Origin of the sequence: Actinomadura logoneensis, from assembly GCF_003428695.1 — a bacterium.
In the GTDB taxonomy this organism is placed as follows: Bacteria; Actinomycetota; Actinomycetes; order Streptosporangiales; family Streptosporangiaceae; genus Spirillospora; species Spirillospora logoneensis.
Genome location: NZ_QURH01000199.1, coordinates 1 through 56841, shown reverse-complemented (window position 1 = coordinate 56841; position 56841 = coordinate 1). Strand labels below are relative to the sequence as shown.

The 56841-nt window shown below is 70.8% G+C and carries 52 protein-coding genes and 3 pseudogenes (1 of these 55 only partly in view); 34 read left to right on the top strand and 21 right to left on the bottom strand.

Annotated elements, in window-relative coordinates:
* Positions 1 to 1780, bottom strand: the 5' portion of a protein-coding gene (locus tag DZF91_RS10840; RefSeq protein WP_117357340.1) for a DUF4132 domain-containing protein. The gene continues 407 nt to the left of window position 1, outside the view; 1780 of the gene's 2187 nt are visible here — the first part of the coding sequence; its start codon is at positions 1778 to 1780; its stop codon lies beyond the left edge, outside the window.
* Between the two features lie 192 nt (positions 1781 to 1972).
* On the bottom strand, positions 1973 to 2839 hold the full coding sequence (locus DZF91_RS10835) for a helix-turn-helix transcriptional regulator (RefSeq protein ID WP_117357339.1): 867 nt from the start codon (positions 2837 to 2839) through the stop codon (positions 1973 to 1975).
* 121 nt (positions 2840 to 2960) lie between these two features.
* Here DZF91_RS10835 and DZF91_RS10830 point away from each other — a divergent pair, with 121 nt between their 5' ends.
* Positions 2961 to 3893, top strand: coding sequence for an NADP-dependent oxidoreductase (locus DZF91_RS10830; protein WP_117357338.1), 933 nt, complete (start codon positions 2961 to 2963; stop codon positions 3891 to 3893).
* A 153-nt stretch (positions 3894 to 4046) separates the two neighbouring features.
* Positions 4047 to 4484 carry a hypothetical protein gene (locus DZF91_RS10825; protein WP_117357337.1) on the top strand — a complete coding sequence of 146 codons (438 nt, stop codon included), beginning with the start codon at positions 4047 to 4049 and terminating at the stop codon, positions 4482 to 4484.
* Positions 4485 to 4506: 22 nt separating this feature from the next.
* On the opposite strand, the gene DZF91_RS10820 is transcribed toward DZF91_RS10825, so the two are convergent.
* The 4 genes from DZF91_RS10820 to map form a co-directional block, all read right to left on the bottom strand.
* Positions 4507 to 5076 (bottom strand): VanZ family protein, encoded by a 570-nt coding sequence (locus tag DZF91_RS10820; RefSeq protein WP_117357336.1) that lies wholly within the window; start codon positions 5074 to 5076, stop codon positions 4507 to 4509.
* Positions 5077 to 5243: 167 nt separating this feature from the next.
* Positions 5244 to 6353 (bottom strand): sensor histidine kinase, encoded by a 1110-nt coding sequence (locus tag DZF91_RS10815; RefSeq protein ID WP_117357335.1) that lies wholly within the window; start codon positions 6351 to 6353, stop codon positions 5244 to 5246.
* Entirely contained in the window at positions 6353 to 7030 is a 678-nt protein-coding gene (locus DZF91_RS10810) for a response regulator transcription factor (RefSeq protein WP_117357334.1), read from the bottom strand. The genes DZF91_RS10815 and DZF91_RS10810 overlap by 1 nt, the downstream gene beginning before the upstream one ends.
* A gap of 104 nt (positions 7031 to 7134) precedes the next feature.
* A complete protein-coding gene (gene map / locus DZF91_RS10805) occupies positions 7135 to 7902 on the bottom strand; it encodes a type I methionyl aminopeptidase (RefSeq protein WP_117357333.1) in 768 nt (255 codons plus the stop codon).
* Between the two features lie 51 nt (positions 7903 to 7953).
* Between map and DZF91_RS10800 the strand changes: the two genes are divergently transcribed.
* Positions 7954 to 8256, top strand: coding sequence for a helix-turn-helix domain-containing protein (locus tag DZF91_RS10800; protein ID WP_117357332.1), 303 nt, complete (start codon positions 7954 to 7956; stop codon positions 8254 to 8256).
* Between the two features lie 94 nt (positions 8257 to 8350).
* On the opposite strand, the gene DZF91_RS10795 is transcribed toward DZF91_RS10800, so the two are convergent.
* Positions 8351 to 9043 carry a TetR/AcrR family transcriptional regulator gene (locus DZF91_RS10795; protein ID WP_117357331.1) on the bottom strand — a complete coding sequence of 231 codons (693 nt, stop codon included), beginning with the start codon at positions 9041 to 9043 and terminating at the stop codon, positions 8351 to 8353.
* Positions 9044 to 9096: 53 nt separating this feature from the next.
* Between DZF91_RS10795 and DZF91_RS10790 the strand changes: the two genes are divergently transcribed.
* Positions 9097 to 10257 (top strand): FAD-dependent oxidoreductase, encoded by a 1161-nt coding sequence (locus tag DZF91_RS10790; RefSeq protein WP_117357330.1) that lies wholly within the window; start codon positions 9097 to 9099, stop codon positions 10255 to 10257.
* Positions 10258 to 10300: 43 nt separating this feature from the next.
* On the opposite strand, the gene DZF91_RS10785 is transcribed toward DZF91_RS10790, so the two are convergent.
* Positions 10301 to 11038: a VOC family protein gene (locus tag DZF91_RS10785; protein ID WP_117357329.1), complete on the bottom strand. Its 738-nt coding sequence runs from the start codon at positions 11036 to 11038 to the stop codon at positions 10301 to 10303.
* A 167-nt stretch (positions 11039 to 11205) separates the two neighbouring features.
* Between DZF91_RS10785 and DZF91_RS10780 the strand changes: the two genes are divergently transcribed.
* Together DZF91_RS10780 and DZF91_RS10775 are read left to right on the top strand one after the other, a co-directional pair.
* Entirely contained in the window at positions 11206 to 12999 is a 1794-nt protein-coding gene (locus tag DZF91_RS10780; RefSeq protein WP_199486542.1) for a histidinol-phosphate aminotransferase family protein, read from the top strand.
* Entirely contained in the window at positions 12996 to 13799 is an 804-nt protein-coding gene (locus DZF91_RS10775) for a phosphatidate cytidylyltransferase (protein ID WP_117357328.1), read from the top strand. The genes DZF91_RS10780 and DZF91_RS10775 overlap by 4 nt, the downstream gene beginning before the upstream one ends.
* Here DZF91_RS10775 and DZF91_RS10770 read toward each other — a convergent pair.
* Positions 13792 to 14505, bottom strand: coding sequence for an alpha/beta fold hydrolase (locus DZF91_RS10770; protein WP_117357327.1), 714 nt, complete (start codon positions 14503 to 14505; stop codon positions 13792 to 13794). The two genes, DZF91_RS10775 and DZF91_RS10770, sit on opposite strands and share 8 nt — an antisense overlap.
* Positions 14506 to 14623: 118 nt before the next feature.
* On the opposite strand from DZF91_RS10770, the gene DZF91_RS10765 reads away from it, so the two are divergent.
* Positions 14624 to 15469, top strand: coding sequence for a DUF1963 domain-containing protein (locus DZF91_RS10765; RefSeq protein WP_117357352.1), 846 nt, complete (start codon positions 14624 to 14626; stop codon positions 15467 to 15469).
* Between the two features lie 116 nt (positions 15470 to 15585).
* On the opposite strand, the gene DZF91_RS10760 is transcribed toward DZF91_RS10765, so the two are convergent.
* Both DZF91_RS10760 and DZF91_RS10755 read right to left on the bottom strand, forming a co-directional pair.
* Positions 15586 to 15909 carry a hypothetical protein gene (locus DZF91_RS10760; RefSeq protein ID WP_147341100.1) on the bottom strand — a complete coding sequence of 108 codons (324 nt, stop codon included), beginning with the start codon at positions 15907 to 15909 and terminating at the stop codon, positions 15586 to 15588.
* A 40-nt stretch (positions 15910 to 15949) separates the two neighbouring features.
* Positions 15950 to 17104, bottom strand: coding sequence for a Gfo/Idh/MocA family protein (locus tag DZF91_RS10755; RefSeq protein ID WP_117357325.1), 1155 nt, complete (start codon positions 17102 to 17104; stop codon positions 15950 to 15952).
* Positions 17105 to 17215: 111 nt separating this feature from the next.
* On the opposite strand from DZF91_RS10755, the gene DZF91_RS10750 reads away from it, so the two are divergent.
* A complete protein-coding gene (locus DZF91_RS10750) occupies positions 17216 to 17794 on the top strand; it encodes a TetR/AcrR family transcriptional regulator (RefSeq protein WP_117357324.1) in 579 nt (192 codons plus the stop codon).
* A gap of 147 nt (positions 17795 to 17941) precedes the next feature.
* On the opposite strand, the gene DZF91_RS10745 is transcribed toward DZF91_RS10750, so the two are convergent.
* Genes DZF91_RS10745 through DZF91_RS10735 form a run of 4 tightly spaced genes read right to left on the bottom strand, consistent with a single transcriptional unit; the run spans position 17942 to position 19621 of the window.
* Positions 17942 to 18175: an ABC transporter permease gene (locus DZF91_RS10745; protein ID WP_199486541.1), complete on the bottom strand. Its 234-nt coding sequence runs from the start codon at positions 18173 to 18175 to the stop codon at positions 17942 to 17944.
* 58 nt (positions 18176 to 18233) lie between these two features.
* A complete protein-coding gene (locus DZF91_RS10740) occupies positions 18234 to 18737 on the bottom strand; it encodes a hypothetical protein (RefSeq protein WP_117357323.1) in 504 nt (167 codons plus the stop codon).
* 11 nt (positions 18738 to 18748) lie between these two features.
* Entirely contained in the window at positions 18749 to 18874 is a 126-nt protein-coding gene (locus tag DZF91_RS42635) for a hypothetical protein (RefSeq protein ID WP_268915930.1), read from the bottom strand.
* 12 nt (positions 18875 to 18886) lie between these two features.
* Positions 18887 to 19621 carry an SDR family oxidoreductase gene (locus tag DZF91_RS10735; protein ID WP_199486540.1) on the bottom strand — a complete coding sequence of 245 codons (735 nt, stop codon included), beginning with the start codon at positions 19619 to 19621 and terminating at the stop codon, positions 18887 to 18889.
* Between the two features lie 71 nt (positions 19622 to 19692).
* Between DZF91_RS10735 and DZF91_RS10730 the strand changes: the two genes are divergently transcribed.
* Positions 19693 to 20631 carry a LysR family transcriptional regulator gene (locus DZF91_RS10730; protein WP_117357322.1) on the top strand — a complete coding sequence of 313 codons (939 nt, stop codon included), beginning with the start codon at positions 19693 to 19695 and terminating at the stop codon, positions 20629 to 20631.
* A 177-nt stretch (positions 20632 to 20808) separates the two neighbouring features.
* Positions 20809 to 21384 (top strand): GNAT family N-acetyltransferase, encoded by a 576-nt coding sequence (locus tag DZF91_RS10725; protein ID WP_117357321.1) that lies wholly within the window; start codon positions 20809 to 20811, stop codon positions 21382 to 21384.
* Positions 21385 to 21686: 302 nt separating this feature from the next.
* On the opposite strand, the gene DZF91_RS10720 is transcribed toward DZF91_RS10725, so the two are convergent.
* On the bottom strand, positions 21687 to 22091 hold the full coding sequence (locus tag DZF91_RS10720; RefSeq protein WP_117357320.1) for a RidA family protein: 405 nt from the start codon (positions 22089 to 22091) through the stop codon (positions 21687 to 21689).
* A gap of 316 nt (positions 22092 to 22407) precedes the next feature.
* Between DZF91_RS10720 and DZF91_RS10715 the strand changes: the two genes are divergently transcribed.
* From DZF91_RS10715 to DZF91_RS10695, 5 genes are all read left to right on the top strand, one after another.
* The gene (locus tag DZF91_RS10715) at positions 22408 to 22863 is read left to right on the top strand and encodes an RrF2 family transcriptional regulator (RefSeq protein ID WP_117357319.1); all 456 of its coding nucleotides are present in this window, start codon (positions 22408 to 22410) and stop codon (positions 22861 to 22863) included.
* Entirely contained in the window at positions 22860 to 24077 is a 1218-nt protein-coding gene (locus DZF91_RS10710) for an MFS transporter (RefSeq protein WP_117357318.1), read from the top strand. Before DZF91_RS10715 ends, DZF91_RS10710 begins: the two co-directional genes overlap by 4 nt.
* Positions 24078 to 24186: 109 nt before the next feature.
* Positions 24187 to 24861 carry a hypothetical protein gene (locus tag DZF91_RS10705; RefSeq protein WP_117357317.1) on the top strand — a complete coding sequence of 225 codons (675 nt, stop codon included), beginning with the start codon at positions 24187 to 24189 and terminating at the stop codon, positions 24859 to 24861.
* A 182-nt stretch (positions 24862 to 25043) separates the two neighbouring features.
* On the top strand, positions 25044 to 26147 hold the full coding sequence (locus tag DZF91_RS10700) for a serine hydrolase domain-containing protein (RefSeq protein WP_117357316.1): 1104 nt from the start codon (positions 25044 to 25046) through the stop codon (positions 26145 to 26147).
* 173 nt (positions 26148 to 26320) lie between these two features.
* Positions 26321 to 27763 carry an erythromycin esterase family protein gene (locus DZF91_RS10695; protein WP_199486539.1) on the top strand — a complete coding sequence of 481 codons (1443 nt, stop codon included), beginning with the start codon at positions 26321 to 26323 and terminating at the stop codon, positions 27761 to 27763.
* A 166-nt stretch (positions 27764 to 27929) separates the two neighbouring features.
* Here the strand turns inward: DZF91_RS10695 and DZF91_RS10690 are convergent, their stop codons facing one another.
* Positions 27930 to 28367 (bottom strand): hypothetical protein, encoded by a 438-nt coding sequence (locus DZF91_RS10690; RefSeq protein ID WP_117357315.1) that lies wholly within the window; start codon positions 28365 to 28367, stop codon positions 27930 to 27932.
* A 157-nt stretch (positions 28368 to 28524) separates the two neighbouring features.
* Between DZF91_RS10690 and DZF91_RS10685 the strand changes: the two genes are divergently transcribed.
* The 4 genes and pseudogenes from DZF91_RS10685 to DZF91_RS41925 form a co-directional block, all read left to right on the top strand.
* A complete protein-coding gene (locus tag DZF91_RS10685; protein WP_117357314.1) occupies positions 28525 to 29778 on the top strand; it encodes a sensor histidine kinase in 1254 nt (417 codons plus the stop codon).
* Complete coding sequence (locus tag DZF91_RS10680; protein ID WP_117357313.1) at positions 29769 to 30416, top strand: response regulator transcription factor; 648 nt, start codon at positions 29769 to 29771, stop codon at positions 30414 to 30416. The genes DZF91_RS10685 and DZF91_RS10680 overlap by 10 nt, the downstream gene beginning before the upstream one ends.
* Before the next feature lie 443 nt (positions 30417 to 30859).
* Positions 30860 to 31105, top strand: coding sequence for a Tn3 family transposase (locus DZF91_RS43125; RefSeq protein WP_117357312.1), 246 nt, complete (start codon positions 30860 to 30862; stop codon positions 31103 to 31105).
* A 40-nt stretch (positions 31106 to 31145) separates the two neighbouring features.
* A pseudogene (locus DZF91_RS41925) lies at positions 31146 to 31808 on the top strand (transposase family protein); the annotation flags it as partial.
* A 290-nt stretch (positions 31809 to 32098) separates the two neighbouring features.
* Here the strand turns inward: DZF91_RS41925 and DZF91_RS10665 are convergent.
* Complete coding sequence (locus DZF91_RS10665; protein ID WP_147341099.1) at positions 32099 to 32461, bottom strand: hypothetical protein; 363 nt, start codon at positions 32459 to 32461, stop codon at positions 32099 to 32101.
* 182 nt (positions 32462 to 32643) lie between these two features.
* Positions 32644 to 32925, bottom strand: coding sequence for a hypothetical protein (locus DZF91_RS10660; protein WP_117357309.1), 282 nt, complete (start codon positions 32923 to 32925; stop codon positions 32644 to 32646).
* A gap of 512 nt (positions 32926 to 33437) precedes the next feature.
* On the opposite strand from DZF91_RS10660, the gene DZF91_RS10655 reads away from it, so the two are divergent.
* Positions 33438 to 34418, top strand: a complete 981-nt coding sequence (locus DZF91_RS10655; RefSeq protein ID WP_158587908.1) for a helix-turn-helix domain-containing protein — start codon at positions 33438 to 33440, stop codon at positions 34416 to 34418.
* Positions 34419 to 34645: 227 nt separating this feature from the next.
* Here DZF91_RS10655 and DZF91_RS39665 read toward each other — a convergent pair whose 3' ends face one another.
* Positions 34646 to 34792: a hypothetical protein gene (locus DZF91_RS39665; protein WP_158587907.1), complete on the bottom strand. Its 147-nt coding sequence runs from the start codon at positions 34790 to 34792 to the stop codon at positions 34646 to 34648.
* A gap of 145 nt (positions 34793 to 34937) precedes the next feature.
* Complete coding sequence (locus DZF91_RS10650; protein ID WP_147341098.1) at positions 34938 to 35639, bottom strand: hypothetical protein; 702 nt, start codon at positions 35637 to 35639, stop codon at positions 34938 to 34940.
* A 454-nt stretch (positions 35640 to 36093) separates the two neighbouring features.
* Between DZF91_RS10650 and DZF91_RS10645 the strand changes: the two genes are divergently transcribed.
* The 14 genes and pseudogenes from DZF91_RS10645 to DZF91_RS38855 all read left to right on the top strand — a co-directional run.
* Positions 36094 to 36996 (top strand): Gfo/Idh/MocA family protein, encoded by a 903-nt coding sequence (locus DZF91_RS10645; protein ID WP_117357306.1) that lies wholly within the window; start codon positions 36094 to 36096, stop codon positions 36994 to 36996.
* Between the two features lie 546 nt (positions 36997 to 37542).
* Entirely contained in the window at positions 37543 to 41010 is a 3468-nt protein-coding gene (locus tag DZF91_RS39660) for a hypothetical protein (protein ID WP_158587906.1), read from the top strand.
* Complete coding sequence (locus tag DZF91_RS10640; protein WP_158587905.1) at positions 41007 to 43454, top strand: LamG domain-containing protein; 2448 nt, start codon at positions 41007 to 41009, stop codon at positions 43452 to 43454. The genes DZF91_RS39660 and DZF91_RS10640 overlap by 4 nt, the downstream gene beginning before the upstream one ends.
* A gap of 8 nt (positions 43455 to 43462) precedes the next feature.
* Positions 43463 to 44668, top strand: coding sequence for a ComEC/Rec2 family competence protein (locus DZF91_RS10635; RefSeq protein WP_117357304.1), 1206 nt, complete (start codon positions 43463 to 43465; stop codon positions 44666 to 44668).
* Positions 44665 to 49290, top strand: coding sequence for a DUF6603 domain-containing protein (locus DZF91_RS39655; RefSeq protein ID WP_158587904.1), 4626 nt, complete (start codon positions 44665 to 44667; stop codon positions 49288 to 49290). The genes DZF91_RS10635 and DZF91_RS39655 overlap by 4 nt, the downstream gene beginning before the upstream one ends.
* Positions 49291 to 51271: 1981 nt before the next feature.
* The gene (locus DZF91_RS10620; RefSeq protein WP_117357302.1) at positions 51272 to 52231 is read left to right on the top strand and encodes a hypothetical protein; all 960 of its coding nucleotides are present in this window, start codon (positions 51272 to 51274) and stop codon (positions 52229 to 52231) included.
* Positions 52232 to 52310: 79 nt separating this feature from the next.
* Positions 52311 to 52433, top strand: a complete 123-nt coding sequence (locus DZF91_RS10615) for a helix-turn-helix domain-containing protein (protein WP_328589155.1) — start codon at positions 52311 to 52313, stop codon at positions 52431 to 52433.
* Positions 52430 to 53377, top strand: coding sequence for a hypothetical protein (locus DZF91_RS41075; RefSeq protein ID WP_199486538.1), 948 nt, complete (start codon positions 52430 to 52432; stop codon positions 53375 to 53377). The genes DZF91_RS10615 and DZF91_RS41075 overlap by 4 nt, the downstream gene beginning before the upstream one ends.
* Positions 53378 to 53547: 170 nt before the next feature.
* Entirely contained in the window at positions 53548 to 54159 is a 612-nt protein-coding gene (locus tag DZF91_RS10605; protein WP_117357300.1) for a recombinase family protein, read from the top strand.
* 101 nt (positions 54160 to 54260) lie between these two features.
* Complete coding sequence (locus tag DZF91_RS10600; protein ID WP_147341097.1) at positions 54261 to 54614, top strand: hypothetical protein; 354 nt, start codon at positions 54261 to 54263, stop codon at positions 54612 to 54614.
* 569 nt (positions 54615 to 55183) lie between these two features.
* A pseudogene (locus DZF91_RS43120) lies at positions 55184 to 55351 on the top strand (recombinase family protein); the annotation flags it as partial.
* Positions 55352 to 55376: 25 nt separating this feature from the next.
* Complete coding sequence (locus DZF91_RS43115) at positions 55377 to 55637, top strand: recombinase family protein (RefSeq protein WP_117357298.1); 261 nt, start codon at positions 55377 to 55379, stop codon at positions 55635 to 55637.
* Positions 55638 to 55650: 13 nt separating this feature from the next.
* Complete coding sequence (locus DZF91_RS43110; protein WP_407920902.1) at positions 55651 to 55827, top strand: helix-turn-helix domain-containing protein; 177 nt, start codon at positions 55651 to 55653, stop codon at positions 55825 to 55827.
* Between the two features lie 260 nt (positions 55828 to 56087).
* Positions 56088 to 56841, top strand: a pseudogene (locus DZF91_RS38855) (hypothetical protein); the annotation flags it as partial.

Sequence of the window (56841 nt, the reverse complement as noted above, 5' to 3'; positions counted from 1 at the left end):
GGAACACCTGCTTGACCGGCTGCGGGTGGCCGCGCCGCTCGAACTCCGCCTGCCAGTGCGCGAGCAGTCCGCGTTCCCGCAGCTCGACGGGGTGGACGGCGGTGACGGGCCCGGACGTGTCGATCTGGTCGAGCCGGCCGATCGTCCCCGCCCGGTCGCGCCAGACCAGCAGGGGCAGCATCGCCGCACCGGCGGGCAGGGACAGCAGACGGGACAGCTCGTCCGGCTGCAGCGTCGCGGACACCGAGACCATCTGCTCGATCATCCCGGTCCGCATCCTGCGTGCCTGGTCCTGGAGTCGCTTCTGGTGTTCCCGCAGCTCCTGGTAGCGCGGGTCCTGCCGGACGGCGGCCGGCACCGACTTCAACGCCCTGCCCGCCCTGGCGACCGTGAGCGTCGGATCGGCGCCGTCGAACCGCAGCTCGACCCGGTAGTCGCCGATCTCTGCTTCGGTGGGCGTCTCGTTCCCGAGGCGTGCCTCGCAGTCCCATTCCAGGCGGCTCGCGTCCGCGAATTCGGTCACCTGCGCCAGGTGGTCGAGGGCGACCGAGACGGCGGCGGCGTGGCTGTGCCTGCGGTTGGGGCCGAGCTTGGGGCCCCTCTTGGCGATCTCGCGGAGCGCGAGGTAGCGGTCCAGGACCGTCTCGTCCGCGGCGAGGGGCAGCATGCCGAACGCGGCGATGCCCTGCAGCGCGTTGCGCTTGACCCGCTTCAGGACGGCGGCGCGGTTCCAGCCCATGGCCGCCGACACCAGCTCGTTGGGGACGAGCTCCAGCAGCCGCCGGGCGGCGTCCGGCCCGGCCTCCGCCACTGCGGCCAGGAGCGCGGCCCGGTCCTGGCGGACGGTCTCGTCGGCGGGCATCGCCTGGATCAGCCGCAGCAGCGGCGCGGTCCGCTCCAGCCCGAACATCGGCAGGAACGCCTCGGCGTCACCGGCGCTCAACCGCCATCCGAACACGCGGCGGCGCTCGTCCGCCGGGCGTCCGCGCAGGTGGTCGAGCAGGGTGGCGCGTTCGGGGCCGGTCAGCTCGGCGACGCCGAGGTGGTCGGCGACCTCGGGGGCGCCGTGCCAGGTGAGGGCCGCCCGGACGAACCGCAGGCCGCGCGGGGCCGGCACCTGGGGAAGGCGGTCGCGGTCGGCCGGCGGCGAGGCGGAGACGAGCCTCCAGGTCAGCTCGTCCAGGTGGTCGCGCAGCGCGTCCGCGCAGCCCAGGGGCGGATCGCCGTGGGTGGCGCGGCCGAGCCAGGGGTCGTCGGTGAAGGCCCGTTCGACCACGGCCGCGTCCAGGTCGCCGGCCCGGTGCAGCGCGTCGAGTATGCGCGCGACGACCGTCCGCTGTGTGAAGCCCAGCGGCGTGAGGACGAGCAGCCGCAGCAGGCGCGTGTCGGCGGCGGCGATGGCCCGCTCCGCCACGTCGTCCAGCAGCAGCCGGTGCCGGACGTCGCATCCGAGACACGCGGCGAGGAGGGCTTTCCGGTGGGCCGAGGGCCACGGCGCGGCCAGCACCTCGGAGACGTCGTCCGGGTCGGTGACCGGGAAGGCGGCGTCGTAGAGCGCGTCGAGGTCGGCGACGATGTCGCCGAGGTGCGGCTCCAGGTTGCCGTACACCCGGTCGTCGCCGTCCTCGATCTGGAGCCGGAGCCGCTCCGCGAGGGCCCGCAGGGCCGCGAGATCGCCCGCGTCCGCCGCCGCGCGCGCCTCGTCGGCCAGCCGCCGCAGCGTGGCGCGCTGTTCGCCGACGAACTCGACGTACTCGTCCGGGACGGGACGTTCGATCACCCGCGGCCTCCCAGCAGCGCCACCGACCGCGGGCACAGGACCGGCGCACGGGGCGCGCTCGTGACCTGTCCGTCCCGGTCGGCGGCCCGCGCGCGGATCTCGACGTCGATCATGGCCGTCACCCTAGGCCGTCCCACGGACAAACCCGGCTCCGGCCGTACGCGCCTTCCAGCCTCGCGGAGACGGTCGCTTCTAGGTGGTGGCAGGGCGCGTCGCGGCGGTGTCGTGCCGGTGGCGCGGGCCGAGTGCGCGGAGCATGTCCAGCGCGTCGGCACCCCCGGGCGGCGGTGTGAAGACCCGGAGCCGCTGGTCCGTCGCGGGCATCGCCAGCACCTCGCAGTCGAACTCGATCGGCCCCAGCTCGGGATGCGTGAGCCGGTACGGATGTGATCGGCGGACGGCGACCTCGTGCCGCTCCCACAGCGCGGTGAACTCCGGGCCGGCCGCGCTGAGCCGCGCGACGAGCTCCCGGGACGCCTCGTCGTTGCCCCGGCGGGCCACCGCCGCGCGCAGGTCCGCGACCAGTTGCCGGGCGACCTCCGCGTGCTCCTCGGCGGCGAAGTGGCCGCGCACGTCCGGCTCGGTGAACCAGCGCAGCACGATGTTGCGGTCCTCGCGCGCCACCGAGCACACGCATCCGAACAGCGCCTGCGCCATGTCGTTCTGCGCCAGCAGGTCGCCCAGGTCGCTCAGCACCTGCACCGGGACGCCGTCCAGCCGGTCCAGCAGGTACAGAAGGCTCGGCCGGAGGTACTCCCCCGCCCGCGCGCCCTCCGGCGGACGGTGCCCGGCGAGCAGGTACAGGTGGTCCCGCTCGTCCAGGGTCAGCCGCAGCGCCCGCGTCAGGGCGGCGAGCATCTGCGTGGACGGCTGCGGGCTGCGGGCCTGCTCCAGCCGCATGTAGTAGTCGGCCGACATCCCGGCGAGCGCCGCGACCTCCTCCCGCCGCAGGCCGGGCGTGCGCCGCCTCGGCCCCTCGACCAGCCCGACGTCCCGCGGCGAGAGCCGGGCCCGGGAGCGGCGGAGGAAATCGGCGAGGTCGTCGCGGTGCATCCCCATGCGGGCAGTGATACCACCCGCGTCCTCGGACCGCCGATCCTAGGGAGGACGCTCCGCTTCTCGCCCGGCGCGGACGACCGCATAGTCGGTGCATCGACGAGGGAAGAGCGGTGGTCACGCGATGAAGGCTGTGCGGTTCCACGAGTACGGCGGGCTCGACGTCCTGCGGGTGGAAGAGGTGGAGCGTCCCGTCCCCGGCCCGGGCCAGGTGCTCGTCCAGGTCCGCGCGGCCGGGATCCAGCCCGGCGAGGTGATGATCCGGCAGGGCGCGCGGCACGGGCGCTGGCCTGCGACATTCCCGTCCGGGCAGGGCAGCGACCTGGCCGGTGTGGTGGTGGCGACCGGGCCGCAGGCGCGCGGCTTCGCGGTGGGCGACGAGGTCCTGGGCTTCGTCCATACGCGCGCCAGCCACGCGGAGTTCGTGGTGGTGGACGACGTGAACCTGACCGTGCGTCCGGAGAACCTGCCCTGGGACGTCGCCGGATCCCTGTACGTCGCGGGGACGACCGCGTACGCCACCGTGTTCGCGGTCGATCCCGGCCCGTCCGACACGGTGGTCGTCTCCGGCGCGGCGGGCGGCGTCGGCTCCCTCGCCGTCCAGCTCGCACGGCGGCGGGGCGCCACGGTGATCGGGCTGGCGAGCGAACGCAACCACGCCTGGCTGAGGCGGCACGGCGTCGTCCCGGTCGAGTACGGGACGGGGGTGGCCGACCGGATCCGGAAGGCTTCCGGCGGCACGGTGGACGCGTTCATCGACACCTTCGGGGACGGTTACGTGGACCTGGCGGTGGAGCTGGGCGTCCGTCCCGAGCGGATCGACACGATCCGCGACTGGGCCGCCGCGGCGAGGGTCGGCGCGCGGACCTACGGCGAGGGTGCCGCGGCGTGCGCGGTGGTCGTCGGTGAACTGGCCCGGCTCGCCGCCCGCGGTGACCTCGAGGTGCCGATCGCCCGCGCCTACTCCCTGGACGAGGTGCGGGAGGCGTTCGCCGAACTGGAGCGGCGGCACACCCACGGCAAGATCGTGCTCCGCCCGCACCACGGCGTCCGCTGAGGCGACCGCGGCCCGACGTGCGCAGGCCGGCCGCCGTCGCCGCTTCGGTGACGTCGCCCACAAGGCTGATTCTTATGTTGTAAGTATGCTGCGTCGGAGGTAAACATACGTCGTAAGAAGCGACCGCCCGTCCACCCATGGAAGGACTCACGCATGACCACGCCGAGAACCAGCGCACGAGGAGCCCTCACGGCGATGTACGGCGGGGCCGTGCTCACGGTGGGCGCGACGCTCGCCGCGTTCCTCGACCGGGCGGGCCTCGCCGACCATGTCCGCGCCGGGTACCCGGAGTTCGGCCAGAGCCAGGTGGACGAAGCAGTCACCGTCTACACGGTGGTCCTGTCCATCGTGGGAGGGCTGGGGCTGATCGGTTGGCTCGGCACCATCTGGGCCGCGCGCACCGGCAGGCGTTGGGCTCCCTGGTTGGCCGGCGTCCTGTTCGTCGGCGCGGTGTGCTTCGCGCTCGCCGCCCTGACCGTCCGGGACACCAGCGGCGATGTCGGGCTCGCGCCCCGCCTGGCCTGGCTCCAGGTGCTCCCCTGCCTGGCCGGCCTGGTGGCGGTCGTCCTGCTGTGGCGGCGACCGAGGTGACGCCCGGGCGCTCCGGGGCCGCTCAGTCCGATCGGCCACCTTCGGTGGCCGCCGGCCACCAGCGGCGTGTCACCAGGGCGGCCAGTCCGGCCCCGGAGGTGTTGAGGAGGACGTCGTCCACGGACGACACCCGGTCCAGCCGCAGGACGTACTGCAGGATCTCCAGCAGGATCGAGAGGGCCGCCGCGAGCGCCAGGACCCGCCACACCGACGCCAGGCTCCGGAACCGCAGCGGGGCGAGGGCCCCCAGCGCCGCGAACACCAGCAGGTTGCCGACGATCTGGCCCACCGCCGTCCCCGTGTCGCCCGCGGCGATCGCCAGGAGATCGCGCAGCGGCACCAGGCTCACCCGGCCGGGGACGGCGCCCGCCCGGCTCCCCGGAATCATGATCGCCCAGAGCCACGGCAGCGTTCCGTAGACGAGGCCGACCTCGCTCAGCGACCGGCCCCATGCCCGACCGTGCGAGGCGCCACCGGCGCGCCGCCGTAGTGCCAGCGCACACACCGCGAGGGCGACGAACGGCAGCTCGGCCATCGTGATGAGCACTACGCCGGTGTACGTCCCGATCCAGTCGTGCCACCCTCGGAGCACGCCGCCTCCGTTCCCGTCCTCCCGCGGAGATCCCCGCAGCCAGAACGCCTGATCTCGCCCTCGTGTAGCCGTGCACCACTGAACTCGAAGGGCCGTTGCGAGGGCGTATGCGGATTTCGATACGCCCGCGATATGCGCCAGGCCCTCTGAGCGCCGTCCTACGCCGCCTACGGCGTGGCGCCGTTCGCGGACATCGCCGTCGGCGTCCGGGGAAGGCGGACGGTGACGACGAGGCCGCCGGTCGGCCGGGGCATGAGGTCGAGCGTCCCGTCATGCGCCCGGACGACGCTGTGCACGATGGCCAGCCCGAGGCCGACACCCGCGTGTTCGTCGGCGCGGATGCGCTCCGTCCCGCGCTGGAAGGGCTCGGTGAGGGTCGGGACCAGTTCCGGCGGGAGCCGGTGGCCCGTGTTCTCGACGCGCAGCACGCTCGCACCGTCCTGCGTTCCGGTATGGACCGCCACGGTGCCGCCGGTCGGAAGGTTGTGCACGATGGCGTTCTGGACGAGGTTCGTCACCATCCGCAAGATGAGCGCGGACGAACCGGCGGTCTGGGTCGTCTCGCCGGTGACGTCCAGGGTGATGCGGCGCTGCTCGGCCAGGGGGAGCAGCGTCTCGGCGGCCTCCTCGGCAAGGAGCGAGAGGTCGACGGGCTCGCGGACGAAGCTTCCGCGTTCGGCGCGGCTGAGCAGCAGCAGGGCCTCGGTGAGGTCGATCGCCCGCGTGTTGACGGTATGGAGGCGTTCGAGGAGTTCGGTCCGGTCGCACAGCGGGTCGTTGCGGGCCACGTCGATCAGCGCCTGCGAGATCGCCAGCGGTGTCCGCAGTTCGTGGGAGGCGTTCGCGGCGAACCTCCGCTGCTCGGCGACGTGGGATTCGATCCGCCCGAGCATGGTGTCGAAGGCGTCGGCGAGTTCGCGGAACTCGTCGCGGGGGCCGTCCATGGCGACCCGGTGCGACAGCGACCCGTCCGCGGCCAGGCGCGCCGCGTCCGCGATCCGGGTGAGCGGTGCGAGCATCCGGCCGGCGAGGATCCACCCTCCGACCAGGCCGAACAGCAGAAGGAACGCCAACGCCGAGGCCGCCGCCGGGGCGAACACGCGCAGCAGCACGCGGCGGTTGGGCGCGATACCGAGAAGCCCCTGCGGGTTGTCGGGCACGTAGCGCAGCAGGTACACCCACACCACGGCCAGCAGGAGCGTGCCCGCGAGGAAGAGGAATCCGGCGTAGCTCAGGGTCAGCTTCAGCCGGGCGCTGAGCCCCGAACGCCGGTCCATCAGCGGTGTCCGGGGGCGCCGGTGTCGATCCGGTAGCCGACGCCGGGCACGGTGGCGATCAGCCACGGTTCACCGAGCCGCTTGCGCAGTGCCGACACGGTGATGCGGACGGCGTTGGTGAAGGGGTTCACGTTCTCGTCCCAGGCCTTCTCCAGCAGCTCCTCGGCGCTGACGACCCCGCCTTCGGCCGCGACGAGGACTTCCAGGACGGCGAACTGCTTCCGGGTGAGCGCGACGTAACGTCCGTCGCGGAAGACCTCCCGGCGGAAGGGGTCCAGCCGCAGCCCCGCGATCTCGCTCACCGGCGGACGGGCGCGGGCGCGCCTACGGTTCAGGGCGCGCAGGCGCATGACGAGCTCCCGGAGGTCGAACGGCTTGGTGAGGTAGTCGTCCGCGCCGAGCTCGAACCCGGAGGCCTTGTCGTCGATCCGGTCGGCGGCGGTGAGCATGAGGATCGGCATGCCGCTGCCGGAGGCGACGATGCGCCGGGCGACCTCGTCCCCCGAGGGGCCGGGGATGTCCCGGTCGAGGACGGCGAGGTCGTAGGAGTTGACGCCGAGCAGTTCCAGGGCGGTGTCGCCGTCGCCGGCGATGTCCGCGGCGATCGCTTCCAGCCGGAGACCGTCGCGGACGGCTTCGGCGAGGTAGGGCTCGTCCTCCACGACCAGCACGCGCATGGCTGAAGCCTAGACAGCTCCGCATATCGCCGACATATGCGAATTCTCAGCGCCGCCTCCCCGAGGGAGGCGGCGCCGGCCCATTCCCTGCCGCTGCTCGAGCACTACCGCGTGGTGAGGATGACCGGGCCGTCGTCGGTCACGGCCACCGAATGCTCGACGTGGACCGTGCGGCTGGCGTCGCGGCTGCGCAGGGACCAGCCGTCCTCGGCCATCTCGTACTCGTCCCCGCCCCCGGCCATCAGGCTCGGCTCGATGGCGATGACCAGGCCCGGACGGAGCCGCAGCCCGCGCCCGGCGCGGCCCTCGTTGGGGACGAACGGGTCCTCGTGCATGGCGCGTCCGATGCCGTGGCCGGCGAAGTCGGTCTGCATGCCGTACCCCGCCGAGCGCCCGATCCGGGACATGGCCTGGCCGATGTCGCCCAGACGCGCACCGGGAACGGCCTTCTCGATGCCCGCGGTCAGCATGCGCTCGGCCGTCCGGATCAGCTCCTCGTCGCCCTTCCGGCTCTCGCCGACGCAGAAGCTGACGGCGGCGTCGGCGTGCCAGCCGTCGATGTGCGCGGCGCAGTCGACGCTCAGCAGGTCGCCGTCCCGGAGCCGGTAGCCGGTGGGCAGGCCGTGCAGCATCACCTCGTTCACCGAGGTGCAGATGACGCCCGGGTAGGGGGTGGCGCCGAACGACGGGTGGTAGCCGAGGAAGGACGAACCGGCTCCGGCCTCGTGCATGATCTGGCGGGCGAGCTCGTCGAGCTCCCGCAGGGACACCCCCGGGACGGCGTGCGCCCGCGCCTGTTCGTGGATCGCCGCGACCACCCGCCCGGCCTCGCGCATCGCCTCGATCTCACCGGCGGTCTTCAGCTCGATCACGGTCTCTCCCTCCCCGAACCCCAATAACTATACCGGTATTACTATAGGGGCATGGTGCGAGAACCGCTGTCGATCGCCGACCGCCTGCGCGGGGAACGGCTGGGCCGACTGCTGCGCGAGGCCAGGGGCGCGCGCAGCATCACGGACGTGGCGCTGCGCGCCGGGGTCTCCCCCGAGACGCTGCGGAAGATCGAGAAGGGCCGGATACCCACGCCGGCCTTCTTCACGGTCGTCGCCGTCGCCGACGTCCTGGGGCTGTCACTGGACGGCCTGCTGTCGCAGGTCAGCGCCACCGAGCCCGCGGAGGCCGCCGCGGAGACCGCGACCGCGGGCACTCACAGAGCCGCGGGGTGACCTTTCGGCCGCACAGCGGACGGACCTTTCCGCCCGCTGGTGGGCCGAACCGTTTCTGACCGAGCGCCCTGCGCGTCGCGCGCGTCCAGGGTGGTCAGGATGACGACGGGACGAGCTTGGCGGCGACGGCGTCGAGGACCCATTCCAGGTTGGTCGCGAAGGTCGTCCCGGCGTCCACTTCCGAGCCGTCGTGCACGAGTCTGGACAGCGCCGGATAGCGGCCCGTGGCCAGCATCTTGCTGAGGTGCGGGCCATGGGCGCGCTGCCACTCCCGCATGGTGAGACCGGTGGCACGCTCGGCACGCAGGTTCGCGACCTCGTGCCTGATCGCCCCGGTCACATAGGCGCCGACGGTCTCCACGGCCCGCATGACGGCGTCGATGTCGGCGAAGCCGTCGAAGGTCGCCAGCATGGCCTCGGACGCGGCGAGGGCGTTGGGCCCCAGCGTCGGACGGCCGCCCAGCAGGTCGGCCAGCCACTCGTGACGCAGGGCGGCCTGCCTGGTGCGGTGGGCGCGGTCGCGCAGCGCCTCCCGCCAGTCGCCGGGCGGCTCGTCCGGGACGATCTCGGCGTGGACCTCGTCCACCATGAGGTCGAACAGCTCCTCCTTGGTGGAGATGTAGCCGTACAGCCGCATCGGGCCGACGTCCAGCCGGGCGGCGACCTTGCGCAGCGACACCGCCTCCAGCCCGCCCTCGTCGGCCAGCGCGACGGCGGCGGCGACGATCCGCTCGCGGTCGAGCGGCGCGGGTCGGGTCGGCGGCTCCGGTCGGTCCCACACAGTCATGGCTACACCGTACCGTTGCGATACACCGTATCGACACCATACGGTGTATCGACATGAGACATCGTATGGCCGTGGTCGGGGCCGGCCCCGCCGGTCTGACCTGCGCCCGCGTCCTGCACCTCCACGGCCACCCCGTCACCGTTTTCGAACGCGATCCCTCCCCCGACGCCCGTCCTCCGGGCGGCACCCTCGACCTGCACGCGGGGCTGGGTCAGCTCGCCCTGGCGAAGGCGGGACTGCTGGAGGATTTTCAGTCGCTGTCCCGTCCGGAGGGGCAGGCCATGCGCATCCTCGATACGGACGGCACCGTCCTCCGCGACTGGGAACCCGGCCCCGACGAGGACGCCAATCCGGAGATCGACCGGGGACAGCTCCGTGACCTGCTGCTCGGCCCGCTGGACGTCGAGTGGGGACGGGCCGTCACGACCGTGGTCCCGGAGACCGGCGGCGACGGCGCGGTGATCCGGTTCGCGGACGGGCGGCAGGAGGAGTTCGACCTGGTGGTCGGCGCGGACGGCGCCTGGTCCAAGGTCCGCCCGGCCGTGTCGTCCGCCGAGCCGCACTACACCGGCGTCACGTTCCTGGAGACCTCGCTGGACGACGTCGACACGCGCCATCCCGACCTGGCGCGGCTGATCGGCGACGGCTCCGTGGCCGTGTACGGCGCGAACCGCGCGCTCGTCGCCCAGCGCAACAGCGGCGGCCATGTGAAGGTGTACGCCCAGTTCCGCGCGCCGCTGGACTGGCACACCGACCTGGAACGGCACCTGGGCCTGACCGGCCGGAAGGAACTGGACCTGGCCGACGCCCACGCCGTGCAGTCAGCCCTGCTGGCCTTCTTCGACGGCTGGGCGCCGTCCGTCCTCGAACTCCTCCACCACGGCACCGCGTTCGCCCATCGTCCCCTGTACGTCCTGCCGGTGGCCCATACCTGGTCCCACGTTCGCGGCGTGACGCTGCTGGGCGACGCCGCCCACCTCATGCCCCCGCTGGGCGTCGGCGCCAACCTGGCGATGCTGGAAGGCGCCGAACTCGCCGAGTCCATCGTGAGCGCCGGATCCGGAGACCTGGACGAGGCCGTCCGCGCCTTCGAGGAGCAGATGTGCGCGCGGGCGGGCAAGTGGGCGGAGATGACGAGGGCCGGGCTGGAACGCCTCGTGAGCGCCGACCCGGCGGAGGCCGTCGCCTTCTTCGACGAGTTCCAGCCCTCCTGACCGTCGCCGCTGTGCGTCGGTCCGGCTCGTCCGTGGGGTGGGCTCAGCGCGGGGCGAGAAGGCAGAACTCGTTGCCCTCGGGATCGACGAGGATCCTCCAGCCGAGGTCGGACTGGTCGATGCCGGGGTCGGTGGCGCCGAGGGAGCGAAGGCGGGCCTCCTCCTCCGCCATGTCGTCCCCGGGGTAGGGGCGGACGTCGAGGTGGACCCGGTTCCATCCGACCTTGGGGTCGGGGTTCCGGACGAACTCCAGGTAGGGGCCGACGCCCTGGGCGGAACGCAGCCTCGCGCTCTCGTCGGTCACCTCGTGCAGCGTCCAGTCCATCGCCTCGTCCCAGAAGCGCGCGATGGCCTTCGGGTCCGCGCAGTCGACGACCACCGCGGCGATCGGGCCGGTGTCCCGGTAGATCTCCCGGGGCTCCAGGACGCAGAACTCGTTGCCCTCCGGGTCGGCCAGGACGGTCCAGGGGACGTCGCCCTGGCCCACGTCCGCGTTGGTCGCGCCGAGCTCCTTGAGACGCGCGACCAGCTCGGCGTGATGGGCGTCCGAGGTGGTCGCCAGGTCGAGATGCACCCGGTTCTTCACCGTCTTGGGCTCCGGACGGCCGATGAGGTCGACGCAGACGGCGGTGGGGTCGGGATAGGAGAAGTCCGCGGGCGTGAGGCTGGTGCAACCGGGGTCCTCGTCCTCGACGATCCAGCCGAGCGCGTCGGCCCAGAACCGTCCGAGCGCGATGGCGTCGTGGGCCTTCATGTTGATCTGCACCAGTCTCGTTGCCATGCAGAAGATCGTAGAGGCTCCCGCGTCTCCAGCTGAGTACGGCCGCACACGACCGGTGAGTACGGGTACTCACGCGGGCGGCGGCGGGCTGCTCCAGAGTTGCGGACGGGGTGATGCACATGAGAAACGACCAACGACTTGCAGGAACGTCCTCCGCCGCGGCCTTCGTGACGACGGGTGCGGAGTCCTCCGCCGCGGCCTTCGCCGACGGGTTGGAGCTGCGCCCGGCGGCGGAGAAGGACCGGGAGTGGATCGGCCGCCTCCGGCACGAGGTGTACGCGCGGGAGCTCGGCCAGCACTCCCCCAACGCCGCCGGGGTGCTCACCGACGAGCTCGACGGACGGAACGTCTACATCGCGGCCTTCCGCCACGGCGAGCCGGCCGGGTTCGTCAGCGTGACACCGCCGTGGGCCGGCCGGTACTCGATCGACAAGTACGTCCGCCGGGCCGAGCATCCGGCGTTGTCCGCGGACGGGCTGTTCGAGATCCGCATCCTCGCCGTCGCGCCGGACCTGCGCGGAGAGATGATCGGCAAACTGCTGATGTACGCGGCGCTCCGCTGGGTCATGGCGCACGCGGGCAGGAGCATCGTGGCCATGGGACGGGTCGAGCTGCTGCCGATGTACCTCTCGCTCGGCCTCACGTCCACCGGCACGGCCGTGCGTTCGGGCGCCGTCGAGTTCCAGCTGCTGACCGGGGACGTGGCGGAGCTCGTCCGGCGGACTCTGCGGGAGTACGGCCCGCTGCTGCAGGACATGCGACCGCTGGTGGAATGGGGCCTGGACGTCCCCTTCCTTCCCGAGGACGAGTCCTGCGCCCACGGCGGCGCCTCCATCGAGGCACTGGGACGGAGGTTCGACACTCTGGACGCGCACCGCGACGTGGTGCCCGCCGACGTGCTCGACGCCTGGTTCCCGCCCAGCCCCACCGCCGTCGCGGCCCTGACGGACGGGCTGGAGTGGATCTCCCGGACCTCTCCGCCGGTGCGCGCCGAAGGGCTCATCGAAGAGATCGCGCTCCGCCGGGGCCTGCCCGAGGAGGCCGTCGCGGTCGGCGCCGGATCGTCCGACCTGATCTTCCGCGCGTTCCGCGGCTGGCTGGACGCCTCCAGCCGGGTCCTGCTGATCGACCCGTGCTACGGCGAGTACGCCCACGTCGTCGAACGGGTGGTCGGCTGCCGCGTCGACCGGTTCCCGGTGTACCGCCGCGACGGATGGCGGATCGATCCGGGACGCCTCGCCGACGCCCTGCGGAACCGCTACGACCTGGTCGTCATCGTCAATCCCAACAACCCGACCGGAGTGCACCTCGACGCCGCCGACCTGCGCGCGGTGCTGGCGGGCGCACCCGCCGGAACCCGCTTCTGGATCGACGAGACCTACATGGGCTACATCGGTGCGGAGCAGTCGCTGGAGTCGTACGCGGTGACGACCGACAACGTCGTCATCTGCACGTCCCTGTCCAAGATGTACGCGCTGTCGGGCCTGCGCGCGGCCTACCTCACCGCGCCGCCGCCGATCGCGGCGGAGATGCGGCGATGGACTCCGCCCTGGGCGGTGAGCCTGCCCGCACAGATCGCCGCGGTCAGCGCGCTGCGCGATCCGGCGTACTACGCCGAACGGTGGGCGCAGACGGCGGTGCTGCGCGCGGAGCTGGCCGCCATGCTCGCCGCGACCAACGCCGCTGCGGACGTCAGCGAGCACGTGGACGTCAGCATGCACGTGGACGTCAGCGAGTCGGTGGCGAACTTCGTCCTGCTCACGCTCCCGCACGGCGGGATCGGCGCGGCGCGGCTGGTGGAGCGCTGCCGACGGCAGGGCGTGTTCCTGCGCGACCTGTCCCCGCTGTCCCCCGCGTTCGAGGGCAGGACGGTGCGGATCGCGGTCCGCGACGCGGCGTCCAACGCCCGTGTGGCGGCCACCGTCGCCGAGGCGCTGCGCGTCCCGCTGGGCGTGGCGTGACCGAGGTCGCCGACCTGGTTCCTCATCTCGCCGGCGCGCTGATCGTCGGCGGTGTCGCGGTCGCGTTCTCCAGACGGCGGGAGTACGTCCTTCGGTGGTGCGCCTGGGCCGCCGGGGTACCCGTCGTGGTCGCCGCCCTGGCTGCGGGCGCGGGAGGCGCGGCCGTCCTCGCCGCCGCGGCCGGGGTCGTGTGCGCTCTGGAGTACGGCGCGCTGGTCCGGCTTCCCCGGCTGGACCGCGCGGTGCTCACCGTGGCCGTGCCGGTGGCGCCGGTGACGGCATGGCTGGCGCCTGATCAGGTTCCCCGGCTGTTCGCCCTCGCCGTCCTGGTCATCGCGCTGGTGCCGGTGCTGACCGGCGATGCCACCGATGGACTGCGGCGCTTGTGCTTCGGAGTGCTCGGGCTGGTCTGGTTCGTCCCGCTGATCGGGGTGGTGCTGCTCGGCCCGGTGGTTCTGGCGTTGTTCGCCGCGGTCTCGATCGCCGACATCGCCGCGTCGCTCGGTGGGCGGCGGCTGGGCGGACCGGCCTTGTCCCCGCTCTCCCCCGGCAAGCACTGGAGCGGCCTGCTGGTCGGCACCGTCGCGGGGCTTGCCGTCCTGGCCGTCCTGGGGGCGTTCACACCTCCCTTGGTAGTGGCGGTCGCGGTCGGTGCTCCGCTGGGAGATCTCCTGGAGTCGATGGTCAAGCGGGGTGTGGAGACGAAGGACTCGGCGTCCTGGCTGGCGGGTGCAGGCGGCCTGCTCGACCGCCTGGACTCCCTCCTCCTCGCCCTCTCGCTGGCACTCGTCCTCAGCTGAACGGCGGCCCCGCGACGGACGATGGCGTCCGCAGGAATGCAAGGGCCGTTTCCGTGAACGCGTCCGGTTCGGCGGCATGGATCAGGTGTCCGGCCGGGATGGTCTCGCTGCGGCAGCCGGGGATGCGCCGGGCCAGTTCGGCGGTCCGGTCCGCGGGGATGTGGCTCCGCGGACCGCCGCCGATGACGAGGGACCGCGCGGTGATCCCGCCGAGCCGGTCCAGCCAGGCCGGGTCCGGATCGTCGATCTGCCTTCTGACGGCCAGGACCATGTCCCAGTCGAAAGCCAGTTCCCCGTCCGGCCTGGTGGGGACGATCCGCTCCCGTGGCAGCGGCAACGGAGCGTCCTCCAGGATCAGCCGAGCCACCCGCTCCGGCTGCTCCGACGCGAGCAGGTACGCGACGACGCCGCCCATGGAGTGCCCGATGAGGTCCACGCGGTCGAGCGCCAGGGCGTCCAGGAAACCGAGAACGTCGTCCCGCATGAGTTCCAGCGAGTACTCTCCGGGCCAGTCACTCCGCCCGTGGCCGCGCAGGTCGAGTGCGTACACCCGCCAGTGACGCGCGAATGCGGGCATCACCCGCTCCCAGTCGGCCGCGCCCTCCCCCACCGCGTGCAGCAGGACGAGCGGCGGAGCATCAGGGGAACCAGCGACCCGGTAAGCCAGTCGGACGCCTCCGACCTCGACAGCGCAATGATCAACCATGCTCAGAAGATAGTCGCGGACCTCCGCCGGCCATAGCGGACGCCCCGATGCCGGGCGGGCCGCCAGCGCCGATGGGCATCGGCCGGACGTGTCGGTGACGGGTGCTTTGATGCCGTGCATGGATCCGTCGACCACGCTCACCGCACTGCACGAGTTCTGCACCGAACGGCTCGGGCCGGAACTCGCCCACCACTTCATGAAAATGGCACGGCCGGGCTTCGACCTCGTCGTCGCCGCGCCGGAAGAGGCGGCGGGAGACAGCCGGTTCGGCGGGATGGCGATGCTCGAACCCGGGACCCCGTGGCCGACATGCGACGGTTTCCCCCTCAGCCTCCTGGCGGTGCTCGACACCGACGCCCTGCCACGTGAATGGCTCGGGGACCTGATCCCGGCCGGTACGGGACTCCTCAACTTCTTCTTTCTGGACACCGGCTCCGAGCAGTGCCACGAAGCCGCCTTCGAGGTCGCCGGGAAGCGCCCCGCCTTCTGCACCGCACCGGAGCTGGCGGCGGTGATCGCGGCGCGCTCCTCCCATGCCGTCCCAGCCGCGCCACCGGCCAGAGCAAGCGTCTTCGCGCCGGTGCCCTGGGCCGCGTCACCGGGTTTCGCGTTCCCCAACCAGAGCTTCGACCTGGTGCTGCCCGACGACCTCGGTCCCGAAGCGATGGAGATGAGGGACACGATCATGCGCGGGTTGTATCTCGAGCACGACTTCCCCGACTGGGAGCAGAGGCCGGGGGCGCTCACCGCCGCCGACATCGCCTTCGCGTGGCCCGTCCTGTCGAACTCACCGCCTCTGCCGGACGGAAAGGAACTCCACCAGTTCCAACACCTGCTCCAGATCTCGGGGCCGTACGAGTGGGGTCTTGGCGCCGACGGTGGCGACATGCACTGGACGATCCCCACCGAAGCGCTGCGGACCGGCGACTTCAGCCGCGCCATTCCCACCCCGGACTATGCCTGAGCACACTTACGCGTCACGGGGGCGGAGGGTGCCGGGGCCGGCCGGCGGGATTCTCGCTCGAAGAGGCGCACGAGAAGGCTCATTCGCACTGACCTTGCCGTCGAAATGAGCGGCCTTCAGAGGGCCGGGTCTGGGCGGGAGCGGGATCCAGCCTCGCAGGCGCGGCGTGCCTGCGCCCAGACGCTCTCGAACTCGGCCTTGTCGGAGGGTTGCGGATCCTCGTGGTCCCCGTGGGTGAAGGACCACTCGTCGACCATGCCGTAGGTCTCGTAGTACTGGTCGCCGATGTTGTCGCGGAGGGCGTCTTCCCACTCGTCCATCGAACATGCGGTGTTCGCCTCGCGGTCCGGGCCTTCCAACTCGACTTGGCGCCGCACGAATCTTTCGTCATCGAGTTCGAAGTAGCGCCAGAGCTCGTCGTTCATCCAGTAGTCGCGCATCCATCGCATGTGGCCAGGATCCCATTGCTCCTTTCAGGCCCTATGGTCGCCGGGCGCGTAGGGCTCCAGCATGCGCGAGACGACCGGTGCCGGGGCTTGGAAGTGTGTGGGTGAGTGAGGAGATTTCCTGGGCGGTTCCCGCGGCCGCGGACCGTTCGATGGCGGCAAGGAGCCGGTGGTGGCGCAGGGCGGTCTCGAAACTGGGGTGTGGCTGCCGGTCTTCGGCGATGGCCCGGGCGACCTCCTGGTAGAGGGCCGCGATGTTGGCCGGAGGGCCGGACCGGACGCCGGCGGGGACAGTGCGATAGGCGTCGGGCAGCGCGAGTAGGTCGTCTCCGATCCTGATGTCCCAGTCGCCCCAGTGGATGAAACTCTCGCGCTGGGCCGGGGTGGCGGTGAGTGTTGCATCGCTGCCGACGAGCTTGAGCGTGAACGCGCCCTGGATGGGCCCGTTGCCACCGTGAATGGCGACGGAGGCGGTGGCGCCGCTGGTCAGCAGCCCGTGCAGCAGCACGTGGCTGGGCGTGGCGTTGGGCACGGTCTGCTCCGTCCCGGAGACCAGCACGCGGTCGTGCGTGCGAGGCAGCCGTGCCGAGACCTCGGCCAGCGGCCCCGCGACCCGTTCGAGTGCGGCCAGGAAGTGGCCGGCCATGATGGTCAGGATGTTGGTTCCCTCCGCGGGGTCGAGGCCGAACACCAGGTTCGGCCAGATCTGACTGCCGCCCCAGGGTGCGCCCTCGGCGACCAGTGCGACCGATTCGAGCGTGCCGATCCGGCCTTCGGCCACGAGGTCGGCGGCGAAGCGGGCGCTCGGCGAGTGGTGCCCCTGGAGGACGACCGCATGGATGACGCCCGCGGCGGTGGCGGCCTCGGTCAGCTCGCTCGCTTCGTCGGCGTCGACACCCAACGGCCACTCGGACACGACGTGCTTGCCGGCCTTGAGCGCATCCCTGATCACGGCGGCATGCCCGGAAGCCTTCACCGAGACGACGACCAGGTCGACCTCGGGGTGCGCCGCGAGCTCGCCCGCGTCGGCGAAGGCGTGCGGCACGCCATGGGCGGCGGCCGCCCGGTCCGCGCTGGCCTGGTTGGTGGTCGCGACCGCGGTCACCTCGAACTCCTCGAGCGCGGCCAGTGCGGGTAGGTGCGAGCCGTCCGCCCAACCGCTGGCCCCCACGACTCCGACTCGGATCATGCGTCACTCCCTAGTTATGTACCGTCCGGTATGAAACTAGAACAGTGCGACGCCCTCGCGCAACAGGTAACGTACCGAAAGGTATAGAACTCGGAGAGGAGGGAGGACGGCATGCCCGGCGGACGCCCACGCTCGTTCGACGCAGACGCCGCACTCGACCGCGCGCTGGAGGTGTTCTGGCGGCACGGCTACGAAGGCACCTCGCTGACCGACCTGACCACCGCGATGGGCATCAACAAGCCCAGCCTCTATGCCGCCTTCGGCAACAAGGAAGAACTGTTCGCCAAGGTCCTGGCCCGTTACCTCGGCGGCCCCGGCGCCTACACCGCCGACGCGCTGGACGCTCCCACCGGCCGCGAGGTCGTCGAGCGGCTGATCCGCGGGGCGGTGGAACTCACCGCGGGCGAGCACACGCCCCACGGCTGCCTGTGCGTCAACAGCGTGCACGCCCGCGGCCCGGAGGCGCACAGCGTGCGCCAGGACGCCATCGCGGTGCGCAAAGCCGGTGAGGCGGCGCTGCGCAGACGGCTGGAGCAGGCCGCCGACCTGCCCTCCCACTACGAACCGGCCGCCCTGGCCGCCCTCGTCCACACGATCTCCGACGGCATCGCCGTCCAGGCGGCGGCCGGCCGCAGCCACGACGAGCTACAGCAGATCGGCGACCTGGCGCTGCGCGCCCTGTGGGACTGAGCGAATCGTGTTCGCCGCCGGCCGGCCGCCTCTACAGGAGCTCGGTCAGCAACTGACCATGGTCCGCGGCTGAGCACGGCGTCGGCCGCCGCGACCGCCGGGCCGCCCCGCCCCCTCGTACTGGCGGCGGCCGGCTTCTTTGGCGGCTCAGCGGGAGGCGGCGCGGCGGAACTGGTACTTCGACCACAGGTAGCCGACGACGGTCAGAGCGATGCACCAGCCGACGGCCTGGACGGCGCTGCTTCCGATGGCGGTGCCGAGGAGCAGCCCGCGAAGGGTCTCAGGCAGGAGGGTGAACGGCTGGTGCTCGGCGAACCAGCGCAGCCCGGTGACCGCGATGGCCGGCTTCCTCGTCTGGTGGGTCGGTTGGTGATCGGTCATGCGCCCCACACTGGAGGGAGGCGCTGACAGCGCGCTGAAATCGGGCTGATGGCCGCCGTCAGAGGGAGCGGAGACGGTCGAGGGCCGCCGCGCGCGGCATCCGGGCGCCCCGGTCGAACGCCCCGGCATAGGCCGTCGCGCCGAGCCGTTCGGTGAGGTCGCCGATCAGTTCGCGCAGGTCGGGATGGCCCCGGTCGAACGTTCCGCAGACGACCTGGCTCATCCTCAGAGCGGTCGCCGCTTCCGCCGCGTTCCCTTCTCGCGCGAGCAGCCGGGCGAGGAGCTCGGCGCCGGGCGCGGCCATGTGGCTGAGCCAACCTCCGGTCGCCACCACCCAGGGCAGCAGCTCCCGCGCTGCTGCGGTGTCGCCGGTGTCGATCCTGATGGCCGTCCGGACAGGGGCGATATGGATGGCGGCGGTCTGCTCGGCGGCGGGCATCCCCTGGACGACCGACTCCAGCTCCCTGAGCGTCCGCTCGGCGCGGTCCGGCTCGCCGTGGCGGCGGTGCAGGTCGGCGAGCCCGGCCCGGAGTTCGGGGTTCTCACCGAGCAGTTCGATCATCGTGAGGGCGGTCAGTGCCCCGACGGGCTCGTGGGATGCGGCCCGGCGATGACCACCGCGTCCGCCGGCCCGTCGCCGACCGTGACCGCGTGCAGCGGCTCGCCAAGCAGCGAGGCGCCGACGCGACGCAGCCGCAACGCGGCAGGGGCTCACCAGGGAATCGGCCCGTCCTCGGCCAGAAAGGCGCCCGTCGGGCCGTCCTCGCCCACGGTCGCCAGGTGGACCGCGACGGACGCGCCCTCCTCCGCCGTGCGCATCCCGGTGTGGCGGTTGAGGTCGGTCGCGCAGTATCCGGGACTCACCGCGTTGACCAGGATTCCTTCGGCGCGCAGTTCGTTGGCGTAGAGCACGGTGATCGCGTTCAGCGCGCTCTTCGAGGTGCAGTAAGGGAGGAGAACCGAGGAGTAGGCGGACCACGGGCTGCCCGGGTCGGCCAGATGTGCGAGGGAGCCGAGCTCGCTGGACATGTTGACGATGCGTGCGGCGGCGGAGCGCCGCAGCAGGGGCAGCATCGCGTGCGTCACCGCGATGACGCCGAACACGTTGGTCTCGTAGACCTCCCGGACGGTGGCGGCGGGGGTTTCACTCGGCTGCTGAGGACCAGCGGCGATCGCGGCGTTGTTGACGAGGATGTCGAGGCGCCCGAACGCGGCGTCGATGTGCTTGGCGGCGGCCTGGACCGAGATCTCGTCGGTGACGTCCAGCGGCACGACCCGTACGTCGGCGCCGTCCGCGCGGAGCTCCTCGGCCGCCGCCTCGCCGCGCCCGGCGTCGCGGGCGCCGATCAGCACGGTGATGCCGAGGGCCGCGAGCCCGCGTGCCGTCTCCTTGCCGATGCCCTTGTTCGCGCCGGTGACCAGAGCTGTCTTCTGTGAGGTCGTCATGGCGCCCAGCCTCCCGTCCCCCACGTGCGCCAGGGAAAGACAGGAAAAGTCTGGATCTATAGTCCAGAGATATGACTGAGCTGGAGGCGCGGGAGCTGAGGTACTTCATCGCAGTCGCCGAGGAACTGAACTTCAGCCGCGCCGCGCAGCGCCTGGGGATGGCGCAGCCCCCGCTGTCGAAGACCATCGCTCAGATGGAGTCCCGGCTCGGTGTGCGCCTGCTGGAACGCACCACCCGGCAGGTCAGGCTGACGCCCGCCGGTCACGTGCTGCTCGACCAGGCGCGAATCGCGGTCGACGCGGTGCACGCGGCCGCCCGGCGCACGCGCCGGGCCGGTCAGCCGACACCGCAGCTCGTCGTGGCGGTCAAGCCGGGAGGGGATGCCGGGCTGCTGCGGGAGATCCTCGCCGCCTACAGGGAGAAGGATCCGCATCTGCCGCCGCCGGAGGTCGTCTTCGGCGGCAGCGGAGAGCCGATCGCCATGCTGCGGGACGGCCGTGCCGATGTAGCGCTGCTTCGCAGCCCGTTCGACGGCCAAGGGCTGGATTCCGAGACGCTCCTGGTCGAGCCGCGACTGGCCGTCCTGCCCGCCGCGCACCGCCTGGCAGGACGTCGGCGACTACGGCTTTCCGACCTCAGGGGCGAACCGATCCCCCGTTGGAAGGGGGCAGCCCCCTCCACCATCGCCTACTGCACAGGATGCGACGGAGCGACGGCAGGCGACGGCCAGAAGTCGGCCGACGCTCCCGAGGGACCGCTCGTGGCCAGTGTCGAGCAACTTCTGGAGGTGGTCGCGCTGGGCCAAGGGGTGGCGTTCCTATCACTCTCCACCACCAAGCGGCACCAGCGCCCGGACATCGCATACCGGCCGGTCACCGACCTCAGCCCCAGCGCGGTCATGGTCGCCTGGCCGGAGACCTCGCGGTCCCCGGCCGTCGCCGCCTTCGTCCAGGCCGCCCACGACGTCGCCGCCCACCACCCCGACCAACTGACCGCGATGGCCCACTGACCGGGAGCACTCACGGCCCCCGTCCATGACGTGACTGCTCGTGACGCGGGTTCCGGAAGCCCTGGTCGTCTCGGTGTCCTGTCGGGTTCCCGCCGCGCGATCACCGCGTCGTTGTCGGAGACGTCGCCCGCAGTAATTCCTTTTGTGGAATCACAGCGCGCTGCCAGTATGAGACCCATGCGCCACCCTCTTGACACGTTGGACTGGCCGATTCCCACCGAGCGGCTGCTGTTGCGCCGGGCCACCCCCGACGACCTGGACGCGACCTGGGCCTTCTGGAAGCTGCCGGCGACTCACGAATGGCTCACGGTCGCCACAGAGAACTACGACGACTACCGTGAGCGTTTCCTCCGCGAGGAACGGCTCGTGGACCTGCTCATCATCGAACTGGATGGTCGGGTGATCGGCGACCTGGCACTGATGATCCAGGACGCTTGGGCCCAGCATGAGGTCGCTGAGCAGGCGAAAGGGGTCCAAGCAGAGCTCGGGTGGACGCTCGACCCCGCATACGGCGGTAAGGGCTACGCCACCGAAGCGGTACGCGCCCTCATCGACATCGCCTTCAAGCGTCTTGGTCTGCGCCGTCTGCACGCGGAGTGCTTCTACGACAACAAAGCCTCGTGGCGGCTGATGGAGCGGGTCGGGATGCGCCGCGAACAGCACACGGTGCGAGACTCCCTCCACCGCACCAAGGGATGGCTCGACGGTCTTTCCTACGCACTTCTGGCCGAGGAATGGCCCACTCACGAGTGATTGCGGCGGAGACGCTCGGGAGCCCTCCCCGGGACGACGATCAGGCCGTCGCTCATCCACGCCACCACTCTGCCGTCGCCGCTGCGGCTGCCCTGAGGACGCGCGTCGTCGGGAAGCCGGAGCGCGCGCGGTAGGGGCCGGACGGCGCCGGCGTCCCGGTTTATACCCGTTCACCTTCGGAGCAGCGGTTCCTGCCGGTTCTTCCGGTCGAAGTCCTGCCTCCGACGTCGGTGGTTTCGGTGGCTCGGGAGGGTCACCCGCCGCCACCGAAACCGACCACCAACGCCTGTCGCTTCCCGTGCTTAAAGGGCCACCGTGAGGTCCAGCTCGATGAGCTGGTCGGCGAACCCCAGCTGCGCGACTCCCAGCAGGGTGCTCGCGGTGGTGAACGCCTCCGCCAAGGGCGATTCGGCCAACCTGGCCCAGGCTCGGCCCAGCACCTTCTGCTCGTCGGCCGCCACGTAGATCACCGACCGGATGACGTCCTCCGGCCCGGCACCCACGGCCCGCAGGGCCGTCATCGAGTTGGCCACCACCTGGTCGATCTGCGCGTTGATGTCCCCGGCGCCCACCACGTCGCCGTTCGGGTCGATCGGGCACTGCCCTGCCAGATGCGCCGTACGCCCGGCCTCAACGATGGTGATGTGGTGGTAGCCGGGAGTCTTGTGGAGCCCATCAGGATTGATTCGAGTGATCTTCTCTGCCATGGGGGGAGTCTGGCAGGCCCCTCCCAGGAGGGGGCAACTCATTTTTCGGCCCGGTGACCTGCCGAATTCGGTCAGGCCGCCACGGCATGATCGAGCCCCGATCGCGGTGCGGGCCGTCCTGTCGAGGTGACCTCGAGGAATCCGGCAGCCGATGTTCTCGGTTGCGCAGCTGTGATGCGGGAGGCGCACACCCGGTAGCCGGAGGACCGGGTGGTCAACGGTTCCAGAGGGCGCCGACTCGGGCGCGGGCCCTCCTCTGCGACTCAACGGCCACATTGTGGATAGTTGATATCGACAATAGGCTAGTGTTGATCACATGAAACTCTCCCAAGGCGTTGAGTGGGGACTGCACTGCGTCGTGCTGCTGGCGCGCATGCCGGCAGAGACCGTCGTGCGCCGCACCGACCTCGCCGACTATCACGGTCTGGCGGAGCCCACCCTGGCCAAGCACCTGCACTCCCTGACCCGGGCCGGACTGCTGCACGCCGTGCCGGGCCCCAAAGGCGGCTACCGCCTCGGCCGGCCGGCGGCCGACATCAGCGTCCTCGACGTCGTCGAGGCGATCGATGGGACGTCCCGGATGTTCGTGTGCACGGAGATCCGCCAGCGCGGCACCGGTGCTCTCTCCCCTGAGCAGTGCGGCGGTCCCTGCCTGATCAACGCCGCGATGGGCGACGCCGAACGCGCCTGGCGGGACTCGCTGCGCACGGTCACCATCGCCGGTCTCGCCGCCCGCATCCCCGCCCCGGTCACCGCTGGGGAAACGGCATGAGAGCGCACTCCGTGCTGCCGACAGGAGCGGCCCGCAAGCCGGTTCTGCTGCTGTCGCTGGGCACCTTCGCGCTGGGCACCGACGCGTTCGTCATCAGCGGCGTCCTGCCCGTGCTCGGACGCAGCCTCGGCGTCGGCGTCGGCGAGGCCGGCCAGCTGATCACGATCTTCTCGGGCGTCTACGCGCTGGCGGCCCCCGTGCTCGCGGTGCTGACCGGCAACTGGAACCGGCGTACCGCGCTGTTCGTGGCCATGGCGGTCTTCGTCGCGGCCAACCTGCTCGCCGCCGTGGCCACCAACTATCCGATCATGGTGGTCGCCCGGGTCCTCGCCGCGCTGGCCGCGGCGTTGTTCACCCCCGCCGCCTCAGCGGCCGCCGCGTCCCTTTCCGCCCCCGCCGAACGCGGACGCGCCCTGGCGACCGTTCTGGGTGGCCTGACGGTCGCCAACGCTCTCGGGGTGCCGTTGGGAACCCTGATCGGCCAGACGGCGGGCTGGCGTGGCACGTTCGTGTTCGTCGCGGCCCTGGGCGTGATCGCGTTGGCGGGGTTGAGCATGACGCTCCACTCCATGCCCTCCCCCGGTGTCGCCTCGTTCGCGCAGCGCATGGCCGTGGCCCGGATGCCCGGCGTGCCGTCCACTCTTGTCGCCACCGCGCTGGCGATGGTCGGCGTGTTCGTCCTCTACTCCTATCTGGCCTGGTTCGCCGACCAGGCGGCGGGTGTCACCGGCAGTGAGCTGACGGTGCTGTACCTGGTCGCCGGAATCACCGCGGTGCTGTCGAACCTCGCCGCGGGATGGATGATCGACCACATGCCACCCACCCGGGTCGCGGCCGTCGGCATGGCCGGACTGCTGTTCTTCACGCTGGTGCTCGCGGCGCTCGGGTTCACCGGGACCAACACGGTGGTGCTCTGCCTGGCGCTCGGGCTCTGGTCGCTGATCGGCTGGCTGTTCAACCCGGCCCAGCAGCAGCGGCTGCTCGGTGCGAGCGGCCCCACCGGTCCCATCGCGCTGTCGCTGAACTCCTCGGCGATCTACGCGGGTCAGGCGGTGGCCGGAGGCGTGGGCGCCTTCGCCGTGGCGGGGGGCGCGGGCGTCCTGGCCGTGGTGGCGGCGGTCGCGGTCGCCCTGGCACTGCTGTCGCTGTACGTCTCGACCCGCCGCTTCGCCTCCGTCCCAGAACCGGTGGAAACTCTGGCCGCCCGCTCATAGTGAGCGGATGACCCCCACGAATCAGGAGCCTCGGGCGCCACCTGCCGGAACGAGCCGCTGATCCAACCAGATCCGGTTCCCACCTCCGCCCTTCCTTCTCAACCCCAAGGTGGCCCTCAGAGCCGCCGCGCAGGCCTCCCGCAAGACCCTCGGCCGCCCGACCGCGCTCCCTGCGGACCGGGCTGCCGAGGTCGTCACCGCCTACTCCGGCGGCACCGCCGTGACCGTCCACGCCGGGCATGCGGATGTCCATCAGCACCACATGGGCCGCGGCGCCCGCCTGCACGTTGATGGTCACCGTCGCGTGCGCCACGCTGTCGCGAAGGTCACGCGTGATGCGCAGACGGTCCTCGGCCACGCCGCGGCGGGTTTCCTCCTCCCGCCTGCGCTCGGCGGTGCGAACACGTTCCTCCAGCTCATGAAGGTAGGCGCGCCGATTTCGCAACGCGTCGCCGAGGACGGCGCACAGCGCGACTCCCCCCACCAGCGCCGAGCGGTGATCGGCCCGCAGACTCAGCGCCAGCAACGCCAGCCATCCGGCGGCGAGCATCGGCCCGTACGGATGGCCCCGTCCGATGTAAGAGCCGAGGGCGGCCGTCACCACGCCGAACGCGACGCGCGGTCGGCGGCGCGACCAGACCATCGCCGTACCCGCGGCCACGGTCAGGTATGGCAACCGCGCGCCTCATTCTGCGGATGCCATAGGGCACTCGCGCCGAGCACCTCCGCCCTGGGGCGTAGTGGTGAGGTACGTAGCCGGACGTACACCGCCGCGCTCGGCTGACAGTTCTTCTGGCCGCGATGGCGCTGTTGGCCCAGGGCTTGCCTGATCACGTGCGGTTGGTCGTCCCTCCTCACGGGGATTCCTGGCGTACGCCCCGAGGAGGAGCAGGGCCGATCAATTCGGGGACGCCCCAGGGACACCCCTGATGTCGATCGCGGGCCACCCTGCGACGCTCTTGGGGCATGAGACTCAAAGGCATCGGACTCACCACCGCCGCCATCGCGTTCACCGTCATCACCACCACCGCCACGGCGGACGCCGCAGCCCGTGAGGACACCCTGCAGACGGCGCTCGACAACGTGGTCGCGACCGGCGAGGCCGGCGCGATCGCCGAGGTCAGACAGGACGGCACGACCTGGCGCGGCGCCAGTGGCCGCGCCCGGCTGGACCGCCCGGCCCCGCCCCCGCTGAACGGCCGGTTTCGCGCGGGCAGCGTGACCAAGCCGTTCACCGCGACCGTTGTGCTCCAACTCGTCGCCGAGGGCCGGATCGGCCTGGACGACTCCGTCGAACACTGGCTGCCCGGCCTGGTCAAAGGAGGCGCCGGCGACATCACCGTCCGGGAACTGCTGAACCACACGAGCGGCCTGCCCGACCCGGTCGGGGCACTGGTCGGCGACGACGGCCTGCCGCGTGACCGCTGGCGAACGTGGACGCTGACGGAACTGGCGCGGCTGTCGAACGCGCTGCCACGTGACCCGAACCCACCGGGCACGCACTACAGCTACTCCAACAACGACTACATCCTGCTCGGCATGATCATCGAGAAGGCGACCGGCCGGTCCTTCCGCACCGAGATCACGCGCCGGATCATCGTCCCGCTCGGGCTGCGCGGCACCAGCCTGCCCGGCGCGAATCCGTGGCTGCCCGCTCCCCACGCCGACGGTTACGTGACCGTCCGGCGCGACGGCCGCGACGTCACGTACGACATGACCGTCCTCAACCCCACCATGGCGGGTTCCGCCGGGGAGATCGTCTCGACCACCGACGACCTGAACCGCTTCTTCGCCGCGCTCCTCGGCGGCCACCTGGTGCGTCCGGACCTGCTCCGCCAGATGACGGCCGGCGACAACGGCTTCGGCATCGAATCGACCACGCTGAGCTGCGGCGTCCGGATCCACGGCCACGGAGGCGGCATCCCCGGCTATCTCACGATCGCCTTCACCTCCACCGATACCCGCCGCCAAGTCGCGCTCTCGATCAACCGCTATCGCGCACCCGACCCGTCCCCCGCCGCCATGGCGTTCCTCAACACGGCCTTCTGCCCCCCTGGCCCCCGCCCCTGAAGGTGACGTTGCAGTGCAGCGGCGGCTCGGCCAGCGGCCCCCAGCACGGGCCTTCGCCCCGGAAAGGGGGGGCTAGCTACACCATCGACCGGCCTACTGCCCAGGTGGTGCGGCAGGTGTCGGACAACGAGGCTGAATGCGAACGGATCCACCAAGCAAAAAGGGAACCCTCTGTGTTCAGCTTCAAGCCGCCGCGCCGCCGTACCGCCCGCACCGCCGCCGTCGGCGCTCTCGCCGTCGCGGCCTGCACCACCGTCATGACCGGCAGCGCCGGAGCCATCGTCAACGGGGCGGACCACACCATCGCGCCCGCCTACCCGGGCCAGATCAACAAGAGCACGAGGACCGACAGCGCTCCGTCGACCGCGGCCAAGGGAGCGAAGGACCAGCAGGCCGCCGCGCTCCGCGCGCTGGACCGCGCCGCCCACCACCTGCGGTCGACGGAACCGGGCGGCAGCACCTCCGACCTGCGGGCCCTGGACGCCATGATCGGCGACACCAAGGTGGTCGGGTTGGGCGAGGCGACCCACGGCTCGCACGAGTTCTTCGCCATGAAGCAGCGCGTCTTCGGCCACCTCGTCGAGGAGAAGGGCTTCACCACCTTCGCCCTGGAACTGAGCTGGACGGCCGGTCTGCGGATCGACGAGTACGTCCAGGGCGGACCGGGCGACGCTCGGCAGGTGGCCAAGGAGACCCTGGCCGGATCGCCCTGGGAGCGCGAGGAGTTCGTCAGCCTCATCAGCTGGATGCGGCAGTACAACGACCGCCACCCCGACCGCAAGCTCCACCTCATGGGGAACGACATCGGGGCGCCCAAGCTCGGCGACGCCATCTTCGACCGGGTGCTCTCGTACGTCCGCGCGAATCGTCCCCAGGACGTGGCGCGCCTCGAAGAGCTGTACGCAGGCCTGCGGCCCCTGGACGACGTCTTCGCGTACCTGCGCAAGCCCGTTGCCGAACGCCGCCTGAACGCCACCGCCGCCCGGCAGGCGTTCGACCTGATCACCGCGAACAAGGGGGGTGGCGGCGACGCCTACGGATGGGCCGAGCAGAACGCCCGGAACATCGCCCAGACCTTCGCGTTCACCGCGCTCGACCTCTCCGACCCTGCGTCGGTCGCCGCAGCGGAGCACCTGCGTGACCGGGCCATGGCCGACAACACCGCCTGGTGGCACCGCCGCACCGGCGACAAGATGCTGCTCTCGGCGCACAACGGCCACGTGGGCTACCTGTCCACCGACCCGGTGATGTACCCGACGACCCAGGGCGTCTTCCTGCGCAAGGCCCTCGGCCGGGACTACGCCGCCATCGGTTTCACCTTCGACCGCGGCTCCTTCCTTACCGCGACCACCCTCGGCAGCCCCTGGAGCAAGGTCACGGTCCCCGCCGCCACCCCCGACATGCAGGAGTACACCCTGGACCGGGTGCGCTACCGCGACTACTACCTCGACCTGCGCACCCTGCCCGCCGCGGGCCGCACCTGGCTGAACACCCCCCGCCCCACCTACGACGCCGGCTCGTCCTTCAAGAAGGACCCGCTGCCCACGCTCGCCATCACCCAGGCATACGACATCCTGATCCACCTCAACCAGGTCCACGCGGCCACCAGCCTCTGAGGCACCAGGCAATAACCTCGCACTTCCCGTCTCCGCTGGGTCGATCTGCCCGAGCTGCTGCTGGAGGTGCACGCATGGTCCAGGTTCCTGGCCGCCTACGTGCACCTGTCCGACATCTCCACCGGCCGCGCCCTCCAGGATCGCCGGCCGCCGGTCGCCTCCCCGATCAGGGCGCCTCGGGAAAGACGGGCCGCAGTGCGGAGCCGCGGGCGACGAACGCGACAGCGATGATGGGCAGCATGCAGACGACCTGCATCACGGCGTACCAGGGCGGGCAGACGCCCGGGATCAGGTCGACACCGATGATCGCGATGGGCATGATGACGGAGAGCGCGCGCATGCGCTCAAAGGAGCGCCCAGATCCCCGGGAGGCGGAGACGGTCACCCGTTGGATCAGCACGGCGACGACGGGCAGCAGGATCGCCCGGACCCACATGAAGGTGTTCACCATGTGGCCGGTGCTCGCCACCACGATGACCCCCAGGAGAGCGGCAGTGCTGAGCGCACTGTAGACCTTGACGCCGGTCTTCGCCGCCTTGAAGGCCCCCTCGGCGCCGGGGCCGTTGAGGAGTGCTGTGGTGGACGGCTGTGTGTTGGTTTCCATGTTCAGTGACGCTAGGAAGTGCTGGGCCGAGGCGGTATCTGGCTGGACCCACGGATGGGTGGGGCTAGGCCCACTCCTGGCTGACCAGAGCGGCAGCGGGCTTCGCCACGGTGCACAGTGGGATCACGAAAGACAGGCGAACGGTGGGCGGGAAGTCATGCGGCAGTTCGGGGACTGGGCGGGGCGTGTGGGTGTGGGGTTCGTGCGGTCGTGCGTTGTGGCGGTCGTCGCCATGCTGGCCCCGGCTGTGTGGGCGGTGGGGGTGGCGTGGGCGCTCTGGTGGGGACCGGGAAACCCGTGGTCGTGGCTAGGGCCGTTCGTGCTGGTGTGCGTGGGCACACTCGCGCTGTCCCGGCGGGTCTGCGTGATGGTCCGTTCCCTGGTGGCGGGGTGGACGGGCACCTTGATCCCCGCCGGGTATCGGGAGGCCGGGCCTGTGGTGCGGATGTCCACCGGGTACTGGTGGAACGGTTTCGGCTATGAGCGCACCCGCCGCGACGCGGTCATGGACCAGAAGTGGCGGATCCGCTGGAAGGACCCCGCCACCTGGCGCGACCTGCGGTTCACCGGCATCGTGCCGTTCAGCGCGGGCCTGGTCGCGTGCCTCCCGCCGGCCGCGATGGCCGCAGGGGTCCTCGGGCTCGGCCAGTCAGGGCTCGCCGCGCGTCTGGCCGGGGTGCTCGCCCTGGTCGTGGCCGTCGCGGCCGCCCCGTACGCCTGGCGGCCCATCGAGCCCGTGGCCGTCCGCTTCCTGCGGCCCTCGCCCGCGATGGCGCTGGCGGACCGGGTGGACGAGCTGACGGCCCAGCGTGCGGACATGACGGTCACGCAGGCCGCCGAACTCCGCCGGATCGAGCGGGACCTGCACGACGGAGCGCAGGCCCGCCTGGTCTCGCTCGGGCTGTCCCTGGCGACCGCCGAGAGACTGATGGAGGCCGATCCTGAGCAGACCAGGGCGCTGCTGCGGCGAGCACGGGGCGACGCCGCCACCTCGATCACCCAACTTCGCGAGCTGATCCAGGGAATCAGCCCGCCGGTGCTCACCGAGCGGGGACTCATCGACGCCGTCCGCCTCCTCGCCATGGACGGCCCGCTCGACGTGACCGTCAACGCCGACACCCGGCTGCGCCTGGATCCGCCGATCGAGTCCGCTGCCTACTTCGCCGTCGCGGAACTGCTGACCAATGCGGCCAAACACGCCCGGGCGTCCCGCGCGCGCATCTCCCTCACGGCGGAAGACGCCGCCGTCGTCATCGAGGTCGAGGACGACGGCCGGGGCGGCGCCGTCCCCCGGGCCGGAGGCGGACTGGAGGGTCTGCAACGCCGCCTCGCGGTCTTCGACGGCACGCTGGAGATCACCAGCCCGCCCGGCGGCCCGACTCGTGTGACGATGGCGCTGCCATGCGAGTAGTTGTCGCCGAAGACCTCTATCTCCTGCGTGACGGGCTGGTTCGCCTGATCGAGGCGTGCGGGCACCAGGTGGTGGCGACGGCGACCACCGGCCCCCAGACGCTCGAGGCGCTGCGAGAGTGGCGACCGGACGTGTCCGTCATCGACGTCCGCATGCCGCCGACCCAGTCCGACGAGGGCCTGCGAGCGGCCCTCGCCGCCCGCCGCGAGATGCCCGGGCTGCCGATCCTCATCCTCTCCCAGCACGTCCAGCAGTTGTACGCCCGTGAACTACTGGCCGACGGCTCCGGCGGCGTGGGCTACCTGCTCAAGGAGAGTGTGTTCGACGCCGACCAGTTCATCAGCGCCCTGGAACGCGTCGCGGCCGGCGGAACCGCCATGGACCCGGTCGTCATCGCCAAACTGCTCAACAGCGGCCCCCCGGACCGGAAACTCCAGCAGCTCACCGAACGCGAGCACTCCGTGCTGAGCCTCATGGCCGAGGGCCTGTCCAACCAGGCCATCGGCCGCCGGCTCTTCCTCAGCGAGAGCGCGGTCGGCAAGTACACCACGTCCATGTTCGGCAAGCTCGGCATCACCGACGACAACGACAGCAATCGCCGCGTCCTCGCCGTCCTCACCTACCTGAACGAACACTGATCCAGCCTGGCCGCACCCGTCAACTCCGCCCGATTCGCTGACCGCTGTTCGAGCGGCTGTTCAGGACCAGAACGGTGGCGCGACTACCAGCGGGCGGGGTCACGAGGCTCACTACGCCCCACCCGGATCCCGAAACTCCACAGTCGCGCTATAACCGTCATATACCAAGGATCGGGAGTCTATCTTCGGCAATCCCATCCAACCGAAGGCGTCTGTCGTTCGACAGCAGAACCACCGCGCGACGGGTAACGCTGACGTGCGCCGCCGACTGCGGTACCGCGCTCACCGGGGCAGGGCAATCAGCCTTGGCCGCCGATGACGGGGGCTGGACCCCGTATCGGGCCCAACCGCACCCGCCTAGAAGGCCCTCTCCCACCGTATGCCCACACCACCCGCACCGCCCAACAGTGTGGGGTCGCTTCCGGCGCTGAGCCCGGGGCCGCCTGGCGCATGTGGACCAGAACCACGCGCGCTCCGAGACGCACGCCGCCGCCAAGGCGATCCTCGTCCAGGCCCAGCGCGAGGTACCGATTGTGAACCACTGGGGCGGCGGGGCCGCTGGTCTTTGTCGTCCTGACGGACCGAGCGGAGGGTCAGGCTGGGTGCTCCTCCTCCTTACATGGGCACCTCGGCAAAGGAGCACAGTGAACCCATTCATCCCTCGCTGGCGCGGGCTGGTCACGACATGATCGCGGAGTTCAGCCTGAGAAGAAGAGAAGCTCCTGGTAAGCCCTGCTCGTCCTGGTCTACCTGCGCGAAGACGGGACGCTCGCCGAGATCAGCGCGGGTTTCGGACTTTCGGGGGCCGCCACCTGGAAGGATGTGGAGGAGACGATGCTGCTGCCGGCCCGGTCACCCGTGCTCGCCCAAGCACTGCGCAAGGCCACCCGGGGACGGACTGACCCGCGTGATCCTGGACTGGACGCTCATCCACACCGACCGACTGAAGGCCGACCGGCCCTACTTCCCCGGCAACATCGCGTGCACGGGATGAACGTGGTGATAGCCGGTCCGGAGGGTACGGTCCTGTGGACCTCGGGGCGCTGCCGGGCAGCGCACACGACCTGACCGCCGCCCACGTAATGGGGCAGTCTGCGCGAGCTTGAGAAAGCGGGGATCCTCACCCTTGCAGACAAGGGCTACCAAGGAGCCGACACCCCCGTTGTGATCACGCCCTACAAAGGCAGGAACAAGCCAGAGTCCCAGAAGCAGGCCAACCGGTCACACGCTCGCCTGCGCGCTCCTGGCGAACGCGCCAACGCCCAACTGAAATCATGGCGCATCCTGCACAAACTCCGCTGCAGCCCCAACAAGGCCAGCCACCTGGCCAAAGCGATCGTCGTCGTCATCCCGGCGCCCACGCTGGTCAGAGGCCTCGCGTCAGTCTCCTGACCGGCTGCGCCGGCGGGGCGTGGAGGCGGTGCCCCGTGCCGGTCGTCGTGGTCCAGCCGCTCCACCTGAAGCACACCGTCCCGATCGCCGAGCTGATGGCGGCGCGCGGCCGGCGTTGGACAGCCTGGTCGCCAAACCTCGGCGAGGTAGCCGCGACGGCCAGGTGCGGTCACGATGACGGCGCAGACCCTCAATGGGGACGTACAGGTGCCATTGAGGGTCCTCGTCGGTGTCGCGCCTGTGTAGGCCACGGTTCGGCGAGCAGTCGACCCCGGCTTGGAGGTTCGTGGTCACCGCACGGGTTGCCGACCCGCGCCCGCCGAGACTCTGTCGTCGGTGACGTCCCGGATCAGCTTGAGGTGCTTCACGTTGATGAATCCGTGCCGGAGTTCCACTCCTCCGACGTTTCCGCGGATCTCGGTGAAGCCGCGCCTCTTGCAGTCGGCCCACGGCCGCTGCCCGTGACTGAGGACGCCTACCACCGGCGAGTGCGCGTTCGGCCGCGTGTGGACCCTGAGCCCGTGCCGCGCGGTGACGAGGTACTCGCAGGTCCTGACTTCCGCCCGCGTCTCCGCGCTCGCGGTGCCCGCCAGGGCCGATCCGGTGACCGCCGCTCCCGCCACCATCAGGGCCACGACGCTTCGCGTTCCCATTTTCCCTCCTCGCTGTTGCTCGTTTTCACCAGTGGCCAGGGCCGAAGACCGATCCAGGTGCTCAGAACCCTGATCCGCTCGCCGGTCATCATGAGCAGGCCCGCGGGAACGATCCACCGGCTCAGACGTCACCTGGGTGTAGGCGATCGGTTCCTCCGCACCGGGCTGGGCACCCTCAGCGGTCAGTAGAGGATGTACAGGTGCCACTTCGGCTTGCCGTCCGTGCCCGTCCCGGATAGGCACGCCGCCGCCATGTAGCGGGGGTTTGAAGCCAGCACCCGCTTGCCGGCGCTGCGGCACTGGTCGTCGTGCCAGTAGCTCTTCCAGAAGTGCCAGCTCGCCTTCTTCGCAGGAGCGGAGCCGCTGGAAGCGGTGTCGGCCGCGTGTGAGGCGTCGACGGCGGAGGCCGCCTGCGTCGGCGCGGCCAGGGCGCCCAGCGCGAGCGCGAGGGCGGACCCCAGCATGACGGCCTTCCTGGTGATCGGCCCCCTCGCACGCTGGTGAGGGTCGGTAGCGCGCGCAGTCGGCCTGCGCACTGCGCCGGTGTTCATGGAATTCCCCTTTCGATGACTTTGCACGTCACTGCCGCGGCCTTTTGTGGCGGTGCGGCCGTGCGCTCAATCATCACCATCACTCAGGGGGAGCGTCATTGATGTCGAGTGCACGTTCATTGATTCTGAATGCAATCACACGCCATGACCCACCGAGAAACTCTGACGCACGATCAGATTCGGAACATAGGTCTGATTTCTCACCTTTTGTAAGCAGATCCGCCATCTTCCTGCGACCAGTGCAGGCGAGGCCAGGGGAGCAGACCACTTACGGACCGCAGGTGCAGCACTGTCGGTCATGGCGATATCATCGCACCGCATTTTTCTGGGAAGATGATCCTGGATTCTGTCGGAATCCACTCCAAGGTGATGGACCGGCACAAGCCAGTGAATGTCAGAGCGGTAACAATGCAAGGTGCACCGAGATGCTAGAGCAGCAGTGCAGTCTTGATCTGCCGGGTCCCGAGCGGTTCGATTGGTGGTGCGGTCTGGCCGCCCGGGAGGTCGTCCTCACCTACGTGCACAGCAACCACCGAACCGACTTCTACGCGGCCGTGAAGTTGCTGCGTTTCGGGTCCGCGAACGTGATGGAACTCGAGTTCGATGGGATGGGTGCCCGGCGCACTCCTCGGCTGATCGGGTACTCCGATCCTGAGCGATGGATGCTGACTCTGGTGTCCAGAGGGACCATGTGGGTCGAGCAGAGCCGCATTCGCGCCGATCCGGCACCCGGCGACCTGGTTCTGTACGACACGTCTCGACCGTATCAATCGGAGATCCTGGATCGGGGCGCCCCGTGTCGCACGGTTTTGCTGCAGGTGCCGAAAAACGCACTCCCGCTGCCCGAGCAGATTCTGCGGCCAAGGGTGGCGCACCCCATACCGACGATGTCCGGCACGGCGGCGCTGCTCCGCCGATTCCTGGAAGGTTCCCTCGAACACGCCGCGACCCTCACTCCAGGCGAATGCGCGCGCCTGGACACGGTGGCCATCGGTCTCATGGCCGCCGTCCTCGCGGCGACCGCCGACGCGGAACGCCTCGTACCGCCGCAGCACCGGCAGCAGGCGCTCGTGCAGCAGGCCAAGGCATACGCCCTCGGCAACCTCCACGACCCCGGCCTATCGCCCACGGCGATCGCCGAAGCGAATCATATTTCGGTGCGGTACCTCCATCACCTGTTCGGCCAGGACGGGCACAGCGTCGGTGAGTTCATCCGGCGGGAGCGTCTGCAGCGCTGCCACGACGACCTCGCCGACCCCCGGCTGAGAAACCGGACCGTCGCCGCCATCGGCGCGCGATGGGGCTTCCATGACGCCGCCGTGTTCAACCGGGCGTTCAAAGCAGCGTACGGAGTTCCCCCAGGCGAGCACCGCCGGCGGTGCTCGCCGCCACGACCAGGGCCATAACTCCCCGATGGCTAGTCTCCAGCCCGGCGCCGGTTCGAGCTCTAGCGGGACATGACCGCTCTCGAGGCCGGTTGCGACGATGATGGCGCCTTCGTGCGTCCAGAGCAGGCCGTTACCGCCCTCGAACGTCACGGCCTCGGGATCTCAGGGGCCAGCCTCGATGGTGAACTGCGAACAGCTGATGTCCAGCCGCAGAGTGGTGCGCCGCATGCGGCCCATCGTGCCGCTCATACCGCCACGTAGCCTGCGTGAGCTTGCGCGCGGGCGATCCCGACGGCCTGGTTATTGCTCATCATCACCATGCTGAGGTTCACGACCTGGCAGATCGAGGTGCCGATGTAGGACCTGCAGACCGCGGCGACTTCGGCCTCCACGGGGAAAGGTGGGCGATCACTCGATGGACCGCCGACATCACTCACCCGATGGAGAACACCTGCACCATCCGTTGAGCGTGCACGACCGTCGAGCCGGCTTGCCGAAGGGCACGTTGGGGTCGAGGGGGGCACGTCCGGGACGTGTTCAGCAACCTCGGGGCCTGGGAGTTGCGGTAATGGTGTATTTGAAGGTCTTCGCGCCGGGAGAGGTGCCGAACCTGGGTGCGAGGAGGGACGCGCGAGGCGGCACCGGAGAGGTCATGGTGGTGCCGAAATTGCTGTACGCCTCGAGCAGAGATGACCCGCCTGTTCCAGGGGAACCTCCGGCCGCATGATCGGCTGCGCGTGCGGGGTACCGGACGTGGCGGTCGTATCGGATCAGCTTGCCCGTGCGGTCGTCGATGAACAGGGTGACGGTGAGCACCGGATCGGCGCAGCGGGCCTCTGGCGAGGTGACCAGAGTGCGCCCGGTGGTGACGTCGAGCATCCCCACGAAGCGGTGGGCGGCGCGGAACTGGGTGCGCGCGGCGCCCAGGTCGTGGACATAGCCGACGGAGCTCTCGTACGGGGTCCACACGTCCCAGTCGTCGTTGTCTCTGACCCTCCAGGGTTTCCCCCGGCCTCCGAAGTCATTCCGGTCTTGTACCGGGATCAGCTCGTACCGGTCTCTGCCCATGTAGATCATGTCGATCCGGTCGGTGCGGCGGACGCCATCGGCACCGACGCTGTTCGACACTCCGGTGATCCGGCCGGTGCGCGTCCGGAAGTCGAGCACGCCGCCGGAAGAGACGTCGACGGAGCCCGCCTGGGATCGGCCGGTGGGGTAGATGTCGTAGCGGGAGGTCACCTGCGTCGTGGTGCGGTTTCGCAACCATCCGCGGAACTCGGCTAGCGCGTGCCGTTCCGCATCACTCGCGGACGGCAGATCACTCCCCCGCCCATGGTGCTCGCTGCACCCGGCGACGAGCACCGCACAGAGGACGCCCAGCGAGGACAGAAGGCCACAACGCACGCGATCGGTCCCCTTCGTGCCGAAGTCCTCGTGGGCAGCTCATACCAAGGGCTCGGCACCCGGCCACCGCGATCCCGCGACCGCCGTGCGGCCCGACGGTCTACGCGGTTACCGGCCCCCTCCGGCCCGCGCGCGAAGTCTTCACGCTGATGGTCAGAGCGTGCCCGGTGGGCAACAGGCCCAGACCGCGCAGCAGCACGGCGTGTTGGACGGTCCGAGCATCGTGACCACCGGCAGGAATGGCGGCCCTAGGGAAGGGCGCCTGGGGTCGTCCGCCTAAGCTCGACCCATGGCTTTGAGGTTCGGACTTCTCGGGACGGGTTACTGGGCGACCGAGACCCACGCTCCTGCGCTGGCGGCGTCGCCGGACGCCACCTTTGCCGGGGTCTGGGGACGTCGTCCGGACCGGGCCGAAGCCCTCGCCGGGAGATTCGGCGTCCGGGCCTACTCGGACGTCGACGACCTGTTCGCCGACGTCGACGCCGTGGCGATCTCCCTGCCGCCCGAGGTCCAGCTGCCGCTGGCGTTGCGGGCGGCCGCCGCGGGCAAGCACCTGCTGCTGGAGAAGCCGGTCGGCCTGTCGGCCACGGGCGCGGCGGCGGTGGCGCGCGAGGCGGCCTCGGCGGGCGTCGCCTCGGTGGTCTTCTTCACCTTCCGGTTCATCCCGGCGGTGGAGCGGATGCTGCAGGACGCCGTGGCGGAGGGCGGCTGGGACGGCGGGCGCGCCAACGTCCTCGCCTCGATCTTCGAGCCGGGCAGCCCGTACGCGGCGTCCGGCTGGAGGCGCACGCGCGGCGCCCTGTGGGACCTGGGCCCGCACATCCTGTCGGTGTTCCTGCCCGTCCTCGGCGAGGTCACCGAGGTGCAGGCCATGAGCGGCCCGCACAGCACCTCGCACGCGCTCCTGCGGCACGAGAGCGGCGCGGTCTCCACCATGACGCTCAGCCTGGACGCGCCCCCGGCGGCGGCCGGGATGGAGATCGGGTTCGTCGGCGGCAAGGGCGTCGTGCCGGTTCCGGTCGAGAACGTGTCCGCGGCCGAGCCGCTGGTCAGAGCGATCGGCAGGCTGGCGCGCAGCGCGTCCGAAGGAGGCGCCGACCCGTGCGACGCCGTCTTCGCCGCGAAGGTCAACGCTGTCCTGGAGGCCGCCCAGCGGTCGATGGAGGACGGCGGCACCGTCCCCGTCTCCTAGGCGAGGTCGAGCGCGGCTGGGCTGGCTGAGGCCGTCGGTATCAACGACGTTTCCCCTGCACCTTCCGCGGGCCGGGCCCGGTCTGGACGAACCAGCCGGCCGGGCTGGCGAGCGCAGTCGGCAGAGCCCGAGAGCTCCGCGGACGACGCCGGGGAGGAGAGCGGAGGCCACGCAACCGGGATGGCCCGATGCGGACGGCCGGATACGGACCCGGTGACCCAGGACGCCCGTTCGGAAACGGAGAGGAAGCGTCCGGGGCGCCGCTGGAGACCCATGGCCGGAGTGGAAAGGCGACGCGAACGGCGTCCGGTCGCGGACTGACGAGACGGGACCGCCGAGAATTGCCGTCGCCGGAGCGTGATTCGCTGCGCCGTTTCGGCGAACGGGCCGAAAAATGGGCGTCGACGAGCCCGAGAAAGGGCCGCCCGCTAATTCCCCGGCGCTCAGGCGGCCACTTCTCAACGGCAGAAGCCGCATCTACGTTGAACCTGGTCGTGACGGGTGACCAGCAGGCGGCGGGCGGAGCCGCGGACCGGGGGTGTGGCGGTGCCCGATCTACTTGTCGTTCCGGTTCGCCTGGACGCGCTGTGCCTGGAGCACGAGAAGGACGCGGTGCGGACGACGCCGGACTTCGCCCGGCTCCCGCATGTCGACCCCGTCTCGGGCGCCGACGTGCACGGCGACCTGCCCTACCTCAGCGAGATCCTGCTGCCCGACCCGTTCCAGGACGACACGGTGCGCCTGCGCCCCGGCGTCCACCTGCACTGGGCGCTGCCGGACGGCCTCACCCGGTTGGACCGGCGGCAGGACAAGACCCGGATTCCCGCGGTGCCGAACCGGTGGCTGGTCACCCGCAGCCAGGACAACGTGGTCGACGGCCAGTGGATCGTCGAGAGCGACGCCCTGTCCGACGTCGGCGACGGCGTCGTCTACCCCGTCACCGGCGGCCCTCGCCCCTTCCGCCGGCTCGGCCGCACGATCCCCCTGCGAGCCTGGGACGCCGACGCGGTGACCGACCGCCTGCCGCTGCTGTCCGTCGTCGGCTACGGCGAGCCGGCCTTCGCCGCCTGCTACGCCAACTGCCACAGCGTCTTCGGCTTCTACGACCCGCAGCAGCCGGGCATCCCGCCGGCGGGGCTGCGCTACGACGTGCTCGGCTGGTTCACCGACTCCGCGCAGGACGCCCTCACCCGGTACGCCGCCGAGCCCGACTGGCGCGCCGCGATCGAGAACGACCTCGGCTGGAACGTCCCGCCGGACGCCGTCCGGCCCACCGCCACGGTCTGCTACGCCCAGCTCACCTTCGCCGCCGCCGGCTCGACCGCCAACCCGCTGGTCTCCGGCACGGAGAACGGGGTCTACGTCGGCGGCACCGCGACCGAGGCGCTCGCGGCGCACCTGGGCCAGAAGCTGCCCGACGTCACCGCCGACGAGGTCGAGAACCTGCTGGAGTCCCTGGCGTTCGCCGAGTCGCTGGAGGCCCGCACCCTCGACCTGGACGCCAAGCTCGCCGGGGTCCGGCACGCCGACACCTTCCGCACTCTCGGCGGCGGGGTGGTGTGGACCGTCCGCCGCCAGGACGACACGTCCGCGCCGGAGACCGCGGAGGAGCGCCAGGCCCGCGAGAACCTGACGGTCCCCCGCTCGGTCGCGGACCCGCTGAGCGCGCTCAACGCCGCCCAGCAGGACCACGACCGCGCCCTGCGCCGCGTCGCCGGCCTGCGTGAACGCCTGTTCGCCGACTGGTGCCGCTACATGCTGTGCGCCTACCCCTACGAGGCCTCGCGGGACGCCTACCCCGACGCCGACGAGGCCCGGTTCTTCCTGGAACGGGAGCTCACGGCGCTCACCCTGGCCGTCGAACGGACCGAGGGCGCCGACGGCTCGACCGCCCGCGCCCTCGCCGACGCCCGTACCGCCCTCGACGCCGCCCTCAAGACGTTCAACGCGGGCTCTCCGGCCGCGGCGCGCAGCACCTTCACCGTCCAGCAGATCGCCGCCCCCCAGTTCTACGAGCCGGCCGAGCCGGTCGTCCTGCTGACCGGCCCGATCGCGACCCCGTCCAACCGGTACGGCGAGGACGGCGCGGACAAGCCCGGCGGTCTGGTCCCGTGCCACCTGCTGACCGGCGACGCCGCCCTCGGCACGCGGGAGGGCGTCACGGCGCTGCGGTCGCGCGTCGCGGAGATCTTCGCCGGTCTCGCCGCGGCCGACGCCTGGCCCACCGTCCGCGTCTGGAAGAACCAGCCGTGGCATCCGGTGCTGCTCCAGTGGGAGGCCGAGTTCTTCCCGGTCGGGACGGGCGGCAATCTGGACACCGGCCGCCGCGACTACGCGCCCGACTACGTCACGGCCAACTACGAGCTGCCCGCCACCGGCGTCGAGCTGCGCTCCCGGACCGGCCGCGAGGCCACCCGCAAGGCCGCCAACGTCTACACCGGCACCACGATCCTGTCGCCGAACGCCCGCCCGGTGCTGTCGGCCCGCGTCCTGACCTACCTGACCGGCACGGTCCTGCCCGCCTACAACGCGACCGCCGGCACCACGGTCACCGCCGAGCAGTTCCAGCGCGACCCGACCGCCGTCCTCGACGGCTACCAGGCCAAGGGCACCGACCCCCGGCTCAGGACCCTGATCCGGATGTACCGGGCCCTGGTCTCCGAGGAGGACAGCAACCTCTCCCAGGCGCTCAGCGGCTTCAACGACGGCCTGCTGATGCGGCGGGCGGTCCGCCAGCTCCCGGTCTCGGACCCGGTCGGCTTCCCCGACTACCGCGACTTCACCGCCCGGGTCGCCGCGGCGCTCGGCGAGGAGGCGCGGAACGCCCCGCAGCCGCTCGCCGACTTCAACCCGATCCGCGCCGGGGCGCTGCGGGTGCGGCGGGTGCGCGTCGTCGACAGCTTCGGCCTGTCCCGCGACGTCGACACTGCGGACATCAGCACGACCGCCCGCCTGCGGGTGCCGGGCCACCCCGACTGGGCGGCCCTGGCCCCCCGGCTGACCCAGCCCGCCCGCGTCGCCCTGCGCTGGCTCGACGCCGCCCACGACCTGCGGGAGAGCACCGTCCTGCCGGTGAGCTCGCCGGTCTGCGGCTGGCTGGTCCCCGACCATCTCACCGGCGGCCTGGACGTCTACGCCCAGGACGGCGCGTCGCTCGGCCGGCTGTCGACCCTCCCCGACGCCACGGGCGCCGCCCGCTGGACCCCCGCTCCCGGCGGGACGGTCCTCACCCCCGACCTGATCGCCAACGCCCACCTGCGCGCGACGGTCGCCCGGATCCGCGGCGCGGGCCCGGACGAGCTCGCGACGCTCCTCGGCACCTTCGAGGACGTCCTCAAGGAGATCGAACCGGCCGACACCACGGCCCGCCGGGGCCAGGCCGTCCTGATGGGCCGTCCGCTGGCCGTCGTGCGCGCCGCGGTCAACCTGGAGCTGGCCGGCCTGCCCGCGGTGCACCAGGACTGGAACGTCTTCCGCCAGGACCTGCGCCGCACCGCCCGCGAGACCAACGGCTTCACGATGGTCGACTTCCCCGTCCGGATCGGGGCGCCGGCCCGCCTGAACGACGGCGTCGTGGGCTTCTGGCGCGAGAACTCCGCCGGGACGCTCGCCGACCGCTTCGACCCGGCGGGCACCACCCTGAAGCTGGCCCTGGACAAGCCCGCCGCCCTGCTCACCCTGCTCATCGACCCGCACGGCCATGTCCACGCCACCAGCGGCATCCTGCCGACCAAGTCGATCAGCCTGCCGCCCGAGCACTACGCCGCCGCCCTCGCCGGGATGGAGGTCGACTTCCGGGTCGCCCCGCTGCTGGGCGATCTGAACGGGCCGGTCGCCGTGCCGGTGCCCGAGGAGGCCGGCCACCGGTGGTCCTGGCGGCAGCGCGGCCGGACCGGCTGGCTCCCCGACCGCGAACCCGCGGTCCCCCGACCCGACGCCGTGTTCCCGGCGGCCCCGACCGTACGCGAGGGCTGGCTGGCCCTGCGTACCGCGCCCGAGGAGGGATCAGCTTGACGGCCAAGCTCGTGCTGCACTGGAGCCTCGACCACACCACCGCCGACAACAAGATCCTCGACGACTCCGACGCGCATCTCAACGCGACGGTCCAGGGCACCGTGCAGAACCCCGCCGACGAGCGGTTCGGGAGCTGCCTGAAGCTCGGCGCCGGCCAGGGGCCCGTGCTCCTGGCCGACACCCCCCTGACCCGCCTGGCCACCTACACGATCGAGACGTGGGTCAAGCCCGACGCGGCCACCGGCGAGAGCGGCCTGCTCGGTAAGCAGGGCGGCGGCATCCGGCTGGCCCTGCTCTCCGACGGGAGGATCGAGCACCGGCACGGCGTGGCGGGCGGCGCGACGGCGACGGTCACCTCCGGCGCGAACGCGATCGCCTTCGGCCAGTGGCGGCACGTCGCGATCACCCAGGACGGCCGGCGCGCCCGGATCTTCGTCAACGGCGTGCAGGTCGCCGAGGGGCCGTCCGGGACCGTCCCGGTCGCCGACGACAAGCCGTTCGCGGTGTTCGGCACCGGCCTGCTGGCGCACGTCCGGGTCTACGACGACGCGCTGTCGGAGACCGAGATCCGCCGCGACATGGCCTCCGACGAGTCGTCGCTGACCGCGTTCGTCCGCACCCACCCGCTGGGGTTCCGTCTGGGCGGCGAGGACGGCCAGCCGGTGCTGTTCATCGACGACTCCCCCACCGGCCAGCCGATGATCCTGCAGATCACCAACAGCTCGCGTGACGACGTGGAGCTGGTGCCCGGTTCCGGCGCGGTCTCGGCCCAGGACCACCACTTCGCGCTGCGGCTGCGCCCGGGAACCCTCGCCCGCACCCCCGCGCCGTCCATCACCACGCCCGGCTGGACGCTGCGGCGCGACGGCGACACCCTCTACTTCCTGACCTCCAAGGCCGCCAAGCTGCCGCCCGGCGGCTCCATCGCCCTGCGCATCGACGGCATGAGCGCCGACGGGGCGGGCGGCGGCCGGGGCACCCGCGTCGAGCTGGACTACCGGCGCCTGCGGTACGTCGGCGAGACGCAGGAGCTGTCCGGCACCCGGCTGCAGTATCTGGAGATCGCCAACCACCGCGGACGGCGCGACCTCCCGCTGGACGTGTCGTTCGTCGGCGGTGCCCGGGTGCTGAGCGACGGCGTGACCGGCAGCGCGCTGCGCATCCAGATCGCCAACATCTCCCGCGACGCCGCCCTCCAGCTTCAGGCGGGCGATCCGGCGACGGCGTTCGTCATCTCCTTCGAGGTGCAGCTGTCCGGGGAGGCGACCCGCCGGTCGGCGCTGATCGCCGAGGGGGCGGTCGCGGGCGCCACGCTCGGCGTCGCCGCCTCCTCCGGCATCACCGCGTCCTGGCAGATCAGCCGCGACGAGCTCGGCCAGCGACTCCAGTGGACGATCAGCCCGAAGGCCGACGCCTCGCTCGCCGCGGGCGGCCGGATCGAGCTCCTGCTGGACGGCATCTACGCCCCGGCGTCCCTCGGCAACGCCCCGGTGATCGTGGAGTACCGCAACATCCCCGGGTACCAGGACGGCTTCGTCACGATCCTGGCCGAGAAGACCCCGCTGCTCTACACCGCGCAGCGCGTCGGGATCGGCACTTCGAACCCGCAGGGACGGCTGCACCTGCTCAATGAGGATCCGGCGGGGGACGCGCTGATCCTCGGTCCGCCCACCGGTACCCATCTGCGCGTCGGCTACGACGCCGACCGCACCTGGATCAAGGGCAACGGGACCAAGCCGCTGGCGGTCAACCCCACCGGTGGCAACGTCGTCATCGGCGGCACCAAGGCCGACGGCCGACTCCACGTCCTCAACACCCAGCAGAACGCCACCGGCGACACCCTGGTCCTCGGCCCCACCGACCAGAGCCATCTGCGGCTGGGCTACCACCAGGACTACACCTGGATCCAAGGCCGCGGATCGGCGTCGCTGCTGACCCTCAACCCCGACGGCGGCAACGTCGCGATCGGCACGACGTCGAGCACCAACCGGCTGACCGTCCTCGCGAGCGAGAACCATCTGATGCTGCGCCGTTCCACCAACGCGGCGGGCAAGGTGCTGTTCCTGGAGCTCTTCCAGGAGCCCGGTCCAGGTGAGGTCAAGCCCAGCATCAGGTTCCACCACGGCAACCAGTTCTGGCACCGCATCGAGGCCGGTTACGGCGGCTTCGCCTTCCGGACGGGTCACCTGCCCGACGACTCCCTCGTGGGCATCCAAGCCTCCTCCCTCCAGCTCGGCTCGATCGCGATCGGCGAGAACGAGCTGAGGATCCTCAGGCAGCTCGCCTCGGGCCAGCTCGAGTTCGACCTCTACAACGTGTACCAGGACGAGTACGCCTACGCCGCCGACTACAACCCCTACGACGGCGACCGCAGGTACGTCTGGACCTGGCGCCGCAAGGGCCGCGTCAACCAGGGCCGCTGGCGCATCCACTACCCCTCCTGAGGAGAGCCGTGCCTCCCAAACGCAAGGGCGACGACCTCCCGCCCCCACGCCCGAAGACCGCCCGGCTCCAGGCCATCGACAAGAAGGCCGAGGACGTCAAACGAGCCGCGCAGGAGGCCGCCGACAAGCAGGAGCAACTGCGGAAGGAGCGGGCCGAGAAGCTCGCCGCGCTCGGCAAGGCCCCGGACGGCACCCGCGGCGACGGCAACTTCCACGCGGTGTTCCTCAAGATGGGACAGGGCGACTGCACGCTGATGACCACGCCGCGGGGCCATGTGGTCATGCTGGACTGCGGCAGCGACTCCAAGGAGAACGAGGCCGAGAGCCTCTACAAGAAGCGGATCCACGACGTCATCTATGGCGAGAAGTTCCTGAAGACCAGCAGCGTCATCGACGTGCTGATCCTCACCCACCCCGACAGCGACCACTACAACCAGCTCAAGAAGATGCTGGACCCCGACGTGCAGATCGATTCCTACTACCACAGCTCCAACCGGGTGGACTACGCGGCCCAGCAGGTGAGCGGCTTCCTCGTGGAGAAGTGTCCCGTCGCCTACAAGGTCAACCACCACGACAACGCCGGTGCCCAGGTGATCGAGCTCGTCACCGCGGACGGCACCCAGAAGCTCAAGCTGCCCGACGCCACCAGCTCCGCCGTCCCCCGGCTCGACGGCAAGGGCGGCATCCTCGTGCACACCGAGGCGAACTGCACGATCTCGCTGCTGGCCGGCAACGTCAACAGGGTCGACCTGGACGACCACAGCAACCACACCAACCGGGGCAGCATCGCCACGCTCATCGAGGTGTTCGGCCAACGCATCCTCATGTGCGGGGACGGCACCATCAACACCGAGGCCTACCTGCTCCAGTACCACAAGGCGCGGCTGGCGAACCTGGACGTCGTCCAGGCCGGGCACCACGGCAGCATCAACACCTCCTCCTCCCAGGAGTTCGTCAAGCACGTGCGTCCCCGGCAGGTCGTCATCAGCGCCGGAATGAAGATCCCGCTGCACCACCTGCCGAGCTGGGAGACCATCACCCGCTACCAGGCGGTGATGGACCCGAGCCCCACGGACTACGCGGTCTCCGCCTGGGAGCCGGGTGCGATGGGGGCCTACGACCACACCACCCGCAACATCTTCGAGAAGATCTACATCACCGGCTCCCGTGGCACGTTCGAGTACACGGTCGAGGCCCCGAAGGCGGCGTCATGACGCCAGAGGAACTGCAGACCGCGATCCCGTCGGGCGGCCGGCTCGACCTGGACGTCACCGTCCTCGGCGCGCGGACCGCCGGACGTCTGCGCCCGTTCCTGCCCGGCGGTGTGCTCTCGCTCGCCGACGCCGTGCGGACCGCGACGGACGACGGCGTCACCCTGACCGGGACCGGCGTCAACGGCCCGTTCGACGGCATGGCGGTGACGGCCCGCTTCTCGGCGGGCGATCCGGTCACCGCGAGGCTCACCGCGACGGCCGGACCGGACTGGTCGTTCGCCCGCGCGTTCCGAGCCCTGCGGAACTCGGTGATCGACTCCTTGCGCTTCGAGGCGCCCGCGCTCGTCCTCGACACCTCCGTCACCACCTCCTCCCCCACCGCCATGGGGCCGGACGAGAGCTCGCTGGTCTTCGCGGGGAAACTCCTGCTCACCGGCCGGGCCGCCCTGCTCGACCTGCTGGTGCCCGCCGCGAGCCACGACATCACCGGCGAGATCACGATGGTCACGGGCCTGCCCGGAACCGACCTGCCGATCACCCCGGTCCCCTTCGTCGTGCTGCTCGGACCCGCGGGGGCGACCCGTGACCTCGGCCTCTTCACCCTGGAGAAGCTCCGCTACGAGATCTTCGGCACTCCCCGGTTCAACTACGACCTCCTCGACATGGACGTGGTCTGCGCCGTCTCGGTGACCGGGGTGCTGCCCGTCACCATCGGCGGGATGCGCCACGAGATCTTCGTCGGCACCGATTTCCGCGGCTGGAGCGACAGCGTCCTGCTCAGCGCGGACCTGCGCGACCTCGGTGACGCCCGGCTCAGCGACGTCGCGGCGATCCTGGGGCAGCCGGGCCTCGAAGCGCCGACGGGCACCTCGCTCTCGCTCCCGTTCCGGCCGACCGTCCTCAACCTCCTGCTGACGCCGTCGGCGTCGAGCGTCGTCCGGTACGTCACCCTCAAGCTGGAGACCGACGAGAGCTGGCCCATCGCCGGCCTGTTCACCCTCGACGCGCTCGACGTGCTGTTCCGGGTGGACGACCCCCTGTCCTCACCGCGCGTCTCCGCGCAGGTCCTCGGCCTGTTCGGCATCGGCACCGCCGGAACGCTGGAGATCGGCGCCGCCTACGACGACGGGATCACCCTGGGCGGCTCGCTGCGGGACGGCGACCCGCCGCTGAGCCTGCGCGAGGTGGCCCGGCAGTTCGGCGGGGTGCCCGCCGAGGCGGTCCCCGACCTGCGGGTGGAGAAGTTCGACCTGTTCGCCGCGCTGCCGAAGGGCGACCGTCCGCTGACCCTCCGGGGCCTGCTGGAGATGACCGGCGACTGGCGCATCACCGACCAGGTGTCCCTGACCGACGTCCGGGCCGAGATCACCCGCGAGAAGGACACGAGGTTCGCTGCGCGGGCCGGGTTCGTGGTCGGCCAGGTCGGGCTCGTCGTCGGCGCCGACTACGACCCGGCGCCCGAGAAGGGCTGGACCTTCGCCGGGGGGACGGGCGCCGGCCAGGCCATCCCGATCGGCCGTCTCATCGAGGACCTCGGCCGCCGGTTCGGCGACCTGACGCTGCCGCAGCCGCTGGCCGGACTGACCGTGCACGACGTCGAGGTGTCCTTCACCACCGGCACCAAGCGGTTCTTCTTCACCGCCGCGATGACGCTCCCGATCGACACCGTCGACCTCGAACTGAAGCTGGCCATCGACACCTACGCCCGCACCCTGGCGGGACGGGTCGCGGTGAGCGTGCCGACCTCCGCCGGGCCGCTGAACATGCGGCTGGACGCCCGCTTCGCCGACAGCGCGACCGCCAAGCGGTTCGCGCTGACCTACTCCCGCGACCCGGCCGACGCCACCCCGACCATCAAGGCGATCGTCGCGGCGATCTCCCCCTCGGCCGCCGCCTACGTGCCGGACTCGGTCACCGTCGACCTGCGCCGCGCGCTGGTCGCCGTCGACGGCGAGGGGGGCCAGACCGTCCGGCTGTTCTCGGTCGACCTCACCCTCGCCCTCGACCTGTCGAAGCTGCCGGTCATCGGCCAGCACTTCAAGGGCGGCCAGGTCTTCGGCCTCGACCCGCTGCGGCTCCTGGTCTCCTCCGCGCCGCTGAGCGCCGACCAGGCCTCGGCGCTGGAAAAGCTGCTGCCCGCCGGGACGGGCGGGCTCCCCAAGGGGCCGATCGCGGCCGGCTTCAGCGTCGACGGGGTGCTCCGGCTGGGCGGTCTGGAGACCCCGATGAACCTCCCGGCGACCGCGCCCGGCACCACCCCGGCGCCCGCCGCGCCCGCCCCCGCCGACCCGGCGCAGACCCTCACCGGCGACAACTCCCTGTGGCTGAAGGTCCAGAAGGGGTTCGGGCCGATCCACGTCGAGCGGGTCGGCCTCGCCTACGAGCACGATCCGGGGCAGCCGGCGCGGATCGCGCTGATGCTCGACGCGTCCATCTCGATGGCGGGCCTCACCCTGGCCGCCGACGGGCTCGGCATCGAGTTCGCGATCTCCGATCCCAAGGCCGCTCCGTCCTTCGAGCTGCGCGGCCTGTCGCTGGACTTCAAGGGCGGGCCGATCCAGATCAGCGGCGCGTTCCTGAAGAGCAAGGTGGTCTACGCGGGCCGCACCTACAACGCCTACAGCGGGAAGGCCGTCATCCGCACGCCGATCCTGGCGATCGGCGCGATGGGCTCCTACGCCCAGCTCGACGAGGGCCCCTCGCTGTTCGTCTACGCGTTCGCGAACTTCCGGATCGGCGGCCCTCCGGTCCTCCAGCTCCGCGGCATCGCGGCCGGGTTCGGCTACAACCGGCGGCTGATCGTGCCGCCCGTCGACAAGCTCGTGCAGTTCCCGCTGGTCGCCGAGGCCGTCGGCGACCTGGTGCCGACCGACTCCGCCGGTGAGCTCCAGCGGCTCAACTCCTACCTGCCGCCGTCGGTGGGCGACTACTTCCTGGCGCTGGGCGTCCGGGCCGTGATCTGCGAGATGCTCGACGCGTTCGTCCTGGTGACCGCCGCGTTCGGGCACCGCTTCGAGTTGAACGTGCTCGGCATGACCACGCTGGTGCTGCCCGCCGAGGACGCCGCCGACGCCACCCCGGTCGCGGAGATCCAGCTCGCCATCAAGGCGACCTTCGCGCCCGACGACGGCTACCTGTCGCTCACCGCGGTGCTCACGGAGAACTCCTTCCTGCTGTCGCGCTCCTGCCATCTGACCGGCGGGTTCGCCTTCGTCACCTGGTTCCGCGGCGAGCACTCGGGCGACTTCGTGGTGAGCGCGGGCGGTTACCACCCCCGCTTCCCGGTGCCCGACCAGTACCCGGTGGTGCCCCGGCTCGGCCTCAACTGGAAGATCTCCGACAAGCTGTCGATGAAGGGCGGCGGCTACTTCGCGCTCGTCCCGTCCGCGATCATGGCCGGCGCGTCGGTGTCGATCAACTACGACGACGGCGCGCTCCACGCCTGGCTCGACGCCTCCATCGACTTCCTCATCTCCTGGCAGCCCTTCCGCTACGACGCCGCGCTCCACCTCGGCATCGGCGTCAACTACACCTTCTGGCTGTTCGGCAGCCACACGATCTCGCTCTACCTCGGGGTCGACGTCCGTTTCTGGGGGCCGGACTTCGGCGGCACCGCCACCCTCGACCTGAAGATCATCAAGTTCACCATCTCCTTCGGGGCCGCCGAGGCCGGGCCCGCTGCCCATCCCCTGGAGCCGGTTCAGGAAGACCCTCCTGCCCGAGAAGTCGAAGATCGCGACGATCTCCCCGCTCGGCGGCTCGGTCCGGCCCGGCAGCGGCACCGACCTCGGCGTGCTCAACCCGATCGAGTTCTCGCTGGTCACCGATGTGCAGATCCCCTCGACCCGGGCACGCGCCGGAGGGCGGGCGCTGCCCGACGTCGGGGCCGGGTTCGGGGTGGCCCCGGTGGGCCGCAAGGCCGACTTCGGCTCCGAGCAGACCATCCGGATCACCCGCGCCGGAGTGGCGGCCGAGCAGTACTTCACCTTCGTCCCCCTGCGCAAGAACCTCCCGGCCGCGCTGTGGGGCCAGGAGACCAAGGCGACCCTGGACCGCGAGCGGCTGGTGAAGGACCTGCTCACCGGCTTCACCGTGCTCCCGGCCCCGGTCCACGAGCCCGCGGCCCGCCCCGCGCTCGACCGCACCGCCCTGCAGTCGCTCACCGCCCTGTTCACCGAGCCGGACGCCTTCGCCTGGCACCCCGTCCAGAGCTCCGCCGTCGACGAGGCCGACCCGCAGGCGCGCGCCCGGCGGATCGCCGGCACCGTCAACGCTCCGGCGACGGCCGCCGCCCGCTCGGCACTGGCCCGGACGCTGATCCCCGGCGCCGAGATCGACCTCGCCGGTCTCGACGTCACCGCCTTCGAGGAGACACCCCAGGTGGCCGCACATGCCTGAGCAGATCACGTTCGTCGGCCACCAGAGGCCGGGCCTTCCGTCGGGCGACTACCACATCACCGTCGAGCAGCGGATCGACCTCGATCCCGAGCCTTTCACCGCCTCGCGCACCTTCTCGGTGGCGGGTGACCGCTTCTCCCTGCCGCAGGCGGCGGTGCTGTCGGTGTTCCCGCCGGACGGCAGCCTCGGCGACCACTCCAACGTGCTGCCGCACATCGTGCTGAAGCGGCCGTCGCTGCCGTGGGAGCGGGAGCCGGGCGGCACCGCCGGAAGCACTTCGCCGTGGCTGGCCCTGCTGCTGTTCACCGACGCCGAACGTCCCCGGCCCCGGACGGTGACCCGGGCGGAGCTGACCCGCGGCACCGCGTCCATCCCCGAGCCCGCCGCCGAGCGGCTGGAGCCGTCCGACGAGAAGATGACCGTCATCGACGTCCCGCGCTCGCTGCTGGCCGAGGTGCTGGGTGAGCTGTCCGACGTGCGGAACCTGCCCTACACCGCGCACGTGCGGCGCGGCGAGGGACCCGACGCCGCCCTCGTCATCGGCGGACGGCTCCCCCCGGCCGGGCAGTCGTGCACGGTGCACCTGGTCTCCCTCGAAGGACGCTACGACGCCTCGGGACAATTCGCCTACGGCAGCGCCGCAGGAGACTCCGAGGTGCGGCTGGTCTCCCTGTACAACTGGCGGTTCGCCTGCGCCGACACCGAGCAGACCTTCGCGACCCTGGCGCGGAAGCTGGGCCGCAGCGGCGCTCCGTTCCGGCTTCCCCGGATCGGCGATCCGACCGCCGAGCCCTTCCTCGACCAGGGCCTCGTCCCGGTCCGGCACGAACTGCTCGAAGGCGGCCGCACGGTCTCGTGGTACCGGGGGCCGTTCGCCACCGGACCGGTGGACGGCGAGTCCGTCACCCCGGTCCGCAGCCCCGACCGGCTCCTGCGCTACCACCCGGACACCGGCATGTTCGACGTCGGCTACGCCTCGGCCTGGCAGCTCGGCCGGCTGCTGACGCTGCGCAGCGCGGGCATCGCCACCGAGCTGTACGAGTGGAAGCGGCGGCGCAGCCAGCACCATCTGCGCGAGGTGTCCTCGGCCTACCCGCTGGCGGTCACCGAGATCGACAGTTCCTGCCCGGCACCGGTCGCGACGTTCCTCAACGACCTGAGCCTGCTGCGCGGCGTCCCGTTCCCCTATCTCGTCCCCGACGAACGGCTGCTCCCCACCGAGTCGATCCGGTTCGTCACCCTGGACACCCTGTGGCTGAAAGCCCTCATCGACGGGGCGTTCAGCATCGGCAGGCTGGGCGCGGCCGACGCCGCTCTCGACCGCCTGCATCCGCCGCCCGTGAAGTACCCCCGCACCACCGGAGTGCTGATCCGCTCCGACCTGGTGTCGGGCTACCCCGACCTGCTCATCGACGCCTACCCGGGCGCGCGGGCCGACCAGCCGTTGCCCGTCGTCCGCCGCGACAAGCTCTCCGCGAACATCATGCTCTGCCTGTTCCGCGGCGACATCGCCCGGCTGGACGTGCACCAGCGGCCCGAGAGCCTGCACTTCGCCATCGAGCCGGACGGCACGAACCGTTTCGGCAAGGCCCTGCGCAACGCCTCCGGCGGTCCCGGCCCCGACCTGGCGCTCCTGACCTACGGCCCGCGCCGCACGATCCCCCTGCGCACCCTCGCCGACGCCATGGCCGACGCCCTGTCCATCGCGCGCGCCGACTTCGGACCGGGCGACTTCGCGCGTCAGATGATCGAAACCGCCGAACGCGTCACCTACCTGGCCACCGGAATCACCCCGGCGTGACTCAGGCCGGCTCCTCCGCTTCCGCCGGAGCCTCCGCGAGCTGCGCCTGCGCCTGCTCCTGAATGAGCCGCACCAGCTCGTACACCCGCGCGTAAGGCATCTGCCCCAACGACTCCAACACCAGATTCGCCTCCGCCACCGACAACGAAAGTGTAATTCGCGGCTCTACCGACACCCGTTTCCCCTCTCAACACCGACTTCCCCACCCTATCCGCCCTTTGCGCAACGCATAAGGCATCAGCGCAACCGTTCAGCGGCTGGACACCACTGGACCATCACGAATGGCGGGAGCCTAATCCGACAGACCAATTTCTGAGGGCGATCGGGCCTGCGGAGGCGGCGATCGAGAGCTCCTCATTTAACGATGGTTCCTTGAAGGCCGTTCAAGGCACTAGCCTGCCCAGGTGGTCCAGTCCCCAACATCGAAGATGATCAGTCGCCTCGTTGATGGCCAGATCTGTGCATACGCGCTGACACCCGAGTCCTGGGGGCTGCTGTCTCCCCTGGCAGTGTTCCGGCCGTCGTCCGAAGACCGCGTCGTCGAGCACGCCGTGTTCGCTGACGGTAAGAGGGCCGTCTACACGACGTTGAACGCGGCCGTCTGTGTCACCGATACCGGTGATGAGGTCTGGCGGTATGCATTCGAGCCGCAGTCGGATCAGGTGCACGGGCATCGGCCCGGGTGTGTTCTGTCGGCGGACGAGAAGGTGGTGTGGGTGTACCGGCCCGACGCGATGGCCGGACGTGACCGTCCTGATCAGTGGATCGCGCTGGACGCCTCGATCGGAGAGCTCCTCGGCCAGCAGGACTTGGAGACGGTTGGGCACAGTGGGCAACACCTGACGCACCCGTCGGACGGCCACGTCCTACTGGACGTCGGCGAGGGGCAGGACGGTACGGTCATTTACCGCGCGTTGCTGACCGCCGGCGGGATCTCTCTTGACCGCTACCCATGGGACGACCGGTGTCTCATCGATCTCGCTCCTGATGGGGGCCGGTTCCTAACGGTCGGCCACGATCAGGCCGACGCCGCCATCCACGCCTACCCGGGCGGCGAGGTGCTCCTGGAGCTGCCGGTCGAGGCATTCTTGCCCATCGAGGACGTGACCGACGAGACTCCCGAGTTCTACCTCGAATGGGCCGGCGGATTCCTGACGCCCGACTCCGTGGTCGTCGTGCTGACGGGCGAAACCGAGGACGATCCGGAATGGTCGCGCAGCTACCGTGTCGACCTGCGCACCGGTGAGATCGAGGCACGGTTCGACGGCCACAACGAGCACCCCTACGACCTCCAGCCGCTGGGAGACGCCTCCTGGCTCACCACCGACCCGGCCGGCCACCCGATTCGTTGGTCACAACCATGAGCGGCCTGTTGCGAGGAGCGCCGCCCAGCGAAACGCCAGGTGTTCAGCAGCCGTCGACCAGGAGGGCTGGTAGTGGCGCTTGGTCCGCATGCACGCCACCGGCGACTACACCATCGCCGAGCTGATGGAGGTGTTCTCCATCAGCCGAGCCACCGTCTACCGGGCCCTGGCCCGATCACAGAACTCGGGGACCTCGGCATGACCGACTCTCTGCTCCTGGCGCTCATAGGCCAGGAGATGACGTCTGTGATCTTCGTACGGGACTACCTGCAACTGGACTTCGACGGGCCACGGCTGTCGCTGTTCGTGTGGCCGCAGGTCACCACCGACGCGCAGGCCCGCCAGATCGGCGACCCCGGCTACCGCGACAGCCTCTGCTCCCTCATTGGCCACCCCGTCCGAGCCATCGACGAGAATCCAGGCACCGGACTCGCCCTCCACTTCGACTCCGGTTCCATCGTGGCCAACCCTGACCCTTCCCAGCTCGAAGGGCCAGAGATCGCCATGCTCAATGGCATCGCTGGCAGCACCGGCTGGATGGTGTGGCGTCCAGGCGAATTCCCCTTCGACGGCCCTCGAGAGCGTCATAGCCACACCCGGCGAGTCAGCAGCCAAGACCTTCCTATCGCCCACGCGCCGCGACCCGATCGGACCCTCATGCGGAAAGAACCAGCCCCATCCGATCTCTCCCCCGACATGGCCGTCCGCAGCAGTCCCGCCACGGCGCTCCAGGCAGGTGGGGAGCTCAGTGAAGCACAAGCCGAACGCGACGCGCTCCGCCGCGAGCTCGGTGATCTGCGAGCGCATCTGTGCCTCGCGCTCGGGCTGTTGCGTCGTGAACCCGGCCCCGAGGGCCTGGAAGTTCTGAGCGTCGCCAGCGACAAGGAGATCCTCGCCGCCGTGCGGCGCCTCATCGTCGATGCCCTACCCCCAGAAGCGGACAACGAGTCCCGGTGGACTCTCATCGACGATGAGATCTTGGCTGGGCGGAAGATCGCAGCGATCCAGCGCATCCGCGAGGAGTTCGGAGGCAGTCTCCACGATGCCCTGGACACCCTCGTCCAACGTTACGACCAGCTCCGCCGCCTACGCCCTGACCAGTTCGCCCAGGACGCGGACACCTACTGGGAAGGCTTCTACTCGTAGTCGGCAATCACCCAACGCTGTGCGCAGGTCTTCTGACATCCGTGCAGAGGTCTTCTGAGACCGACACCGGGAAGAATCAGACACTGTGAGACACAGATCGTCCCGGAAGTCGTTCCACAAGAAATGTTCCAGAAAGGCCGCACGAAGGCGACTTTCGGTACGCTCGGGGCATGGGAACCGGCAGCGATCATGCTCAGGGTGGGATGGAACTCGGGTACGCCCGCGTCTCCACCACCAAGCAATCCCTCGAACGCCAACTCGACGCCCTGGCCGCTGCCGGGATTCCTGACGATCGGGTCTACGTCGACAAGAAGACCGGCACCACCATCGACCGCGACGGGCTGAACGCTCTGCTGGCCTATGCCCGGTCCGGCGACACCGTCATGGTCCACCCCCTGGACCGAATCGGCCGGAATCTGCGCGAGGTCCTCAATCTCGTCCACGACCTGGCCGAGCGCGGCATCGGCGTCCGGTCGCTGGCCGACCCGCTGCCCATCAACACCGCCGATGAGGGCATGGCCCGAATCGCTTTCCTGCTACTGGCGTTGTTCGCCGAGATGGAACGCACCTTCACCGCCGAACGCGCAGCCCACGCCCGAGCCGTCGCTGAGGCAGGCGGGCACCAGACCGGCCGGCCCGTGGCTCACCCCGAAGGCGAGATCGAATACGCCCGGCTGTGGAAGGCCCAGGGCGGCTCACTCGGGAAGATCGTCGCCAAGACCGGCATCCCCGAGACCTCCCTGCATCGCTACCTGGCCACCGGCTCTGAGAGCAGCCAGTGAAGACCGGTTCAGATCAGCCTGGCCGCGGGCTTGCCCCGGCGTTCAGGGCCGGAGCCGTTGTCCGCGCCTTGCTTGCGGTGCAAGGCGGGTACTGGGCGGTCATGATGGCCCTGGCGGCCATCAACGACCTGCACACACCAGCGCTCCTGTTCACCGGTGCGGCCGCGGTCGTCTCGCTGGTGCTGGCGGGCACGCCCCGGCCGACCCGGGCGGCAGCGCGGGTCCTTGCCCTGGCGCTGACGGTAACGCTGGAGATCGTGGTCGCGGCCCTCGCCGCACTCGCCCTCCTAGCGCTCGTCGTGTTCTACCTTCAATCCGAAGATGGGCCGGTGTCGACCACGTTGCTGCTGGTTCTGGGCTCGCTCGGGGGATGCGGGGCGCTCGCCGCGATCACCGGCTGGCACCTGCGCCCGGCTCCCCGGGCGAGCTCGCATGAGACCAAGCGAGCGGGCTGAGTACCCTCCCATAGATCGTCCGAGGGCGGCCGGGATTCTGGCCGACGACATGCCCGTGCAGAGTACTTCAGGAATCTTTGCAGTCGACTTCGGTAATCAACACGTTTCGAGTGTCGCCGCCTAGATTAGGGCCTGTTTTGTGGATCTGGGTCTTTGGGTTGTGGCTTGATGGTGGCCAGAGTGCATCGACACGAGTTGACCGATGCGGCCTGGGCGCGGATCGAGCCGTTGCTGCCGGTGAGGTCGTCGAACGCTGCTTCAACCAGCTCAAACGCTTCCGTGGCCTGGCCACCCGCTACGACAAAAACACGCCCTGGCTAGGACGAGGGGTCCCGGTTCCGTCTCAGAACCGGCTCGGGGCCACTGCCCCGGAACCGACCGTTTCCGCGGCGGCCCGCGAGGAGGATCGGAACGGCCAGTAGCGGGGCTCGGCCGCGTGACGCAGCGCGTCGCTTTCAGGCGTCGCCGAGACCACATTTTCTGGACGCAGGTTCCTGGACGGAATCGCCGCTGGTCGTTGGGGTGTCCGGAAAGGTAGACGTTTCTGGACGGCTTTCGACGAGGCACTGATGACGGTCTGGGCGTACGCGCGGGTCTCCACCCGCGAACAGAACCCGCAGCTCCAGCTCGACGCCTTGGAGGTCAGCGGCTACGACGTGCTGGTCACCGAGAAGGAGTCGGGCAGGCGCGGCGTGGCCCGGCCCGAATGGGAGGCGCTGCTGGGCCGTCCGCAGGCCGGGGACACGCTGAGAATGGGAGGCGCTGCTGGGCCGTCCGCAGGCCGGGGACACGCTGAAGTTCTGGAAGTCCGACCGGTGGGACCGCTCGGCCGGGCACGTGCTGACCACGGTGACCGAGCCGCGCGAGCGCGGCGTCAAGGTCATCAGCCTGACCGAGAACTTCGACCTGGACACCCAGGAGGGCCGGCTCATGTTCGCGGTCCTGGCTTGCAGCCGCCGAGTACGAGCTGGAACTGCGCGCCGAACGCCAGGCCGAAGGCATCGCCGCCGCCAAGCGCCGTGAAGCCGAGGGGATTTTGCTGCCGGGCAAAAAGCACACTGGTCGGCCCCGCGCCGTCGGGCCGGCCGAGCTGGCCACGTTGCGGCGCCTGGTCGCCGAGGGGACCAGCGTCACCGAGGCCGCGCGCACGTTGAAGATCGGACGTTCCATCGCCTATGCCGCGCTCTCCGGCCTGTCAGGAGACGATCGTTGAGAAGGCGGTAACTCCGCCCCGTCAACTCGTTAACGCCACTGGCCAAGTGGTCGCTGCTCAGGCCCGCCTCCCCGGCTAGGACTACGCGTTGGGCGTCACAGCCACCACCGGCCAGCTCCTGGACTACTGCCGGACCTTCGACGCCATCCCCAGCCCAGCGCAACTACCTCGAGGGCGCGGATCAGCTGAGCCCGCGGCTGCTCCCGACCTCGCTCATCACCTGGCGCGGCTCGGAACCTCTTCCGCCGACATCCGATTGGTTGACGCTCTCAGTGATCGGGGAGTCACTGAACGTGAAGATCGATTGCATGCGCGCGTCAGCCGCCGTTGCCGTGACCATGGCCATCGGAACGGTCGTTCCCGTGGCTTCCGCCTGGGCGCAAGCCACGTCACAGACGCTGGCGTTCACCGGGAGCCCCCAGCAGTACACCGTTCCCGAGGGGGTGCAGTCGGTCCGCGTGGACGCTTATGGAGCGTCGGGCGGCGGACCCGGGCCGAACGGAGGCGCCGTCGGGGGGCTGGGCGCCCAGGTCACCGGGTGCCTGGCGGTGAGCGGCGGCCAGGTGTTGGACGTCATCGTCGGCGGGGCGGGCGGAAGTGCCAGTGCGGCCGGATCAGATGCCGGCGGGTACGGGGGCGGCGGCGCCGGTGGTCAATTCGGCCAAAATGGCGGGAACGGCGGTGGCGGCGCCACCTGGGTGCGCTCCGGATCCACCGACCTGGTCGTCGCCGGAGGGGGCGGTGGGGGCGCGGCCGCTTCCGGGCCAGGGGCCACCACCGTCGTCGGGGGTGACGGCGGCGCGACCGGCACGGCCGGAGCGCCGCGCCTGAGTTCGTTCAACGGCGCTCCCGGCGAGGCAGGCGGCAACGGGGGCGCGGGCGGCGCGGCAGGCGAGGGCCCGCGGCCGGATCTGAGCGGCATGGCCGGCTCGGCGGGGCAGGGCGGAGCCGGGGCGTCGTACGGGACGGGCTACTACCAGGCCGGCAGCGGCGGGGGCGGCGGTGTCGTCGGCG

Coding starts and splice junctions, on each gene's coding strand:
- DZF91_RS10835 (WP_117357339.1), bottom strand. CDS start 2,839: ATGGGGATGCACCGCGACGACCTCGCCGATTTCCTCCGCCGCTCCCGG.
- DZF91_RS10830 (WP_117357338.1), top strand. CDS start 2,961: ATGAAGGCTGTGCGGTTCCACGAGTACGGCGGGCTCGACGTCCTGCGG.
- DZF91_RS10825 (WP_117357337.1), top strand. CDS start 4,047: ATGACCACGCCGAGAACCAGCGCACGAGGAGCCCTCACGGCGATGTAC.
- DZF91_RS10815 (WP_117357335.1), bottom strand. CDS start 6,353: ATGGACCGGCGTTCGGGGCTCAGCGCCCGGCTGAAGCTGACCCTGAGC.
- DZF91_RS10810 (WP_117357334.1), bottom strand. CDS start 7,030: ATGCGCGTGCTGGTCGTGGAGGACGAGCCCTACCTCGCCGAAGCCGTC.
- DZF91_RS10800 (WP_117357332.1), top strand. CDS start 7,954: ATGGTGCGAGAACCGCTGTCGATCGCCGACCGCCTGCGCGGGGAACGG.
- DZF91_RS10795 (WP_117357331.1), bottom strand. CDS start 9,043: ATGACTGTGTGGGACCGACCGGAGCCGCCGACCCGACCCGCGCCGCTC.
- DZF91_RS10790 (WP_117357330.1), top strand. CDS start 9,097: ATGAGACATCGTATGGCCGTGGTCGGGGCCGGCCCCGCCGGTCTGACC.
- DZF91_RS10785 (WP_117357329.1), bottom strand. CDS start 11,038: ATGGCAACGAGACTGGTGCAGATCAACATGAAGGCCCACGACGCCATC.
- DZF91_RS10770 (WP_117357327.1), bottom strand. CDS start 14,505: ATGGTTGATCATTGCGCTGTCGAGGTCGGAGGCGTCCGACTGGCTTAC.
- DZF91_RS10765 (WP_117357352.1), top strand. CDS start 14,624: ATGGATCCGTCGACCACGCTCACCGCACTGCACGAGTTCTGCACCGAA.
- DZF91_RS10760 (WP_147341100.1), bottom strand. CDS start 15,909: ATGCGCGACTACTGGATGAACGACGAGCTCTGGCGCTACTTCGAACTC.
- DZF91_RS10755 (WP_117357325.1), bottom strand. CDS start 17,104: ATGATCCGAGTCGGAGTCGTGGGGGCCAGCGGTTGGGCGGACGGCTCG.
- DZF91_RS10750 (WP_117357324.1), top strand. CDS start 17,216: ATGCCCGGCGGACGCCCACGCTCGTTCGACGCAGACGCCGCACTCGAC.
- DZF91_RS10745 (WP_199486541.1), bottom strand. CDS start 18,175: ATGACCGATCACCAACCGACCCACCAGACGAGGAAGCCGGCCATCGCG.
- DZF91_RS10740 (WP_117357323.1), bottom strand. CDS start 18,737: ATGATCGAACTGCTCGGTGAGAACCCCGAACTCCGGGCCGGGCTCGCC.
- DZF91_RS10735 (WP_199486540.1), bottom strand. CDS start 19,621: ATGACGACCTCACAGAAGACAGCTCTGGTCACCGGCGCGAACAAGGGC.
- DZF91_RS10730 (WP_117357322.1), top strand. CDS start 19,693: ATGACTGAGCTGGAGGCGCGGGAGCTGAGGTACTTCATCGCAGTCGCC.
- DZF91_RS10725 (WP_117357321.1), top strand. CDS start 20,809: ATGCGCCACCCTCTTGACACGTTGGACTGGCCGATTCCCACCGAGCGG.
- DZF91_RS10720 (WP_117357320.1), bottom strand. CDS start 22,091: ATGGCAGAGAAGATCACTCGAATCAATCCTGATGGGCTCCACAAGACT.
- DZF91_RS10715 (WP_117357319.1), top strand. CDS start 22,408: ATGAAACTCTCCCAAGGCGTTGAGTGGGGACTGCACTGCGTCGTGCTG.
- DZF91_RS10710 (WP_117357318.1), top strand. CDS start 22,860: ATGAGAGCGCACTCCGTGCTGCCGACAGGAGCGGCCCGCAAGCCGGTT.
- DZF91_RS10700 (WP_117357316.1), top strand. CDS start 25,044: ATGAGACTCAAAGGCATCGGACTCACCACCGCCGCCATCGCGTTCACC.
- DZF91_RS10690 (WP_117357315.1), bottom strand. CDS start 28,367: ATGGAAACCAACACACAGCCGTCCACCACAGCACTCCTCAACGGCCCC.
- DZF91_RS10685 (WP_117357314.1), top strand. CDS start 28,525: ATGCGGCAGTTCGGGGACTGGGCGGGGCGTGTGGGTGTGGGGTTCGTG.
- DZF91_RS10680 (WP_117357313.1), top strand. CDS start 29,769: ATGCGAGTAGTTGTCGCCGAAGACCTCTATCTCCTGCGTGACGGGCTG.
- DZF91_RS10665 (WP_147341099.1), bottom strand. CDS start 32,461: ATGGGAACGCGAAGCGTCGTGGCCCTGATGGTGGCGGGAGCGGCGGTC.
- DZF91_RS10660 (WP_117357309.1), bottom strand. CDS start 32,925: ATGCTGGGGTCCGCCCTCGCGCTCGCGCTGGGCGCCCTGGCCGCGCCG.
- DZF91_RS10655 (WP_158587908.1), top strand. CDS start 33,438: ATGCTAGAGCAGCAGTGCAGTCTTGATCTGCCGGGTCCCGAGCGGTTC.
- DZF91_RS10645 (WP_117357306.1), top strand. CDS start 36,094: ATGGCTTTGAGGTTCGGACTTCTCGGGACGGGTTACTGGGCGACCGAG.
- DZF91_RS39655 (WP_158587904.1), top strand. CDS start 44,665: ATGACGCCAGAGGAACTGCAGACCGCGATCCCGTCGGGCGGCCGGCTC.
- DZF91_RS41075 (WP_199486538.1), top strand. CDS start 52,430: ATGACCGACTCTCTGCTCCTGGCGCTCATAGGCCAGGAGATGACGTCT.
- DZF91_RS10605 (WP_117357300.1), top strand. CDS start 53,548: ATGGGAACCGGCAGCGATCATGCTCAGGGTGGGATGGAACTCGGGTAC.
- DZF91_RS10600 (WP_147341097.1), top strand. CDS start 54,261: ATGATGGCCCTGGCGGCCATCAACGACCTGCACACACCAGCGCTCCTG.